The organism is Burkholderia sp. CCA53 (assembly GCF_001685525.1).
Lineage (GTDB): Bacteria > Pseudomonadota > Gammaproteobacteria > Burkholderiales > Burkholderiaceae > Burkholderia > Burkholderia multivorans.
Map to the genome: position 1 here is coordinate 2,768,612 of NZ_BDDJ01000001.1, position 57,671 is coordinate 2,826,282.

45 protein-coding genes, 2 tRNA genes and 2 pseudogenes (2 of these 49 running past the window's edge) are annotated in these 57,671 nt (G+C 66.1%); 28 read left to right on the top strand and 21 right to left on the bottom strand.

Going from position 1 to position 57,671, the window contains the following annotated elements; translation table 11 throughout:
* Nucleotides 1-134: pseudogene (locus BCR55_RS30745) on the top strand (transposase); its annotated part reaches 109 nt to the left of the window's first position; the annotation flags it as partial.
* Nucleotides 135-221: 87 nt separating this feature from the next.
* Here BCR55_RS30745 and BCR55_RS32405 read toward each other — a convergent pair.
* The 4 genes from BCR55_RS32405 to BCR55_RS12885 all read right to left on the bottom strand — a co-directional run bounded on the left by BCR55_RS32405 (nt 222) and on the right by BCR55_RS12885 (nt 5,467).
* Complete coding sequence (locus tag BCR55_RS32405) at nt 222-2,807, bottom strand: AAA family ATPase (protein ID WP_175403816.1); 2,586 nt, start codon at nt 2,805-2,807, stop codon at nt 222-224.
* 53 nt (nt 2,808-2,860) lie between these two features.
* On the bottom strand, nt 2,861-3,001 hold the full coding sequence (locus BCR55_RS33030) for a hypothetical protein (RefSeq protein WP_175403817.1): 141 nt from the start codon (nt 2,999-3,001) through the stop codon (nt 2,861-2,863).
* Nucleotides 3,002-3,111: 110 nt separating this feature from the next.
* A complete protein-coding gene (locus BCR55_RS12880) occupies nt 3,112-3,846 on the bottom strand; it encodes a hypothetical protein (RefSeq protein WP_065494617.1) in 735 nt (244 codons plus the stop codon).
* Complete coding sequence (locus BCR55_RS12885) at nt 3,827-5,467, bottom strand: RNA-directed DNA polymerase (protein ID WP_065494618.1); 1,641 nt, start codon at nt 5,465-5,467, stop codon at nt 3,827-3,829. Before BCR55_RS12885 ends, BCR55_RS12880 begins: the two co-directional genes overlap by 20 nt.
* Before the next feature lie 362 nt (nt 5,468-5,829).
* Here BCR55_RS12885 and BCR55_RS12890 point away from each other — a divergent pair, with 362 nt between their 5' ends.
* Nucleotides 5,830-6,429, top strand: a complete 600-nt coding sequence (locus BCR55_RS12890; RefSeq protein ID WP_060261955.1) for a recombinase family protein — start codon at nt 5,830-5,832, stop codon at nt 6,427-6,429.
* Nucleotides 6,430-6,491: 62 nt separating this feature from the next.
* Here BCR55_RS12890 and BCR55_RS12895 read toward each other — a convergent pair whose 3' ends face one another.
* The 5 genes from BCR55_RS12895 to BCR55_RS12915 form a co-directional block, all read right to left on the bottom strand.
* Nucleotides 6,492-7,361, bottom strand: coding sequence for a hypothetical protein (locus BCR55_RS12895; protein WP_060261958.1), 870 nt, complete (start codon nt 7,359-7,361; stop codon nt 6,492-6,494).
* A gap of 444 nt (nt 7,362-7,805) precedes the next feature.
* Nucleotides 7,806-8,723, bottom strand: coding sequence for an anti-phage protein KwaB (gene kwaB, locus BCR55_RS12900; RefSeq protein WP_065494619.1), 918 nt, complete (start codon nt 8,721-8,723; stop codon nt 7,806-7,808).
* Between the two features lies 1 nt (nt 8,724).
* Complete coding sequence (kwaA, locus tag BCR55_RS12905; protein ID WP_060261962.1) at nt 8,725-9,303, bottom strand: anti-phage protein KwaA; 579 nt, start codon at nt 9,301-9,303, stop codon at nt 8,725-8,727.
* Between the two features lie 464 nt (nt 9,304-9,767).
* Nucleotides 9,768-9,858 (bottom strand) — tRNA-Ser (locus BCR55_RS12910).
* A 79-nt stretch (nt 9,859-9,937) separates the two neighbouring features.
* Nucleotides 9,938-12,151, bottom strand: a complete 2,214-nt coding sequence (locus tag BCR55_RS12915) for a TonB-dependent siderophore receptor (RefSeq protein ID WP_065494620.1) — start codon at nt 12,149-12,151, stop codon at nt 9,938-9,940.
* 263 nt (nt 12,152-12,414) lie between these two features.
* On the opposite strand from BCR55_RS12915, the gene BCR55_RS12920 reads away from it, so the two are divergent.
* The gene (locus BCR55_RS12920; RefSeq protein WP_065494621.1) at nt 12,415-13,035 is read left to right on the top strand and encodes an HAD family hydrolase; all 621 of its coding nucleotides are present in this window, start codon (nt 12,415-12,417) and stop codon (nt 13,033-13,035) included.
* Between the two features lie 61 nt (nt 13,036-13,096).
* On the opposite strand, the gene BCR55_RS12925 is transcribed toward BCR55_RS12920, so the two are convergent.
* Nucleotides 13,097-14,143, bottom strand: coding sequence for a beta-propeller fold lactonase family protein (locus BCR55_RS12925; protein WP_065494622.1), 1,047 nt, complete (start codon nt 14,141-14,143; stop codon nt 13,097-13,099).
* Nucleotides 14,130-15,497 (bottom strand): MFS transporter, encoded by a 1,368-nt coding sequence (locus BCR55_RS12930; RefSeq protein WP_065494623.1) that lies wholly within the window; start codon nt 15,495-15,497, stop codon nt 14,130-14,132. The genes BCR55_RS12925 and BCR55_RS12930 overlap by 14 nt, the downstream gene beginning before the upstream one ends.
* Before the next feature lie 531 nt (nt 15,498-16,028).
* On the opposite strand from BCR55_RS12930, the pseudogene BCR55_RS12935 reads away from it, so the two are divergent.
* A pseudogene (locus BCR55_RS12935) lies at nt 16,029-16,993 on the top strand (acetyltransferase).
* A gap of 238 nt (nt 16,994-17,231) precedes the next feature.
* Here the strand turns inward: BCR55_RS12935 and BCR55_RS33780 are convergent.
* The 3 genes from BCR55_RS33780 to BCR55_RS12945 all read right to left on the bottom strand — a co-directional run bounded on the left by BCR55_RS33780 (nt 17,232) and on the right by BCR55_RS12945 (nt 19,719).
* Nucleotides 17,232-17,354 (bottom strand): hypothetical protein, encoded by a 123-nt coding sequence (locus tag BCR55_RS33780; RefSeq protein WP_006407953.1) that lies wholly within the window; start codon nt 17,352-17,354, stop codon nt 17,232-17,234.
* On the bottom strand, nt 17,345-18,577 hold the full coding sequence (locus BCR55_RS12940; RefSeq protein ID WP_065494624.1) for an MFS transporter: 1,233 nt from the start codon (nt 18,575-18,577) through the stop codon (nt 17,345-17,347). The genes BCR55_RS33780 and BCR55_RS12940 overlap by 10 nt, the downstream gene beginning before the upstream one ends.
* A 200-nt stretch (nt 18,578-18,777) precedes the next feature.
* Complete coding sequence (locus BCR55_RS12945) at nt 18,778-19,719, bottom strand: LysR substrate-binding domain-containing protein (protein WP_065494625.1); 942 nt, start codon at nt 19,717-19,719, stop codon at nt 18,778-18,780.
* Between the two features lie 139 nt (nt 19,720-19,858).
* Here BCR55_RS12945 and BCR55_RS12950 point away from each other — a divergent pair, with 139 nt between their 5' ends.
* Nucleotides 19,859-20,908 carry an alpha/beta fold hydrolase gene (locus BCR55_RS12950; protein ID WP_059937785.1) on the top strand — a complete coding sequence of 350 codons (1,050 nt, stop codon included), beginning with the start codon at nt 19,859-19,861 and terminating at the stop codon, nt 20,906-20,908.
* 119 nt (nt 20,909-21,027) lie between these two features.
* The gene (locus BCR55_RS12955) at nt 21,028-21,783 is read left to right on the top strand and encodes a 4'-phosphopantetheinyl transferase superfamily protein (RefSeq protein ID WP_045594188.1); all 756 of its coding nucleotides are present in this window, start codon (nt 21,028-21,030) and stop codon (nt 21,781-21,783) included.
* Between the two features lie 13 nt (nt 21,784-21,796).
* On the opposite strand, the gene BCR55_RS12960 is transcribed toward BCR55_RS12955, so the two are convergent.
* Nucleotides 21,797-22,702: a glutamate/aspartate ABC transporter substrate-binding protein gene (locus BCR55_RS12960; protein WP_065494626.1), complete on the bottom strand. Its 906-nt coding sequence runs from the start codon at nt 22,700-22,702 to the stop codon at nt 21,797-21,799.
* Nucleotides 22,703-22,916: 214 nt separating this feature from the next.
* Between BCR55_RS12960 and hutH the strand changes: the two genes are divergently transcribed.
* From hutH to BCR55_RS13015, 10 genes are all read left to right on the top strand, one after another.
* A complete protein-coding gene (gene hutH / locus BCR55_RS12965; protein WP_006407960.1) occupies nt 22,917-24,437 on the top strand; it encodes a histidine ammonia-lyase in 1,521 nt (506 codons plus the stop codon).
* Between the two features lie 4 nt (nt 24,438-24,441).
* On the top strand, nt 24,442-25,137 hold the full coding sequence (gene hutC, locus BCR55_RS12970) for a histidine utilization repressor (RefSeq protein WP_006407961.1): 696 nt from the start codon (nt 24,442-24,444) through the stop codon (nt 25,135-25,137).
* A gap of 38 nt (nt 25,138-25,175) precedes the next feature.
* Nucleotides 25,176-26,864: a urocanate hydratase gene (gene hutU / locus BCR55_RS12975; protein WP_006407962.1), complete on the top strand. Its 1,689-nt coding sequence runs from the start codon at nt 25,176-25,178 to the stop codon at nt 26,862-26,864.
* Nucleotides 26,865-26,866: 2 nt separating this feature from the next.
* On the top strand, nt 26,867-27,535 hold the full coding sequence (locus BCR55_RS12980; protein ID WP_059937776.1) for a HutD family protein: 669 nt from the start codon (nt 26,867-26,869) through the stop codon (nt 27,533-27,535).
* A 4-nt stretch (nt 27,536-27,539) separates the two neighbouring features.
* Entirely contained in the window at nt 27,540-28,763 is a 1,224-nt protein-coding gene (gene hutI, locus BCR55_RS12985) for an imidazolonepropionase (protein WP_065494627.1), read from the top strand.
* Nucleotides 28,764-28,786: 23 nt separating this feature from the next.
* A complete protein-coding gene (locus tag BCR55_RS12990) occupies nt 28,787-30,163 on the top strand; it encodes a formimidoylglutamate deiminase (RefSeq protein ID WP_053297038.1) in 1,377 nt (458 codons plus the stop codon).
* A gap of 58 nt (nt 30,164-30,221) precedes the next feature.
* A complete protein-coding gene (gene hutG / locus BCR55_RS12995) occupies nt 30,222-31,019 on the top strand; it encodes an N-formylglutamate deformylase (RefSeq protein ID WP_006407966.1) in 798 nt (265 codons plus the stop codon).
* Between the two features lie 746 nt (nt 31,020-31,765).
* Nucleotides 31,766-32,572 carry a gamma-glutamyl-gamma-aminobutyrate hydrolase family protein gene (locus BCR55_RS13005; RefSeq protein ID WP_065494628.1) on the top strand — a complete coding sequence of 269 codons (807 nt, stop codon included), beginning with the start codon at nt 31,766-31,768 and terminating at the stop codon, nt 32,570-32,572.
* A 12-nt stretch (nt 32,573-32,584) separates the two neighbouring features.
* On the top strand, nt 32,585-33,922 hold the full coding sequence (locus BCR55_RS13010; RefSeq protein WP_006410777.1) for a glutamine synthetase family protein: 1,338 nt from the start codon (nt 32,585-32,587) through the stop codon (nt 33,920-33,922).
* 28 nt (nt 33,923-33,950) lie between these two features.
* Nucleotides 33,951-35,348: an aspartate aminotransferase family protein gene (locus tag BCR55_RS13015; RefSeq protein WP_006410769.1), complete on the top strand. Its 1,398-nt coding sequence runs from the start codon at nt 33,951-33,953 to the stop codon at nt 35,346-35,348.
* Between the two features lie 17 nt (nt 35,349-35,365).
* Here the strand turns inward: BCR55_RS13015 and cysC are convergent, their stop codons facing one another.
* The 3 genes from cysC to BCR55_RS13030 form a co-directional block, all read right to left on the bottom strand.
* A complete protein-coding gene (cysC, locus tag BCR55_RS13020) occupies nt 35,366-35,905 on the bottom strand; it encodes an adenylyl-sulfate kinase (protein ID WP_006410767.1) in 540 nt (179 codons plus the stop codon).
* Nucleotides 35,906-36,151: 246 nt separating this feature from the next.
* Nucleotides 36,152-36,226, bottom strand: a tRNA-Val gene (locus tag BCR55_RS13025).
* A gap of 160 nt (nt 36,227-36,386) precedes the next feature.
* On the bottom strand, nt 36,387-37,289 hold the full coding sequence (locus tag BCR55_RS13030; protein WP_006410780.1) for a LysR family transcriptional regulator: 903 nt from the start codon (nt 37,287-37,289) through the stop codon (nt 36,387-36,389).
* Nucleotides 37,290-37,501: 212 nt separating this feature from the next.
* Here BCR55_RS13030 and BCR55_RS13035 point away from each other — a divergent pair, with 212 nt between their 5' ends.
* From BCR55_RS13035 to BCR55_RS13045, 3 genes are all read left to right on the top strand, one after another.
* The gene (locus tag BCR55_RS13035) at nt 37,502-39,253 is read left to right on the top strand and encodes an acyl-CoA dehydrogenase family protein (RefSeq protein ID WP_053297042.1); all 1,752 of its coding nucleotides are present in this window, start codon (nt 37,502-37,504) and stop codon (nt 39,251-39,253) included.
* Nucleotides 39,250-40,506 (top strand): CaiB/BaiF CoA-transferase family protein, encoded by a 1,257-nt coding sequence (locus BCR55_RS13040; RefSeq protein ID WP_065494629.1) that lies wholly within the window; start codon nt 39,250-39,252, stop codon nt 40,504-40,506. The genes BCR55_RS13035 and BCR55_RS13040 overlap by 4 nt, the downstream gene beginning before the upstream one ends.
* Before the next feature lie 83 nt (nt 40,507-40,589).
* Nucleotides 40,590-41,996, top strand: a complete 1,407-nt coding sequence (locus BCR55_RS13045) for an MFS transporter (protein ID WP_065494960.1) — start codon at nt 40,590-40,592, stop codon at nt 41,994-41,996.
* Between the two features lie 140 nt (nt 41,997-42,136).
* On the opposite strand, the gene BCR55_RS13050 is transcribed toward BCR55_RS13045, so the two are convergent.
* Both BCR55_RS13050 and argA read right to left on the bottom strand, forming a co-directional pair.
* Nucleotides 42,137-42,412, bottom strand: coding sequence for an oxidative damage protection protein (locus BCR55_RS13050; RefSeq protein WP_006401987.1), 276 nt, complete (start codon nt 42,410-42,412; stop codon nt 42,137-42,139).
* A 49-nt stretch (nt 42,413-42,461) separates the two neighbouring features.
* Nucleotides 42,462-43,841, bottom strand: coding sequence for an amino-acid N-acetyltransferase (gene argA, locus BCR55_RS13055; protein ID WP_006407977.1), 1,380 nt, complete (start codon nt 43,839-43,841; stop codon nt 42,462-42,464).
* Between the two features lie 23 nt (nt 43,842-43,864).
* Between argA and hrpA the strand changes: the two genes are divergently transcribed.
* From hrpA to BCR55_RS13080, 5 genes are all read left to right on the top strand, one after another.
* Nucleotides 43,865-48,001 carry an ATP-dependent RNA helicase HrpA gene (gene hrpA, locus BCR55_RS13060; protein ID WP_065494630.1) on the top strand — a complete coding sequence of 1,379 codons (4,137 nt, stop codon included), beginning with the start codon at nt 43,865-43,867 and terminating at the stop codon, nt 47,999-48,001.
* Between the two features lie 173 nt (nt 48,002-48,174).
* Nucleotides 48,175-49,164: a beta-propeller fold lactonase family protein gene (locus BCR55_RS13065; protein ID WP_006401984.1), complete on the top strand. Its 990-nt coding sequence runs from the start codon at nt 48,175-48,177 to the stop codon at nt 49,162-49,164.
* Nucleotides 49,165-49,180: 16 nt separating this feature from the next.
* Nucleotides 49,181-50,158, top strand: a complete 978-nt coding sequence (locus tag BCR55_RS13070; RefSeq protein ID WP_012213061.1) for a sterol desaturase family protein — start codon at nt 49,181-49,183, stop codon at nt 50,156-50,158.
* A 109-nt stretch (nt 50,159-50,267) separates the two neighbouring features.
* Nucleotides 50,268-51,095, top strand: coding sequence for an EI24 domain-containing protein (locus BCR55_RS13075; RefSeq protein WP_006407980.1), 828 nt, complete (start codon nt 50,268-50,270; stop codon nt 51,093-51,095).
* Nucleotides 51,092-51,910: a molybdopterin-binding protein gene (locus BCR55_RS13080; protein ID WP_006407981.1), complete on the top strand. Its 819-nt coding sequence runs from the start codon at nt 51,092-51,094 to the stop codon at nt 51,908-51,910. Before BCR55_RS13075 ends, BCR55_RS13080 begins: the two co-directional genes overlap by 4 nt.
* 121 nt (nt 51,911-52,031) lie before the next feature.
* Here the strand turns inward: BCR55_RS13080 and BCR55_RS13085 are convergent, their stop codons facing one another.
* Nucleotides 52,032-52,496: a rhodanese-like domain-containing protein gene (locus tag BCR55_RS13085; RefSeq protein WP_006401980.1), complete on the bottom strand. Its 465-nt coding sequence runs from the start codon at nt 52,494-52,496 to the stop codon at nt 52,032-52,034.
* Between the two features lie 397 nt (nt 52,497-52,893).
* Between BCR55_RS13085 and glnA the strand changes: the two genes are divergently transcribed.
* The 4 genes from glnA to BCR55_RS13105 all read left to right on the top strand — a co-directional run.
* The gene (gene glnA, locus BCR55_RS13090; protein WP_006401979.1) at nt 52,894-54,309 is read left to right on the top strand and encodes a type I glutamate--ammonia ligase; all 1,416 of its coding nucleotides are present in this window, start codon (nt 52,894-52,896) and stop codon (nt 54,307-54,309) included.
* A 163-nt stretch (nt 54,310-54,472) separates the two neighbouring features.
* Nucleotides 54,473-55,615, top strand: coding sequence for a nitrogen regulation protein NR(II) (gene glnL / locus BCR55_RS13095; RefSeq protein ID WP_006401978.1), 1,143 nt, complete (start codon nt 54,473-54,475; stop codon nt 55,613-55,615).
* A gap of 37 nt (nt 55,616-55,652) precedes the next feature.
* Complete coding sequence (gene ntrC, locus BCR55_RS13100; RefSeq protein ID WP_006407983.1) at nt 55,653-57,167, top strand: nitrogen regulation protein NR(I); 1,515 nt, start codon at nt 55,653-55,655, stop codon at nt 57,165-57,167.
* A gap of 80 nt (nt 57,168-57,247) precedes the next feature.
* Nucleotides 57,248-57,671: the beginning of a prolyl oligopeptidase family protein gene (locus BCR55_RS13105; RefSeq protein WP_244104667.1), read on the top strand. The gene runs 1,676 nt beyond the window's last position; only the first 424 of its 2,100 coding nucleotides appear in the window; it begins with the start codon at nt 57,248-57,250; its stop codon lies beyond the right edge, outside the window.

Genomic DNA, 57,671 nt, shown 5'->3' on the forward strand with positions numbered 1-57,671 from the left:
AGGTGCTCATCGAACGATGGCGGCAGTTCTACAACGAACACCGACCCCATAGCGCCCATCGCTATCAACCTCCCGCCACGGTTCGTCGAGCCTGGCTGGATTCCGATAATATCGACGCGAGACTCATTGCGTGATTGGTCACAAAATTCCGCCTCAGGTCAACATTGCCAAATTGATAGTGTCGTTGCTGGTACAGGCCGAGTCGTCTATTTCCGCTCGTCCTAAGCCACCGCGCGTTTATCAAATTCTCCAATCCAATCAATCATCAAATTGAGATCATCGGACAGTTCGTCAACGCCAGGCAGATTCGCGTCGACTTCATCGGACTGAGAATGTTCAAACTTAGAATACTTCGTCATCATCTGATCGACGAGCACACAATCGTCTTGAGTGATCTTTGCCAGCGAGCGAATCTGTTGAGTCTGAACGGAGCGCCGAAATCTTTCGATTAAGCCGTTCAGCATGACCTTTTCGACCGACCGCTCGACTAGTATTCGAAAATCGCCGCAGACTGCCTTCATCTCATTGTCGTAACCCACATCGCCCGCGTCCAAGAGCTTCCGCAAAACGGGTAACCGGTGATCGCGCAGCTTCGTGAAACCTTTATCCGGACGCTCCCTTCTCACATCAAGCGTATCTACCACACCGACCAGTGAGCCCAGACGCCGCAATGATACGAACGCCCGTGACGGGAACGCACCTCCTGTGGCTGCTGCGTTTTTGCTGGCCTTGTCCAATGCATCTTCCAGAAGAGCCAGCAATGAAAGCCTATGTGTGAAAACGATCACCTGCCGTGTACGCGACAATTCAACCAGTCGATCAGCAACGCGCTCTTCAAACTCCTGGTCAAGGGACGAGATTGGGTCGTCAAAAACGAAAGGCGTTGGTTGCCCCGAGCCCGTGATGTCAGCAAGGAAGGCTGCTAACGCGACGATCCGACTTTCTCCCTCACTCAGAACGGCATGCGCCGCAGCGTTCTGTTTCGTATCGCGTAGCGTAAGCGTAAACGAGATTCGGCCCTTACCTTCTTGCAGTGGCTCCGGACTTACGAGAAGACGCTTTCCACCAAGCGCCGATATTTCCGCTATGAAACGCTCCTGATAGCCTTTCGCAAGCTCCTCGTCCGCCAGGTCGTTTTTCTTACGGGTGAGTGCATGCGTGCCCGCCAAGCGAATGGCATCTTCAATACTACGGATTACGCCTCTCCGTTGAATTTCAGCTTCCAGAGCCACTTTCTGCTGCGCCATCCATTCGCGCGCACGTAGCTCCTTCAATGCTTTTTCATGCTCGGCCTTTTTTCCGTCTTTTTGCAACTCGGTCAGGAGCGCTCCCTCTTTCCCCAGCGATGCAGCGAGAGTCGCCATTCCGTCATCCAATTGCGTCCAGTTGATAGAGGGCACGTCGGCTTCGACAGCGGCTGTCTCGGCCGCCGCGCGGCGAGCTTGAATGCTTCCGAGCAAACCATCGGCATCGGTTGCCTCAATCTTCAGCAGACCGACATCCAACCGCCATTTTTCGGTCGACGGTAGTACGGGCAAAGCCTTGATCAAAGTATCGCGCAGTTTCTCGGCGGTCTTCGCGCTAGTTTCAAGCCCACCTTTTACATAGGCTTCAAAATCCGAAAGCCTACTGCGTGCAGCTTCATCGAGTGGTTGCTGACACAGGACGCATCTATCCTCGCTTTCATCGACCGCAGGGAACGATCGCTTCGGGTAAGCCTGTTCTTCGGAATACTGCCGTGCCTGATCCCACATCAGGCGCCAGCTTTGTTTGCCGACTCCATCGAGCGGCGCGTTAGCAAACACCCGCTCTGCATCGTCAGTTGCAGCCTTCCGCTTCTCAGCAGCATCGCGTCGGGCATTGATAACTGCGAGGACCTTTTCGTCAGACAGCGCATCACGAAGGCTCTTAACTTCGCTTTCGAGTTGTGCGAGGAGTCTCTTCTGACGCTCCAGTTCCTTCAGGCGGCCAGAGATGTCCTGCTGCTTCAGGCTATTCTCGATCTTGAGTCGTTCTTCCGCATCTGCTTCCGTCCATACACACGCAGTTTCGACGGCATCCCGCGTTGTCGTGGGTTTAATCGCCGCCCAGAATAGTCCGGCTTTAGTGTCCGTGTGATCTGGGGGTATGTGGGGAAGTTTTGTTGGTAACTCGTTCTTCCGTCGCGTTAACTCAGCGACCACACGTTCTGATATTTCGATTAGCGCCGAGATGAACCGCATGCGGCGCGGTTCATAAGACGCAACATTCTTGTCATTAACGTATGACGCGGCGACAGCTGAATCGAAAACGTGGATATGCCGGAGCTTGCCCGCAGGTCCTGTTGCTGCTGTCCACGCGACGACCTCAGGAGTGCCATTGTGCATAACCACGAATTCAGCGGAAGGCGCGATGGGCTTCGCTTGAAAGACGTTGGAAAGAAGGTCTGTTCGCGTTCGCGCGCCACACGCGTTTTTGACCAGCCGCGCAAAACCCGACTTCCCAGCTCCGTTCGGGCCATAGACTATGGCGAAATCCTTGTTGTCGAAATCGAGCGTAGCGTCCTGCCGGATAGCGTTGACTCCATTCACTTTCTCGATTTTGGACAATCTGATATTCAGCGCCGCGATCGCAGCAGCAAACGCGCCTGTAGGTACGTTCTCGTATACGGCGGCTTGATCTTTCGCCGCCTCGGCAAGACAGAGATCGGCAAGGGCGTTTATATCCTTGTCCTCAGGCGGTCGTTGCGAGCCGAGCAACCGTGCAGCCGCCGTTTGCAGCCAGCGCGGACGCTCGGCCAACCATTCTTCAAATGAGTCTTTACTCATCCTGTCCCCACGCGGTTGCGCCTTCGGCATACCATGCCGAACTGCGCGGACTCTTATTTTGTTTTTGGCTTGGTCTTTGTCGCGCCTTTGCGCTGAGAAAGATCGGAAGCCGCCACTTCCTTTTGCTTTTTGCTTGACTTCGGATCGCGCAGAATCTTTGCCGCGTCAGATGCAGCCTTTTTCCCCGTTGCCATGGTCGCCCCTTAGGATGTTCTCATTCGGCTGGTTCTGCCGACTTCTAATAAGCGTATGTCCTCGGACCTCGATTGACAAGAGCAACAACGATCGATGCTCGAACTCCGGCCTAGCGCAAGCGGTCGTCTCCAACCATAGACATAAAGAGCTGAAGAGCCTCGACCTTTGTTCGTCCAGCTCCGATGACATGCAAGATTTCGTCGAATTTGAACGAAACATAGTGACCCAAGCGCGGATTAAGCAGAATACCCTCCGACCACTCCTGCCCGCGATTCTCGACTGCCGCAGCGTATGCAAGCAACCAATACAGTACTACCTGTCGATAATCCGCGGCTGAAAAATTCCGGTTAGAGCATTTGACTTCAATAAGGCTAGACCCAGTCGAAAAGTCACCGCGGCCGGAGGAAACCCAACGAAGACCAGGTATAACGGGGGCGACGATGACAGGTTGCGCTCGCTCAGCCGCAAACTGACCGATGCTCGTGGCAATGTTCCGCCCAACCAACTCTGCGATAACTTTGTCTACGTCCGTGATCTCGTCGGGTAGCTCAGCGTCGAAGTATCGGCGCTGCCTCGCCAGCGCCACCCGCTTGCACTCTTCCCAGTTTGCGTTTCCGGACGTTAAAAGCATTTCGCCCGCCGCAACGCCGAGTTCGAACAACATTGCTCGGTCGAGGCTGCTTTGCTCGATCAACTCGGCGGAGATCGGCTGCATCCCCGAGGCAGAGCTTTTCCTTTTGTTCAGGTACGCAACAACCCCGGTGGTCAACCGAGGGAACACGGCGTCAAACAAACCGGGCACATCTCGCGCCACAGTCCGGGGGTCATGCAGTAGCTTGGGCATCGGAGCACCATCCTTCGTAAACCGACGCAAACGTCGCCTTGTCCTGCCGTTCTATTCCCAATTTGAGGGCGTGTTTAAAATTGAGTTCGACCTGGCGCCTGAATCCATCGCCCTGATCGCCAAACGAATCCGCTGCCAGCCAAACTAGCCGCTGGCATTCGGGGCTCATGCTCGACCAACTACCGCGGAGAGCAGTGAACGCAGCTCGGTCCTTCCAGCGCCGCCAGCACTCGATGCACCCTCGCTTCACCGTTTCAGACCGAGCGTGTTCATAGGTGCGCTGGACGAATGTCGCACGCTCAGTCGTGCGCCGCGCCTGAAGAGTTCGCAGATAGTGCAGTATGCTGGCCTCTGCCCGAAGTAAGTGAGAGGAATGGTCTGCGATTGCGTCAAGCATGGAATCAACTTGCGGCGCGATACTATCGAACGCTGGGTCCGCCCGCAGACCGGTTATCCCTCGCATGATCGTCGACCACGACCCCCGAAACGCGTGAAGGTTCTCCGGCGCGAGAAGCGTTGCTACAAGTTGAAGAGCAATTGCAGGTTGCTGAAGCTTTAACGTTCTACTTATTTGGGTGACGAGAAAGTTATCCGGCAGAGCTTTTTCAAGCTCTTGCGCCAGAATCGATTGAACCTCCAACGTCGCGACCGTCTCCTTCAGTGATTCATAGTCGTCGATGGCGGTGTCCGAATACGGATCAAAATGCAGGTCGACTGCCCGAAGTCGGGATGCACCGTCTTCGTCGCCGCCCAGTTGTGCCGTGACGTAGTCGACATAGTGCTTCGCCGTCAGCATGACGGTTTTGCCCCGGTTAAGAGTGAGGCCGTAGTCGGCCAGAGTGTAGGAAAGTACCGACAACGCTCGGTACGCGTCGGCGTTCGACGGTGCTATGAGCACATAGTCGTCAACGTACCGGAACCACCGGATTTCGCTGACGGTCATCCGCTGATCGACCGGATTCAAGAATAGTTCAGCCAGTACGCGCGACGCTTGGCCGCCGACAGGAAGCCCGAACGAACGGCCCGCCGAAAATTTTCCTAGTAACGCAGTGATCTGATTGCCAATCCGACCGTCAGGAAAAAGGTCGTTGATTGAGTTTTGGACGTAATGATGCGAAACATGCTCGTAGAAGCTGGATACGTCGGTCTGAACAACTATCGCGTCGTCAGGCATGCGGCGAACCTCAGCAACGGTAGCCTCTCGGAACGATCGCCACGAGAAACTTCTGTCAAACAACTCCTCGGTGCCGTCGCGTCGGAAGCGGTAGGAACGCGCGCGAGGGTCACGTTGGTCTTCCAGTGCGTCCGCTATTGCAACACCCAGGCCGTTGAAGTAGACGGACCAGAAGGGGTGGATTTTTGTCGTAACGCGAAACCCAGCCGATCCGGTGGGCGTGAGAAGGCGCTCATTGAAGACGCTTAGGGCGTCTATCTTGCGTTTGCTGTTGATTGCACCATCTCGTTGCAATTCGTCGAACAGGCTAAAAGCCACGTTCGCGAACTCGGCTTGTCGTTGCTGTACAAATCGAGTATCCAAATCAAACGGGAGAGTATCGTTGTCGCCGTGCGCGCCGATATCCGCCGCGGCGCGGGCAAAGTGTTGCAACGTGACCTCTGGCATTTTAACGCTCGCCTATTCTCGAGAAGTTGCGTCGCAGGGCAATGCCTGCGGGTGCGCAAAGTATACCCTTCCGATTGCTCGATCACGCGGGTAAGCATTCACGTCGTGATTGCGCTCGCGCCAACGCCAAGGCTTTCGAGCGAGTTCACCAGCTTGCTGGCGATCGTTCGGTCGCTGGGATGCTCGGGACGTTTTGCTGTATCAGACGGCGGATACTTCGGCTTAGCCGGGGAGAAGCAGCTCAATTGGGTACACGGTAACGAGCCAAGCGCCGGGGCGTTTGAGCTTGGATCGACAGGATCAATTGTTCATTTGATCCATGCTACAATTGATCCAGCATTTTAAATGATCCATGTAAAATCATGCGCAAACTGTACTACGGGCGGATTTCTACCACGGACGGCCAATCAGCCGTGAGCCAGTATGAGGACGCCAGAGCCCACGGCGTGCAGGACAAAGATGTTTTCATTGACGAGGGCGTGAGCGGCTACCACGTAGCTCCTGACGCGCGGGAACAGTGGCGCAAAGCCGAACACGATCTGCGGCACGGTGGCGTTCTTATCGTGCGCTGGCTCGACCGGATCAGCCGCCGCTACGACGAGTTGCACGCGACGATGCGACGACTTATGGAAATGGGCGTTCGTGTCGAATGCACGCTCAATGGAATGGTGTTCGATGGGAAGGCAGAAGACCCTATCGCGAAAGCAACCCGCGACGCGATTCTGGCGTTCATGGCCGCGCAGGGGGAAGCTGACTACCTGAACCGCGCCGAGATGCAGCGCCGAGGCGTGGCGATCGCGAAGGCGGACGGGAAATACAAGGGGCGAGCTCGAACGTACGACTACGCAGCCATAAAGGCCTGGCGATCGGAAACGGGCGCAAGTATTCGCGAGACGGCCGAGAAGTTCGGTATCGGAACGGCGACAGTCAAGCGAGCCTGTTCGGATTGTGCGCCGTCTTGACAGCTATTACATCAAAGCCGGCGCGAGTCGATAGTCTGCTCAGAGACCTCGAATCCGATGGCCTATAGCTGAGCTTGCAATCTCTCGTCTCGATAACGCCGAACGATTATGTACTTGGGCGAACTGCACCAGATAAACGGCCTGCCGCCTTCACGGACCGTACAGCGACCGGCAACGAGCACGTGCGCGCCTGCTAGATCATCCAGATCGGTGATATCGAAGGCCTGCAGAAAGTCTTCCACGATGTCTTCAAATACTACGACGCTTGCGCCGCTATACCGATCCGATGAGTTCAGCCAGAGTTTCCCGTCGGGTGTGCGCCCGGTCGTAGAAATGGGTCCCCAGTAAAGCGCCAGCGCATCATTGTGTCTTTCGGCGCGGATTTCATCAAAGCTGGCGACGATGTCTCGGACGGCCCCCTGAATGAGAACCTCACCGTCAGCCTTGTTCAATCGAATTTGTCGATCCGAATGACGGAAATCGGGGCTTTGTACAAGTCGCAGTAATATCCGGCGCAAAGTGAAGTGCTGCGACGCTTGACGGTCTGCTCCACGGAGCAGATATGTTCGTCCGCCACCTTCGCCGTCGCCGGTAGGGGGCGGCTGCACAGGCGTAACGTCAACATTGCCACCGATTTCTTGGTCGAGATCAACGACGATGAGGTCGCCGCTGGTCACCTGGCCTTCTGCGACTGAAGCCTCGTTGCGCGGCTCGCCGACGATGACATATTCCACCCGCAGATTGCATTGCGGCGTATGGTGGGCGCAAAAATGCGCCGGATGTCCGTGCGTACTTGGCTTTCTAAACCATGCGAACTCTCCGCACTCGACGCAGATAAGGTTGCGGCGTTCATCATCAAGTTGTTGAGCGGGGAGCGCAGCAAACTCTGCAGCCTCCCAGACTTTTCCGTTACCAGCTCGTGCGTACTGCATAATCCTCCCACCATCCGTGTGCGGGCAGTTCTACCGAACGACCCGACAACAATCGAACTCAAATGCGGATTGACGATGTGTGGCTCATTGGCATGGGCTCACGCTCAGGGCAAGCTGAGACTATGCGTATAACGCCCCTAAGTTTGTTATCGGCTGCTTCGTGTTGGGCTTGAGGGAGTTGCCCCAGCCTCTGCCTGCTGCGGGAGCATCGTGCAGGCAGATAACGCAGATAAAGCTCGGCGACATGAGCGCGCTGAAATGCGAGAGCGTGTGGTGTGCGGGTCCATCAGCCTCACCGTACTCAACGCGAAAGTCATTCCGAGCGGTAAGCGTCTCAACGATTGCGGCTTAACCACTGCTGGCGGTCTAATATTCAAGCGGGCAGGCTATCGGAGCATAAGTCATCGGTTCGCCAACGGGTTCGCTCCTGATGCCCTCCGCCCACTACATTTTGTTCTTAGCGAGCGTCTCGTATTCAAAAGCGGTCAGCCCAGACGTTAAGTAATCGTCGTTTAGCAGTTTGTAAAACCTCTTCACGCTATCGCGCGAAGAAAGGTGAAATTGACCGTCCACAATCTTGAGCCCGATCTTTTCTGCCTTCTGCGTTGCAAAAGCGAGTATCACGGCGGCGTCCAACCGTAGCACATCACTTTGTCCGGCACGCAGAATGTCGCGCTTCGGCGCGACGCAGGCCGCAAGATAACCCTTTACGTCATTGACAATCCCCATCTGCAGAATTGATTGAACAACTGACAACATGGCGCGCTCCGCGATCTCCGTAAACGAGAAAGCTTTCTCGAATTTCGAAAAATCATTTATATAAAACTCGCCATCAGCAAGGAGAACATCAAATCCCGGCGTTACCTTAATAAGATCACCATCGAAGATGGTGAATCTATTCTCCAGCTTATACAGCAGTATTTGATCCCGTCTGACAAGCGAAACAGGGTAGAACGTCTTGAAGAACACGACGGACTGCTGCGCAGACGCAATCTTTATCGCAATGCTGCGAATTTCGCCAACGTTGTTTTCGTTGAACGAGAAAAAGTCTGGTTCATCCTCGTTTTGCAACGCCTGGAGCTGAGCAAACTCTATAGGCTGCTCTTGCAGATCGTACATTACCAAGGCGTCGCTGCGCTGATCCATTTGCGACAAAAGCACGGTCTGTAACTCGTCGCGCTCAAAAAACTCACGAACGCTAGCAGCATAGTTCGCCAACACCGCATTTGTGGCTCGGTCATCAAAGTCAGCAAGCTTGTACATTCTGGCCGCCCGCGCCCCGAGGCCAAAATAGAGCTTCATGTTCACGCCATCTACGAAGATGGCGTCTAAGTGGTCTTTGAGTTCTTGTTTGGTCTTCATGTCAGATGCGCGTGGCCTTTCGTGCAAAGAAAATTTTCTTGTCCAGACGAAGTACGTTGACCGAATCACCAATCTCAATCTCCTCTCTGGAAATCAAGATCGCAGTGTTTCCCTGAGCTTTTACATTGAATATCTTGAAGCCTAGCAAGGATAACGTGGGGTTTGCGTAGAATAGGTCTGTTTTAATATAGATAGCACCGAGCAACAGCAACGTGATGGCAAGGTTTATCATCTGCCTCGGGCTATCCAAGCTAAATCCCACGAGAGGGATAACATAGGTCGCAAGAAAAACAAGATGCTCTGCGTTTTTGTCTTCTAGCTCTTCGATTTTAATCGGACCATCTTTTGCGCCTGATATGATCTTAACAAAGAGAGCATAGAAGATAGAAGACGCTGCAAGCATTGCGACGCAAACCAGTGGCAGAAGGTTTTTCAGTGCCAAAGTTGCTAGCGCTGGACGAGGCAGGAACGCGCAACCGAGACAGATGGTTACGTCGACATCCGCCTTATTAACAATAACAAGCACGAAGAGCAGCCACAGCGACAGGAGGTACATACCGACCTTAACGAGGCGGCTCATTCGAATCGATGCGACGTTCACTTGGACCCCGATGCCCCCGCATGAAAGGCGAGTGTTAGACAGAATTTTTACAGGAATTTAACACATTGCCGCCCATGATTCCTGCTTACTGCGAGGGCGAGGGCTTCGCAGAATAAGCGCGTCGAAAACTTCCATGAGCACGCGTGGACCGATGCGTTCGTTTGCTTTTGCTGGCTGATCGCCGTCTTGACCGGCGGTGCTCGACTTCACCGAAGAACGGCAAGGCACGTTCCGTAGCGTCAGCTATGTTGGCTCCTCTCCTAAGAAGGGACCGCTGGCAACATCGCCGCCGCTGCCGCTTTCTATCGGGATATGCGCTCGGTGGCTAAAAGCAGACGGCTCTTGTTCGATCCGCCCGGAGCAGCACTTTGATAGTCAGTTTGTGGGTCGGAAAACAAAAAACCCCGTAAATCATTGATTTTACGGGGTTTTCCACCATCATCTGGCGGAGAGAGGGGGATTCGAACCCCCGATAGGCTATTAACCTATACACGCTTTCCAGGCGTGCGACTTAAACCACTCATCCATCTCTCCGGGAAGACCGAGAGTATAGCAAACTCCGGCCGCGGTTCGCCACTCCCGCGCGATCCTGCGTGCCGGCCGGCCGAGCGCGTCAGAAATCGGTCGTCATCGACAGCCAGACCGACCGCGGGCTGCCTTGCGTCAGATAGCCGCCGATCGTCGAGGCCCAGTACGCGTGGTTCGCGACATTGCGCACCGTCGCGCGGAACGTCGTCTTCCGGCCGAACAACTCGGTTGCATAGCGCGCGCCGAGATCGACGCGGTCCCACGCGGGGATCGACATCGTGTTCGCGACGTCGAGATACTGCGGCCCGGTATGGATCCAGCGCGCGTTCAGCGTGAGGCCGCGCAGCAGCGGCACGTCGTATTCCGCGCCCGCATTGAGCAGGAACGACGGCACGCCGATCGGCCGGTTGCCGTCGCTCGCGCCGCCGGCGGTGTGCTGCAGCGTCGCGTCGAGGTAGGTGACGCCCGCGATCAGCCGCACGCCCTTCCACGGCTCGCCGTACACGGCCGTCTCGATGCCGCGGTGGCGCTGCGTGCCGTTCGCGGCGAACACGTTCGACGACGGATCGGTGTACGCCATCGGCTTTTCGATCTGGAACAGCGCAAGCGACGCGCCGATCTTGTCGGCGTCGTACCGGATGCCGGCCTCGTATTGCTTCGAACGATACGGCGCCAGCGACTGGCCCGCGTTGCGCGCGGTACTGGGCGCGGTCTCGCCTTGCGCGAGCGCTTCGCTGCGGTTCGCGAAGATCGACACGTTGCGCCACGGCTTCACGACGAGCCCGAACACGGGCGTCGTGACCGCGTCGCTGTATGCGGCCGACAGCGTGCCCGTGTAGTCGAAGTTGTCGACCGAGATCGATTGGCGCCGCGCGCCGATCGTGAACAGTACGCGATCGCCGAACAGGCCGAGCGTGTCCGATACGGCGACGCTGCGCAGCCATGTCTTCGCGACCGTCCCCGGGTCGCCCATGTCGCCGCCCGCATACACGGTCGCGGGAAAGGCGACGGGCGCGGGATCGTCCAGCGTGGTCGGAAACGCGCTCGACATCGTGTATGCGGACTGGCTCTCGATCCGGATGAACGAGGCGCCGGCCGTCACGAAATGCGTGACCGGGCCGGTCGCGAAGCGGCCGCGCACGCCGGCTTCGGTGGACTGCGCATCCTGCTTGTACGGCACGCTGAGCCGCGAGCCCGTCGTGCCGGCGCTCGTGTAGGTCGGCGTGTAGTAGTCGCCGTGTTCGTTCGTGTGCCGCGCGCCGGCGGCCACGTAGGCCGTCCACGCGGGCAGGAAATCGTATTCGGCGCGCACGATGCCGACCGTGTCCTCGAGTTCGCTGAAGCTCCACGGCTGCGCGTAGTTGTGCGTCGCGGACGGCACCGCCGGCAGCTGGTTGCCGCCGACGAGCACGGTCGGCCGCCCGCCGTCGATGCGCTGCCGCTGATAGAGGAAGTCGCCCGATACGCGCAGCTTGTCGCCGCGCCAGTCGAGCGAGACGGCCGTCACGTTGTTGCGGCGGCGTTCGTCGTCGACGGCCGTATCGCCGCCGCTGATGGACTGGTTCACGCGAATGCCGAACTGACCGTCGCTGCCGAAGCGGCGACCGACGTCGACGTGCGTGCCGATCGAGCCCGACACGGAGCCGTCGACCGTGACGCGCGTGAGCGGCTTGTCGTCCGCATGCTTGAGCTGCACGTTCACGCCGCCGCCGACGGCCGAGCCGTTCGGCGATGCGCCGTTCAGGAACGCGTTCGCACCCTTGAACACGTCGACGCGCTCGATCGCATCGGTCTCGACGAGCTGCCGCGGCGTGACGCCGTACAGGCCGTTCAGCGAAATATCGTCGCCGTCGAGCTTGAAGCCGCGGATCACGAACACCTGCGCGTAGTTGCCGTAGCCGGCCGCGCTGCGCACCGCGGGGTCGTTGTCGAGCACGTCGGCGAGCGTGCGCGCCTGCTGATCCTCGATCAGCTTCGACGTGTAGGTCGTCATGCTGAACGGCACGTCGCTCGCTTTCTGGCGGCCGAGCACGCCGAAATCTGCGCCGCGCGCGATCTGGCCGCCCGCGTAGGTCGGTGCGAGGTCGCCGGGCAGCGGTTCGACGGTGCCCGTCACGTCGATCGACGGCAGGACGGCGCCGTCGGCGGATGGCGCCGAGGCGGACGAACCCGCGGAAGCGGGCGCCGCGGCGGAGACAGCGGCGGCCTGCGCGAACGCAGCCGCAGGGACGGCACTCGCGAGCGCGATGCCGAATGCAATCGGCGTGAGACGCCGAACGGGAAATGAGGGTGTCGACATGGAACGCAAAACGGAGGTGATCGGTGATCCGTCCCAGGGCGGCAAGTCGGAATCCGGGCGGAAAGATCGGTCCGTACGATCGCGGACGCGTTGTTTTTGAGAAAGCGGCGCGGAGTTTAACGTAAACAAGAATCATTGTCATTTGACAATGAGACGTATCAGTATTTGGGATGGCGGGTGGGAGGCGGCGGTCGCCGATCGGCGCAACCGCGCGCGACTCTGCTATCTTCCCCGGCATCTCGTTGCCTGCTCACTGCCATTTCATGACTGACCGCATCGTCGCCGCGTTCGATTTCGACGGCACCATCACGACGTCCGACAGCTTTCGCCATTTCGTACGCGGATCCGTCGGCACGCCGCGTTTCGTGTGGGCGGCGCTGCGCGCGCTGCCGTGGCTCGTCGCGATGAAGGCCGGGCTGCTGTCGCGCGGCGACGCGAAGGCGAAGTTCGCGTGGTTCGCATTCGGGCCGATCCGCGAAGACGCGCTCGACGCGCTGGCGCGCACGTTCGTCGATACGTATCTGCCGCGCCTCGTGCGCCCCGAGATGCTCGAGCGCGTGCGCGAACATCGTGCGCGCGGGCATCGGCTCGTGCTCGTCAGCGCGTCGCCGTCGCTGTATCTCGACAAGTGGGCGCAGGCGGCCGGCTTCGATGCTGTGCTCGCGACGCGCCTCGCGTTCGAGCACGGCGTATTTGTCGGACGCCTCGACGGCGAAAACTGCTGGGGGCCGCAGAAGGTGGCGCGGCTGCGCGGATGGTGGGGCGAGCGGCCGCCGCAACGGCTGTTCGCCTACGGCGACAGCCGCGGCGACAAGGAAATGGCCGAGCTCGCGACCTGGGCGTGGATTCGCGGACGGCAGCCGATGCCGCCGATCGGCGACTGACGCGGCCGCTCACGCCGCGAGCGCGCGACGCTGCGCGCGCCGCACGCCGGGCCGTACGCGATCAGACGATCGCGATCCAGTTCGCGCCGCGCCCGCCGGGCACGCGCGTATGCAGCGTCAGCGTGCCGTCGTCGCGCGACACGGCGTACACCGCCACGTGCTCCGAGCGTTCGCCGCACGCGACGAGCCAGCGTCCCGACGGATCGATCGCGAAGCCGCGCGGCTGCGTTTCGGTGGCGGTCGCATGCGCGGGCTCGAACCGGCCGTCCGCGCTGCGGCGATAGCAGAGCAACTGGCTCGTCGTGCGCTCGCTGACGTACGCGAAGCGCTCGTCGGGCGTCAGGTGCAGATCGGCGGCCCAGACGGCGGGCTCGGCCGGGGCGGGCGGTCGCGCATGGCCGGCCGGGAGCCCCGCGACGGCCGGTTGACGTGCGCTGACCTGCGCATCGCCGAGCCGGCCGCTGTCGGCATCGCGCGCGAACGTCGCGAGCATGCCGTGGAATTCGCTGACCGCGACGAGCGCGCGGCCGCCCTCCATGAAGCGCAGATGACGCGGCCCGAAACCGGCCGGCACGCGCGCTTCACCTTGCTCACACACGCGCAGCCCAGCCGCATCCTCGATCAGCGCGAAACAGAACACGCGATCGGAGCCGAGCGAGCTGACGTATGCGAAGCGGTTGTCGGGCGACACGATGACCGCATGGGCGTTCGCAATGCCGCCGGCGACGTGCAGCGGCGTGCCGTCGCCGTCGCGCACGCGCGCGGCATCATAGACGCTGAACGCGTGGCCGCCGTACGACGCGCCGAGCAGCCAGCGGCCGCTGCGGTCGACCGACAGATAGGCGAGGCTCGCATCGATCGCGGTCGTGCCGAGCCGTGCAAGCGCGCCGGTCGGTGCGACGCGGAACGCGACGATCGCAGGCGACTCGCCGCGCGTCGCGACGTACAGCCGCGCACGGTCGGCTTGCACGGCGATCGGCATCGTGGCGTCGCCGGCCGGATAGCGCGCGAGCGGCGCGAGCGTGCCGTCGTGTGCGAGCGAGAATGTGGCTAGGTCGCCGTCGAGGGCGTTCGACACGACGACGGTCGGAAGTTCAGTGTTCGGCATGGCGGAGCATCGAAGCGTTGGTTACGGTATCGGCGGCAGGCAGGCCGCGCGGCGGATCGCTGCGCCGGTGCGTGCGCGCGAACAGCGCGGCGAACGCGGCGACGAGCGAGGCGATCGCGAGCGCATACAGCCCGCCGGTGATCGAACCCGTATGTTGCTTCAAATAGCCGAAGGCCGTCGGCGCGACGAAGCCGCCGAGGTTGCCGACCGAGTTGATCAGCGCGATCACGGCCGCGGCGACGCGCGTGTCGAGGTAGCCCTGCGGGATCGGCCAGAACAGCGACGACGCGGCCTTGAAGCCGAGCGCCGCGAAACAGATCGACGCGAACGACCACACCGGATCGTGCGACGTCGACGCGAACAGTCCGCACGCGGCGAGCACGAGTGCGCAGGCGAGCCAGCGCTGCGGATGCCGCCACTTCGCGGACAGCACCGCGAAGCCGTACATCGCGCCGATCGCGATCATCCAGGGAATCGTGTTGTACAGGCCCACCTGGAAGTCGCTGAGGCCGCCCATCTTGCGAATGATCGTCGGCAGCCAGAACGTGGCCGCGTAGATCGTCAGCTGGATCGAGAAGTACAGGAAGCAGAACAATACGATCTGGGGATCGCGCAGCAGCGCGAGTGCGGGCACGTGCCCGTTCGCGCGCACGTCCCGGCGCGCGCGTTCTTCGTCGAGCGCCTGCTCGAGCGCCGCGCGCTCCTGCGCGTCGAGCCACGTCGCATCGCGGATATGCGACTTCAGCAGCAGCCAGCTCGCACCGCAGAGCGCGACCGAGAACAGGCCTTCGATGATGAACATCCACTGCCATCCTTCGAGGCCGAGGCCGCGGATCGACAGCAGCGCGCCCGTCACGGGACCGGACAGCACCGACGCGAACGCGGAGCCGCCGAGGAAGATCGCCATCGCCTTGCCGCGCTCGCGCGGCGGCAGCCATTGCGACAGATAGAGGACGACGCCGGGGAAGAAGCCCGCTTCGGCCGCGCCGAGCAGGAAGCGCAGCACGTAGAACGACGTGTCGTTCCAGACGAACGCCATCGCGGCCGCGACGATGCCCCACGTGGCCATGATCCGCGCGAGCCAGACGCGCGCGCCGTAGCGCTGCATCAGCAGGTTCGACGGCACCTCGAACAGCGCGTAGCCGACGAAGAACAGGCCGGCGCCGAGCCCGTAGGCGGCCGCACCGATGCCGATCGACGCTTCGAGATGGCGGTCGACGAACCCGACGTTGACGCGGTCGATGTAGTTCGCGATGAACATGACGAGCACGAGCGGCAGCACGTGCCATTTCACTTTCGACACGGCGGACGCGAGCGGATCGCGCTCGGGCAGGACGGGGGCGGGCGAGGTCAAGGCGTGTCTCCGGCGGTAGCCGACGGCGCACGGAGCGGCTGGCCGTGCGTGCGCCGATGGCGATTTACGTAGTATGTCGTCGTACGACATGGTACGCGTAGCGCGGGGCAATGGCGTCACGGGTTTACCCGGGATTTTCCTCTATGGTCCACTGTCGTTGATGAGGCGCATTGTACGTCCCGGTGTTTCCTGGAGGTAGGATGACCGATGATATGGCGGCATGTTGTCTCGGCCTGCGCGACGACGTGAGACGGAAGGGCGCAGGAGAAGAAGCGTTGCGGGCCTCGCATGCAGGCCGGTCGCGCGCGCGTATCGCGCATGCCGATTGAAGGCGACCTGCGCCGGGCTGTGTCGAAGCGTGCCCGCGCCCGTGTCCGATCGCGGCACAATACGGGCGCGCGCCCGCACGTCGTCCCGCACGGACGCGCGGCGTGCCGGCGGCGCGGCGTATTGCGCAGGCACGACGCGTGCCGCGCGTCGTGCGCCGCGGTCGCAGTCGCGAATTCATGGGATGAGAGGGAGCAACGGACGGTGCAGCAACACGACGACGAACGACATTTCTTCGCCTTCAACGGCGACGCGGACGGCCTCTGCGCGCTTCAGCAGCTTCGGCTCGCGGAGCGCGTGCGCGGCACGCTCGTGACGGGCGTGAAGCGCGACATCCGGCTGCTGGAACGGATCGATGCGCGCGCCGGCGATCGCGTGACCGTGCTCGACATCTCGCACGACCAGAACCGCGACGCCTGCGCGCGGCTCCTGCGGGCCGGCGCGACGGTCCGCTATTTCGATCATCACTTCGCGGGCGAATTGCCGGACGATCCGCGCTTCGATGCGCACATCGACACGTCGGCCGACGTCTGCACGAGCGTGCTCGTGAACCGTTATCTCGGCGGCCGGCATGTGCGCTGGGCGATCGTCGCGGCCTTCGGCGACGAGCTGCCGACGCTCGGCGACGCGCTCGCGCATGCGCACGCGATCGATGCAGCGGAGCGCGACACGCTCGCCGAGCTCGGGCGCTATCTGAACTACAACGCGTACGGAGACTGCATCGGCGATCTGCATTTCGATCCGGCCGCGCTCGCCGATGCGATGCTGCCGTGCGCGGATCCGCTCGAGTTCGTGCGCGACACCGCGGTGTTCGCCGCGCTGCGTGACGGCTATCTCGACGACATGGCGCGGGCCTGCGCGAGGTGTCGGGCGCGACGTTGATCCGCATGCCCGATCGCCCGTGGGCGCGCCGCGTCGCCGGGATGCTCGCGAACCAGCGGATGCGCGACGCGCCGCATGCGGCGCTCGCGGTGCTGTCGCCGCGTGCGCAGGGCGGGCTCGTCGTCAGCGTGCGCGTACCCGACGGCAGGCCGCTGGGCGCGGACGAATTCTGTCGCGGCTTTCCGACCGGCGGCGGGCGCAAGCGCGCGGGCGGGATCAATCATTTGCCGGAAAGCGAATTCGACGCGTTCGTCGCGCGCTTCGAGGCGGCGTTCCGGCTAGGCTGATTGCCGTGTAGGCGGGTGCCGGCGCTGTTGCATGCGCGAACGCACGCATCGATGTAACGTCGATCTGCGTGCCGTGCCGTGCCGTGCCGTGCCGTGCCGTGCCGTGCCGTGCCGTATCGCCGGCGCGACGCGTCGCGACCGGCGAGCAATCCGGCATCGATGAACCAATCCCCGCTCATCGCTTGCCGCCCGCCACTCGCCACTCGCCGCACAGCATGCGACTGTACGGCGTCGCCGATCAATTGCAGAACGCGACGTGCTCGAGCAGCGCGAACGCGACGTCCGGCCGCAAATACGCGGTGCCGCACCACGTGACGAACGCGAGCGCACCGGCCGCAAGCGCCGCGCGAATCATGCCCACGCGGCGCGGCCGTCCAGGCGACGCGCGATCCGCGCATCGTCGATCGGCAGATGCAGCAGCGCCGCGAGCACGCCGAGCGCGATCGAACCGATCCACAGCGGCAGGTACGAATGCGTCGCGTCGTAAACCACTGCGCCAAGCCATACGCCGAAGAAGCTGCCGAGCTGATGGCCGAAGAAGACGAAGCCGAACAGCGTCGCGATGTAGCGCACGCCGAACACCTGCGAGATCACGCCGTTCGTCAGCGGCACCGTGCCGAGCCACGTGAGGCCCATCACGGCCGCGAACACGTACACGCTCGCCGGCGACAGCGGCACGGCGACGAACGCCGCCATCGCGAATGCGCGCACGAGATACAGCACCGACAGTACGTACTTGCGACGCAGCAGGCCGCCGAGGTGCCCGCACGCATAGGTGCCGGCCACGTTGGTCAACGCGATCAGCGCGAGCGCGACGCTCGCATGCCGCGACGGCAGCCCGTGGTCGAGCAGATACGCGGGCAGATGCGTCGCGATGAACGCAAGCTGAAACCCGCACGCGAAAAAGCCCGCGTTCAGCAGCCAGAAGCCGCGATGCGAGAACGCCTCGCGTACCGCCTCGCCGATCGACTGTTCGGCGTCGGCCTGCGCGTTCGCGGCCTGTGCGGGGCGGTCGCGCAGCAGCACCGCGAGCGGCGCGAGCAGCAGCGCGACCAGCGCGAGCGCGACGAACGCATGCTGCCAGCCGATTCCGCCGATCAGCGTCTGCGCGACGGGCACCATGCAGAACTGGCCGAGCCCGCCGATCGCGCCGGCGACGCCAAGCGCCCAGCTGCGCCGCTCGGGCGCGCAAAGCCGGCTCAGCGCGCCGTAGACGGACGCGAACGCGGAGCCCGACAGCGCGATGCCGATCACGAGCCCCGCGCCGACAGTGAACAGCGCGGCGGAGCCCGCCAGTGCCATCGTCACGAGCCCGAGCGCGTACAGCAGCATGCCGACGACGATCACGCGCACCGAGCCGAAGCGGTCGGCCACCATCCCGGTGAACGGCTGCGCGATGCCCCAGATCAGGTTCTGCAGCGCGAGCGCAAGGCCGAACGCTTCGCGCGACCAGCCGTGGTCGAGCGTCACCGGCGTAAGAAACAGGCCCTGCACATGGCGGATACCCAGCGCGGCGCCCATGATCAGGCCGCCGGCGAGTACGGGCAGCCAGCGGCGTCGGGCGTCTTGCTCGATCGGGCTCATGTGTGTCTCCGGATGAAGGTGCGCGACGAAAGGCGCCGCGCCGCTTCCGATTAGACGATCGGCGCGATCGCCGCTCAAGCGATCATTCGGTCAGGTTCGCATGCGTGGCGGGAATGCGAGCGGCGGTGCGCCGGCGTCGCGGTGGGTGTCGTGCGGTGCAGTCCGTTTCGCCGAAGTCTCGTGCGCCGGACACGGCCGCCTCAGTCGCGTGCCGCATCGTGCGCGCGTATCGCGCCGTCGCACTCGGCCGCTTCGGCGAGCATCCAGTCGCGCACGTCGGCGACTTCGCGGCGCGGCGCCGGATCGTGCTGGTAGAGCCAGTAGCCGTATGTATCGGGTCGCGCGCGGATGCGCGGGCCGAGCACCGCGAGCCGGCCGTCCGACAGCATCGGCGCGACCAGCGCGAGGCGCCCGAGCGCGACGCCCTGGCCCGCGATCGCCGCCTGAATCACCTGGTCGTACTGGTTGAAGCGCAGCACGCCCTTCGGCCGCGCATCGCCGAGCCCGGCCGCGTGCAGGTGCGCTTGCCATTGCAGCTGCGCTTGCGGCGGCCCGTCGAATTCGAGCAGCACGTGCTCGGCGAGCGCGGCGGCATCGACGAGCGGACGCGCGGCGAGCGCCGGGTGCGCGACCGGCAGCACGATCTCGTCGAACAGCCGCAGCGCGCCGGCCGGCGCGCGATCGCGCGGGCAGTAGCGGATCGCGAGATCGATGCCTTCGGCGCGCAAATCGAGTACCTTGTCGTTCGCGGCGACGCGCAGATCGACGTCCGGAAACCGCGCTTGGAGGCCGCCGAGCCGCGGCAGCAGCCACAGCGCGGTGACGCCGATGCTCGCGGTGATCGTGACCGGCTGACGCTCGCGCGCGACGGCGAGCGACGCGACGGTGTCCTGCAGGCTATGCAGCGCCGCATCGGCCGCGCGGAACAGCCGCTCGCCCTCGGGCGTGAAGGCGATCGTCCGGTAGCCGCGCCGCAGCAGCGCGACGCCGAGATGCGCTTCGAGCGCATGGATCTGCCGGCTCACGGCCGACTGCGTGACGCACAGATCCTGGGCGGCGAGCGTGATGCTCATCCGGCGGCCGACGGCGACGAAGCCGCGCACCAGATCGAGCGACGGAAGGCGAACGAGCGGCGTTGACATGCGTGGGGCTCATGCGAACGGAGCAGCAAGATTGGTTGAGAACGCGGCGCCCGTCAAGTTCAATGGACGGGCGACGCGGCGCGCATCGGCGACCGCGCGCAGCATATCGGCGACCGATGCGCACGCGACAGGAGACGGCATGACGATTTCGAACCAAGGTGGCGGCGCGGCGCGCGGCGAGCGCAGCAGCGGCGCGGCGCTGCCGCCCGAATCCGTGACGCTGCACGCGGAGGACGGCTACGCGCTGCGCGCGCACGTGTGGCGGCATCGCGGCGGGGCGGGCGCCGTGCGGCCCGTGACGGTGATCAATTGCGCGACGTCGGTGCGCTGCGACTACTACTTCCGGTTCGCGGCCTGGCTGTTCGCGCACGGGCGCGACGTGCTCGTCTACGACTATCGCGGCATCGGCGGCTCGCGGCCCGCGCGGCTCGCATCGCTGCAGGCGAACTGGCTCGACTGGGGGCGGCTCGATTGCGACGCGGCGTTGCGATACGCGCGCGACGCGTTCCCCGGGCAGCCGCTCGATGTCGTCGCGCACAGCATCGGCGGCGTCGCGCTCGGGCTCGCCGCATCGAATGCGCATGTGCGGCACGCGGTGACGGTCGGCGCGCAGTTCGCGTACTGGCGCGACTACCTGCCGGCCGAGCGGCGGCGGATGTGGTGGAAGTGGCACGTCGCGATGCCCGTGCTCGCCGCCGCGTTCGGCTACGTGCCCGCGAAGCAGCTCGGCTGGATGGAGGACACGCCGCGCGGCGTCGCGCTCTCGTGGGCGCGTTCGCGGCCGCGTTTCGAAGACGCCTACACGCGCGGCCTGCTCGCCGAAACTGCGGCGAGCCGTGCTGCGTTGCCGGCGCGCTTCGCGGCGCTGTCCGCACCGATGCTCGCGATCGGCCTCGACGACGATCCGTTCGGCACCGTCGACGCGATCGAGCGGCTCGTCGCGTACTACACCGGTAGCGACGTCACGCACTGGCGGATCGCGCCGCGCGCGATCGGTGTCGACGCAATCGGGCACTTCGCGTTCTTCCACAGCCGCTTCGCCGAGACACTGTGGCCGCTGGCGCTGTCGTGGCTGCAGCACGGGGCGTTGCCGGACGATGCGCCGGGGCAGGCATATGCGCATCATCCCGCGACGCGCGATGCGTCGCAGCGTGGTGGCCGCGTGCCGGGCGCCGTCGCCCACGGCTGACAACGCGCCGCGTGGCGGCGGCGCGCTGTGCTCGTATGGCGGACGCCGTGCGCCGATCGCCGCGGCCGCCGCGGTCGGCCGATCGATTACCATCGGACGTTTTGTTTCACCGCCCGCCGATGTCCATGCCGCCCGATTCCGTTTCCCCGGCCGATTCGCCGTCCGCCTACCGCATGCGCGCGCTCGACGTGCCGCCTGCCGCCGCGCGGGCCGGCGTGCAGGTCGTGCGCGTCGATTTCGACTGGGAGGTGCCGCTCACCGCACGCGCGTATGCGGCGCTGAGCGAGGCGGAGCGCGCGCGGGCCGCGCGCTATCTACGGCACGCGGATGCCGTGCGCAGCGCCGCGACGCGGGCCGCGCTGCGCGACGTGCTCGGCGCGGCGCTGCACGTTGCACCGCACGCGATCGCGATCGTCGTCGACGAGGCGGGGCGCCCGTCGCTCGATCCCGCGCATCGCGTGCCGCTCGATTTCAACGTGTCGCATGCGGGCGAGCACGCGCTGATCGCCTGGGCGCCGGCGGGCCGCGTCGGCGTCGACATCGAGTGCTGCCACCGTCCGACGGACTGGCGCGCACTCGCCGGCGAAGTGTGCGCGCCGGCCGAGACCGCGTATCTCGACAGCCTGCCGGACGATGCGCGCGCGTCCGCGTTCATGCGCGTGTGGTCGGCGAAGGAGGCGCTGCTGAAGGCGCTGGGCACGGGCATCGTCGGCGGCCTGAGCGCGTTCGCGGTCGTGCCGCCGCGCGACGCGGCGACGCCCGCAACCACGATCGTCGATCCGGCTGCGCCGGCCGCCGGCGTGGCCGCGTTCGACGCCGCCTGGCTCGACGCAGCGCCCGACTACGCGGCGTGCGTCGCGTGGACGCGCGCGTGAGCGACGCCGGCGCTCATTCGAGCGCCAGGTCGTTCGGCGACGCGTAGCGCGCCTTGATCACGTCGCTCATCGGGAAGTCGAACGACAGCCCCTTCGGCGGCACCGGCTTCATGAACCACTTGTCGTACAGCGCGTCGATCTCGCCGCGCTTCATCAGCTGGACGAGCACGCCGTCCACGAGCGCCTTGAACTGCGGATCGTCCTTGCGCAGCATGAACCCGTAGGCTTCCGACGACTGCGGCGTGCCGACGATCTGCCAGTCGGCCGGCTTCGCCGCAAGCTGGCGCACGCCCGCGAGCAGCACGTCGTCCATCATGTATGCGACCGCGCGGCCCGATTCGAGCGTGAGGCGTCCTTCGCCATAGTCCTTCGCGCTGATGATCTGCATGTTCATCTTCTTTTCCTCGTTCATCTTGCGCAGCAGGCGTTCGGACGTCGTGCCCTGGTTCGTGACGACCGTCTTGCCGGCGAGATCGGGAAAGTCTCGGATGCCCGACTGGGTGCGCGTGAGCAGACGCGTCGTTGCGACAAAGAAGGTCGTCGAGAACGCGACCTGTGCATGACGCGCGGCGAGATTGGTCGTCACGCCGCATTCGAGATCGACGGTGCCGTTCTGCACGAGCGGAATGCGGTTCTGCGACGTGACCGGGATGAAGCGCACCTGCAGGTCGGGCTTGCCGATGCGCGCCTTCACGGCCGCGATCACGCGGTCGCACAGATCCTGCGAGAAGCCGATCACCTTGCCATTCGCGTCGACGTACGAGAACGGCACCGAGGTTTCGCGATGGCCGATCGAGATCAGGTTGTTCTGCCGGATCTTCTCGAGCGTGCCGGAGAGCGGTTCGGCGGCGTGCGCGGTGCCGGCGGCGAGCGCGCCGGCGGTGACGAGTAGGGCGGTGAGCCGGGACGGGAAGTTCATGGCGGGTCTCTGTAGGCGAATGGTGATTCGTATGTTGCCAAAGACAAAATAATTGCAACATATGTTAAACCCGTGCTGCCGCGGGCCGAGCCGGCGGCCCGCGCCGGACATCAGGGAAACTCCTGAGTCGAAATCGGCGAAAACGGGTTGTCTAGACAAGTCACGGTCGCTACACTGCAATCCATCCCGAACTTGTCTAGACAGGATTGCACACATGATCACGCTTACCCCCGGCCACCTGACTCTCCCGCAACTGCGCCAGATCGCGCGCGAGCCCGTGCAGCTGACACTGGATCCGGCCAGCTTCGCGAAGATCGACGCGGGCGCGAAGGCCGTGTCCGACATCGCCGCGAAGGGCGAGCCGGCCTACGGGATCAACACGGGCTTCGGTCGTCTGGCCAGCACGCATATCCCGCACGATCAGCTCGAACTGCTGCAGAAGAACCTCGTGCTGTCGCATGCAGTCGGTGTCGGCGAGCCGATGGCGCGTTCGTCGGTGCGTCTGCTGATCGCGCTGAAGCTGTCGAGCCTCGGCCGCGGCCATTCGGGCATTCGCCGCGAAGTGATGGACGCGCTGATCAAGCTGTTCAACGCCGACGTGCTGCCGCTGATTCCGGTGAAGGGCTCGGTCGGCGCATCGGGCGATCTCGCGCCGCTCGCGCACATGTCGGCCGTGCTGCTCGGCGTCGGCGAAGTGTTCATCCGCGGCGAGCGCGCGAGCGCGCTCGACGGGCTGCGCGTCGCGGGCCTCGCGCCGCTGACGCTGCAGGCGAAGGAAGGCCTCGCGCTGCTGAACGGCACGCAGGCGTCGACGGCGCTTGCGCTCGACAACCTGTTCGCGATCGAAGACCTGTACCGCACGGCGCTCGTCGCCGGCGCGCTGTCGGTCGATGCGGCGGCCGGCTCGGTGAAGCCGTTCGACGCGCGCATCCACGAACTGCGCGGCCATCGCGGCCAGATCGATGCGGCGGCCGCATATCGCGAGCTGCTCGAAGGCTCGGCGATCAACCTGTCGCACCGCGACTGCGGCAAGGTGCAGGACCCGTACAGCCTGCGCTGCCAGCCGCAGGTGATGGGTGCGTGTCTGGACCAGATGCGTCATGCGGCCGACGTGCTGCTCGTCGAGGCGAACGCGGTATCGGACAACCCGCTGATCTTCCCGGATACCGGCGAAGTGCTGTCGGGCGGCAACTTCCATGCGGAGCCTGTCGCGTTCGCGGCCGACAACCTCGCGCTCGCGGCTGCGGAAATCGGCGCGCTGGCCGAGCGCCGCATCGCGCTGCTGATCGACGCGACGCTGTCGGGCCTGCCGCCGTTCCTCGTGAAGGATGGCGGCGTGAACTCGGGCTTCATGATCGCGCACGTGACGGCTGCCGCGCTCGCATCGGAGAACAAGACGCTCGCGCATCCGGCGTCCGTCGATTCGCTGCCGACGTCCGCGAACCAGGAAGACCACGTGTCGATGGCGACGTTCGCGGCACGCAAGCTGGCCGACATCGCCGACAACACGAAGCACATCCTCGCGATCGAACTGCTCGCGGCCGCGCAGGGCGTCGATCTGCGCGAGAACGAGACGAGCCCGAAGCTCGCGGAAGTGATGAAGACGATTCGCAGCAAGGTCGCGCATTACGAACTCGACCACTACTTCGCGCCGGACATCGCCGTGATCGCGAAGCTCGTCGGCGAGCGCGCGTTCGCGAAGCACTGCCCGTTCGCCTTCGCATCGGAGCAGTAAGCCGATGAGCGCGCCGGTCTACCAGGAGATCAAGGATTTCATCCTGGCCCGCATCCACGCCGGCGAATGGGCGGAGGGCGATCAGGTGCCGTCCGAGAACGAACTGGCCCGCGAGTTCAAGGTCGCGCGCATGACCGTCAACCGCGCGCTGCGCGAGTTGACGGACGAGCAGGTGCTCACGCGGATGAAGGGCGCCGGCACCTACGTCGCGCGGCCGAAGTACGAGTCGACGCTGGTCGCGATCCGCAGCATCTCCGAGGAGGTCGACGCGCGCGGGCATGCGTATCACGCGCGCGTGCTCGGCCTCGAGACGATCCGCGCGGACGACGCGCTCGCCGACGAGATGCAGGTGGCCGTGCGCGCCAAGCTGTTTCATTCGCAGGTGCTGCACTTCGAGAACGACGAACCGGTGCAGCTCGAAGAGCGCTGGGTGAACCCGGCGGTCGCGCCGGATTACGCGGCGCAGGACTTCACGAACACGACGCCGAACCAGTACCTGATGCGCGCGGCGCCGCTGCAGCGCGTCGAGTACCGGATCGAAGCGGCGGTGCCCGCGCCCGAGCGGCGCGAGCAGCTTCGGATGGACGACGTCGAGCCGTGTCTGGTTTTACATCGGCGCACCTGGTCGCAGGGCGTCGTCGCCTCGGTGGCGAATTTGTGGCATCCCGGCAGCCGTTATCGCTTCACCGGGCATTTCTGATTCCTATTGATATTTCCTTTCCTTCGGGAGCAGTCGTCATGAACCATCCGAAACACATCGATCCCCGTCTCGATCCGACGCGTACGATCCGCGCGCCGCGCGGCAGCGAGAAGACCTGCAAGACCTGGCTCGCCGAAGCGGCGTACCGGATGATCCAGAACAACCTCGACCCGGAAGTCGCCGAGCATCCGCATGCGCTCGTCGTATACGGCGGCATCGGCCGCGCGGCGCGCAACTGGGAATGCTACGACCAGATCCTCGCGTCGCTGAAGGATCTCGAGGAAAACGAAACGCTGCTGATCCAGTCTGGCAAGCCGGTCGGTGTGTTCCGCACGCACAAGGACGCGCCGCGCGTGCTGCTCGCGAACTCGAACCTCGTCCCGCACTGGGCGAACTGGGATCACTTCAACGAGCTCGATCGCAAGGGCCTGATGATGTACGGCCAGATGACGGCCGGCAGCTGGATCTACATCGGCAGCCAGGGCATCGTGCAGGGCACGTACGAGACATTCTTCTCGGTCGCGAACCAGCACTTCAACGGCGATCCGTCGGGCCGCTGGATCCTGACGGGCGGCCTCGGCGGCATGGGCGGCGCGCAGCCGCTCGCCGCGACGATGGCCGGCTTCTCGATGATCGCCGTCGAATGCGACGAGACGCGCATCGACTTCCGCCTGAAGACGCGCTACGTCGACAAGAAGGCGACGACGCTCGACGAAGCGCTCGGCATGATCGAGGAAGCGAAGCGGACCGGCAAGCCGGTGTCGGTCGGCCTGCTCGGCAATGCGGCCGACGTGTTCACCGAACTCGTCGAGCGCGGGATCACGCCGGACTGCGTGACCGACCAGACGAGCGCGCACGATCCGATCAACGGCTACCTGCCGCAGGGCTGGACCGTCGCGCAATGGCGCGAGGCGCAGAAGGTCGATCCGCAGAGCATCGTGAAGTTCGCGAAGCAGTCGATGGCCGTGCAGGTGCGCGCGATGCTGACGCTGCAGCAACGCGGCGCCGCGACGCTCGACTACGGCAACAACATTCGCCAGATGGCGCTCGAGATGGGCGTCGAGAATGCGTTCGACTTCCCGGGCTTCGTACCGGCCTATATCCGTCCGCTCTTCTGCGAAGGCAAGGGGCCGTTCCGCTGGGTCGCGCTGTCGGGCGATCCGGAAGACATCTACAAGACCGACCAGAAGGTGAAGGAACTGATCCCCGACGATCCGCACCTGCACAACTGGCTCGACATGGCGCGCGAGCGCATCGCGTTCCAGGGTCTGCCGGCGCGCATTTGCTGGGTCGGCGTGAAGGATCGCTACCGCCTCGGCCAGGCGTTCAACGAGATGGTGAAGAATGGCGAGCTGAAGGCGCCGATCGTGATCGGCCGCGATCACCTCGACACCGGCTCGGTCGCGAGCCCGAACCGCGAGACGGAATCGATGAAGGACGGCTCGGACGCCGTCAGCGACTGGCCGCTGCTCAACGCGCTGCTGAACACCGCGGGTGGTGCGTCGTGGGTGTCGCTGCATCACGGCGGCGGCGTCGGGATGGGCTTCTCGCAGCACTCGGGCGTCGTGATCGTCGCCGACGGCACGGCTGACGCGCACGAGCGTCTCGGCCGCGTGCTGCTGAACGACCCGGCGACGGGCGTGATGCGCCACGCGGACGCCGGCTACGAACTCGCGCAGCAGACGGCCCGCGAAGTCGGCCTGAAGCTGCCGATGCTCGGTCGCTGAGCATGACGGCGCACGACCGCGCGCCGATGGCCGCCGCGCTGATCCGCGCGGCGGATCTCGTTGCGTCGCCGTGGAAGAACGGCGGGGGCGTGACGCGCGAGATCGCCGCCGGATTCCCCGAAGCAGGCCATGCCGACGCGCCGGGCGCCGACGCGCCGGGCGCCGCCGCGCCGCGAGGCGGCGCGCTCGACACGTTCGTGTGGCGCGTGAGCGTCGCCGACGTCGGCGCGGCGGGGCCGTTCTCGCGTTTCGACGGCGTCGACCGCACGCTCGTGCTGCTGTCCGGCGCCGGGATGACGCTCGCGGAAGCGGGCGGGCGGCGTCACGTGCTCGATGCGCCGCTCGCGCGTGCCGACTTCGCGGGCGAAACGGCGATCGACGCGACGCTGCACGACGGACCGACGCGCGACTTCAACCTGATGACGCGTCGCGCGGCCGCGCGCGGCACGCTCGACGTATGGCGCGCGGGCACGCACCGCGTCGCGCATGCCGACACCGTGCTGCTGTTCTGCGCGGCGGGCGTCGTCGAGGTCGCGCTCGACGACGCGCGCTTCACACTGGAAGAAATGGACACGTTGCGGCTCGACGGGCCGCCGCGTGCGCTTGACCTCGTCGTGAGCGGAGGCGGCGCGCTGCTGGCCGTGTCGCTCGTCGTCGGCGAACGAGACTGAACGCATGAAACCGACTGTCTGGCATCACCTGAGGCTGTGTCCGCACGGCCATCCCGACGAAACGATCGACGATGCGGCGATCGCCGTCGACGAAACCGGCGCGATCGTGTGGCTCGGCGCATGCGCTGCGCTGCCGCACGGCTATGCGCACTGGCGGCGCGAAGACCTGCACGGCGCCTGGGTGACGCCGGGCCTCGTCGACTGCCACACGCACCTCGTGTACGGCGGCACGCGCGCGGACGAATTCGCGCAGCGCCTCGCCGGCGTCAGCTACGAGGAGATCGCACGGCAGGGCGGCGGGATCGTGTCGACGGTGCGCGCGACGCGCGCGGCCGACGAGACCGCGCTGTTCCTGCAGGCCGCCGCGCGGCTGCAGCCGCTGCTGGCCGAAGGCGTGACCGCGATCGAGATCAAGTCGGGCTACGGTCTCGACCTCGCGAGCGAGCGCAAGATGCTGCGCGTCGCGCGGCAGCTCGGCGAACGCTTTCCGGTGAGCGTCTACACGACGTTCCTCGGCGCGCACGCGCTGCCGCCCGAATATGCGGGCCGCGCGGACGCGTACATCGACGAAGTATGCGAGCGCATGCTGCCGACACTGGCCGACGAAGGGCTCATCGATGCGGTCGACGTGTTCTGCGAGCGCATCGGTTTTTCGCTCGCGCAGACGGAGCGCGTGTTCGAAGCCGCGACACGACGCGGGCTGCCGGTGAAGCTGCACGCGGAGCAGCTGTCGAACGCGGGCGGCACCGCGCTCGCTGCGCGGTATCGCGCGCTGTCGGCGGACCACCTCGAGTTTCTCGACGAAGCCGGCATCGAAGCGATGAAGGCGGCCGGCACGGTCGCCGTGCTGCTGCCGGGCGCGTACTACTTCATTCGCGAGACGCAGTTGCCGCCGATCGATCTGCTGCGCCGGCACGGCGTGCCGATCGCGCTCGCGACCGATCACAATCCCGGCACGTCGCCGCTCGAATCGCTGCTGCTGACGATGAATCTCGGCTGCACGCTGTTCCGGATGACGGTGCCCGAAGTGCTGCAGGGCGTCACGCGCCACGCGGCCGCCGCGCTCGGCCGAGCCGATCGCCACGGCGCGCTCGAAGTCGGCCGGCAGGCCGATTTCGCGGTGTGGTCGGTCGGCTCGCTGGCGGAACTCGCATACTGGATCGGCCGGCCGCTCTGCGAGCAGGTCGTGCGCGGCGGCACGACCGTGTTTCGGCGGATGATCGGCTAGCCCTGGACAAGACGAGACTCACGATGACCGACATGACCTTGTTCGCGGACCATGCCTATCTGCCCGACGGCTGGCGCCGCAACGTGCTGCTGCGCTGGGACGCGAGCGGCACGCTGACCGGCGTGACGCCCGACACCGATGCGCCCGCCGGCGTCGCGCGCGCGGCCGGGCCCGTATTGCCCGGCATGCCGAACCTCCATTCGCACGCGTTCCAGCGCGCGATGGCGGGGCTCACCGAATACCGCGCGAATCCGGCCGACAGCTTCTGGAGCTGGCGCGACCTGATGTATCGCTTCGCGCTGAAGATCACGCCCGACGCGCTCGCGGCAATCGCACGCTGGCTCTACGTCGAGATGCTGAAGTGCGGCTACACGTCGGTGTGCGAGTTCCACTACGTGCATCACGCGCAGGACGGCTCGCGCTATCCGCAGATCGCCGAACTCGGCACGCGCGTGATCGACGCGGCGCGCGCGGCCGGCATCGGCATCACGATGCTGCCGGTCTCGTATCAATTCGCGGGCTTCGGCAACAAGCCGCCGCGCGACGATCAGCGCCGCTTCATCAACACGCCGGACGGCCTGCTCGAACTGCTCGACGCGATGCGCCGCACGGCACCCGAGCATGGCGGACTGCGCTACGGCGTCGCGCCGCACTCGCTGCGCGCGGTGTCGGAGAACGGGCTGCGCGTGCTGCTCGACGGGCTGCCGAACGACGCGCCGGTGCACATCCACATTGCCGAGCAGACGGCCGAAGTCGACGACTGCATGCGCGCGTACGGCGCGCGGCCCGTGCAGTGGCTGCTCGATCGCTTCGACGTCGACGCGCGCTGGTGCCTCGTGCACGCGACGCACATCGACGCCGCCGAGACGGCGGCGCTCGCGAAGCGCGGCGCGGTAGCCGGCCTGTGCCTGACGACCGAAGCGAATCTCGGCGACGGCATCTTTCCGGCCGTCGACTATCTCGCGCAACGCGGCGCGATCGGGATCGGTTCGGACAGCCATGCATCGGTCGACTGGCGCGCGGAGCTGCGCCTGCTCGAATACGGGCAGCGGCTCGTGCATCGTGCGCGCAACGTGCTCGCGAGCGAGACCCACGCGTACGTTGCCGATCGATTGTTCGACGCCTCGCTCGCGGGCGGCGCGCAGGCGAGCGGGCGGCCGATCGGCGCGCTGCGCGACGGCTGCCGCGCGGACTGGCTCGTGCTGGATCCCGATCATCCGGCGATCGCCGAACACGACAGCACCGCGTGGCTATCCGGCGCGGTGTTCGCCGAACACGGCGATACGCCGGTGCTCGACGTCTATACGGGCGGCGAGCGCGTGGTGCGCGGCCGCCGCCATCGCGACGAAGCGGCCGCCTATGCGGACTACCGCGCCGCACTGGCGCAACTGCTGCGCTGACGCGCGGCTACCGGCGCACGCATCCGCATGCGCCGCTCGACTTCCACGGTGACGCGACATGACTGAACAACCGGCTGTATTCACGCTGAAGCAGGGCAACGTGCCGCTGCTGATCTCGATTCCGCACGCAGGCACGCACATCCCCGACGACATCGCGGCGACGATGACGCCCGATGCGCGCTTCGTCGACGACTGCGACTGGCATCTGGAGCGGCTCTACGCGTTCGCGGCCGAACTCGGCGCATCGATCCTCGTGCCGTCGCATGCGCGCTACGTCGTCGATCTGAACCGTCCGCCCGACAACGAGAACCTTTATCCGGGGCAGGACACGACGGGGCTCGTGCCGGTCGACACGTTCGACAAGCTGCCGCTGTATCCGGCCGGCGCGCTGCCCGACGACGACGAGATCGCACGCCGCCGCGACCGCTACTGGCGTCCGTACCACGGCGCGCTGCAGGACGAGATCGCGAGGCTCAAACGCGACCACGGTCGCGTGCTGGTATGGGAGGCGCATTCGATCCGCTCGCACGTGCCGCGTTTCTTCGAAGGGCGGCTGCCGGATTTCAATTTCGGCACCGCGAGCGGCGCGAGTGCCGCGCCCGGGCTCGCGGAAGCGCTCGCCGCGCGCGTGCTCGAACACGGCGGCTATACGGCGGTCGCAAACGGGCGCTTCAAGGGCGGCTACATCACGCGTCATTACGGCGTGCCGGAGACCGGCGTGCAGGCCGTGCAGCTCGAGCTGTCGCAGATCACGTACATGGACGAGACGCGGCCGTATGCGTACGACGAAGCGCGCGCCGCGCGCGTCGCGCCCTTGCTGCGCACGCTCGTCGAAACGGCGCTCGCGTACCGCTGAGCGCCCGCGCGCCGCATGCGGCAGTGCGGCGAAGCGGCGTGGCGCGCCTCTATTCGTGCGTACGTCGCGCTGCCGCGGCGCAACAACACGGCGTCGGTCGTTGCGGCCGATGCCGTTTTTTTTGCCGCGGCGAACCGTCCGATCGTCACCCGAAAATTTGACGCAATTTTTCGTTGATATAAGCTGAATGTCAGGAAGTCGCCGCACGTGCATCGGCCGCGAGCGCGCTCGGGAGGGGCGCTCCGCGCGATGCCGGGCTTCGGCGGCTTCCCGACGCGTCGCCGCGGCGCGGTTGCCGCTTGCGCCCGATCGTGACGCGTGTCCGAGCATTCGTCTGTCCATCGAGAACGATCGTGAAAGCCGCCAGCCCATCGATACGTCGGACGCGAAGTCCGTCGGCGGGCGCGCCGACTCAGGCCGGGTCGATCCGGCCTGCTGATCGCGGCGCGCATGCCGCCCGTTTGCGCAAGCCTTGCCGCTTGACCGTTTCCCGCTGCGGCGTGCGCCGCTTCAACCTCGCGACCGCGCACGTCTTCAGCGCGGTGCAGTGCGACGGCAGCGCGTCGTTGTTGCCCTAGCGTCCTCTTCCCGTTGCGAACCGAGTCGTATGCCGTGCCGCCGCTGCGTGCACGCGGACGACGCGTGCGCGCGTGCGGCGCGCGTCGCCGCGCAGGTGCGCCGGTGTCGCATGCGCGTGTGGCGCACTGCGTGCAGACGTTCGTTGCGCAGACAACGGAGCCGCGACCATGCGCGCACGCCCGATCGTAGCCGTCACCGCCGACCGCATCATGCGCGGTCCGCATCCGAACCATACGGCCGGCGAGAAGTACCTCGACGCGCTCGTCGACGGTGCCGGCGCGCTCGCGTTGGTACTGCCCGCGCTCGGTGCGCGCCAGCCGCTCGACGCGATCGTCGCGGCGATCGACGGGCTGCTGTTGACCGGCAGCTATTCGAACGTCGAGCCGCATCATTACGGCGGCGCGCCGAGCGCGCGCGACACCTTGCATGATCGCGCGCGCGATGCGACCGCGCTGCCGCTGATCCGCGCGGCGATCGACGCCGGCGTGCCCGTGCTCGCGATCTGTCGCGGCATGCAGGAGCTGAACGTCGCATACGGCGGCACGCTGCATCAGCGGCTGCACGCGACGGCCGGCTTCGACGATCACCGCGAACGGCTCGACGATCCGCTCGAGCGGCAGTACGGCCCCGCGCACGTCGTGCAGTTCACGCCGAACGGACTGCTGCAGCGGATCGCCCGCGGCACGACCGACGCGCGCGTGAACTCGCTGCACGATCAGGGCATCGCGCGCATCGGCGCCGGGCTCGTCGTCGAGGCACGTGCGCACGACGGGCTCGTCGAGGCCGTCAGCGTGCGCGGTGCGCGTGCGTTCGCGCTCGGCGTGCAATGGCATCCGGAATGGCGCTACGCGGAGCAGCCGCTGTCGCGCGACATCTTCGCGGCATTCGGCGCGGCATGCCGCGCGCGAATGGCGCATCGCATTCATGCGTTCGGCGGCGAGTTGCCGCCGCCGAACGCGTCCGACGTCGACTGAAAGAGGCCGATCATGCAACCCGAACTGACCGAATTCCTGCGCCAGCACCGCATCACCGAGGTCGAAGCGATCATCCCCGACATGGCAGGCATCGCGCGCGGGAAGATCATTCCGCGCAACAAATTCGAATCCGGCGAATCGATGCGGCTGCCGCAGGCCGTGATGGTGCAGACCGTGACCGGCGACTATCCGGAAGACGGCACGCTGACCGGCGTGACCGATCCCGACATGGTGTGCGTGCCCGATCCGTCGACGATCTGCCTGATCCCGTGGGCCGTCGATCCGACCGCGCAGGTGATTCACGACTGCGTGCACTTCGACGGCTCGCCGGTCGAGATCTCGCCGCGCTACGTGCTGCGACGCGTGCTCGAGCTGTACAAGCAGAAGGGGTGGCAGCCGGTCGTCGCGCCCGAGCTCGAGTTTTATCTCGTCGACATGAACGCCGATCCCGACTTGCCGCTGCGTCCGCCCGTCGGCCGCACCGGACGCGCGGAGACCGGGCGGCAGTCGTATTCGATCGAGGCCGTCAACGAGTTCGATCCGCTGTTCGAGGACATCTACGAATACTGCGAGATGCAGGGGCTCGACATCGAGACGCTGATCCATGAGGTCGGCGCCGCGCAGATGGAGATCAACTTCGTGCACGGCGATGCGCTGTCGCTTGCCGATCAGGTGTTCCTGTTCAAGCGCACCGTGCGCGAAGCGGCGCTGCGCCACAACATGTACGCGACGTTCATGGCCAAGCCGATGGAAGGCGAACCGGGCTCGGCGATGCATATCCATCAGAGCCTCGCCGATGCGCGCACCGGACGCAACCTGTTCGCCGACGAAGGCGGGGCCGTGTCGCCGATGTTCCATAGCTATCTCGCGGGGCTGCAGAAATACACGCCCGCGCTGATGCCGATCTTCGCGCCGTACATCAACTCGTATCGCCGCTTGTCGCGCTTCATGGCTGCGCCGATCAACGTGCAATGGGGCTACGACAACCGCACGGTCGGCTTCCGGATCCCGCAGTCGAATCCGGTCGCGCGGCGTATCGAGAACCGGATTCCGGGTGTCGACTGCAACCCGTATCTCGCGTTCGCGGCGACGCTCGCGGCCGGCTATCTCGGTCTCGAGCAGCAGCTCGCGCCGACCGAGCCGATCGCCTCGGACGGCTACTCGCTGCCGTACCAGCTGCCGCGCAACCTGGAAGAGGGCATCTCGCTGATGGCCGCGTGCACGCCGCTCGCCGACATTCTCGGCGACAAGTTCGTGAAGGCGTATCTCGCGCTGAAGGAAACCGAATACGAAGCGTTCTTCCGCGTGATCAGCTCGTGGGAGCGCCGCCATCTGCTGCTGCACGTATGAGCGTGCGGCATCGTCATCCGGAGGCAACATGAACGATCGTCACGACGCACGGCCGAGCGCGCGCTCGACCGCCGAATACCGCGCGCTCGACGCCGCGCACCACATCCATCCGTTCTCCGACATGGGCGCGCTGAACCGCGCCGGCAGCCGCGTGATCGTGAAGGCCGACGGCGTCTATTTGTGGGACTCCGACGGCAACCAGATCATCGACGGCATGGCCGGGCTCTGGTGCGTGAACGTCGGCTACGGCCGCAAGGAGCTGGCCGACGCCGCTTATCGGCAACTGCAGGAGCTGCCGTTCTACAACACGTTCTTCAAGACTACGCATCCGCCGGTGATCGAACTCTCGGCGATGCTGGCCGAAGTCACGCCGCCCGGCTTCAACCACTTCTTCTATTGCAACAGCGGCTCGGAAGGCAACGACACCGTGCTGCGCGTCGTGCATCAGTACTGGCGCGTGCAGGGCAAGCCGCAGAAGAAGTACGTGATTTCGCGCAAGAACGGCTATCACGGCTCGACGATCGCGGGCGGCACGCTTGGCGGCATGGGCTACATGCACGAGCAGATGCCGTCGAAGGTCGAGCACATCGTCCATATCGATCAGCCGTATTTCTTCGGCGAAGCGCAGCCGGGCGAGACGCCCGAAGCGTTCGGGCTCGCGCGTGCGCAGCAGTTGGAGGCGAAGATTCTCGAGCTCGGCGCGGAGAACGTCGCGGCATTCATCGGCGAGCCGTTCCAGGGTGCGGGCGGCGTGATCTTTCCGCCGTCGACGTACTGGCCGGAAATCCAGCGAATCTGCCGCAAGTACGACATTCTGCTCGTCGCGGACGAAGTGATCGGCGGCTTCGGCCGTACCGGCGAATGGTTCGCCCATCAGCACTTCGGCTTCGAACCGGATCTGATCACGATGGCCAAGGGGCTCACGTCGGGCTACGTGCCGATGGGCGCGGTCGGCATTCACGAGCGCGTCGCGCGGCCGATCGTCGACAACGGCGAATTCAATCACGGGCTCACGTATTCGGGGCATCCGGTGGCCGCGGCGGTGGCGGTCGCGAACCTCAAGCTGCTGCGCGACGAGGGCATCGTCGAGCGCGTGAAGCGGCATACGGGGCCGTATTTTCAGCGTCGGCTGCGCGAGGCGCTCGCCGACCATCCGATCGTCGGCGAGATCGCAGGCGCGGGGCTCGTCGCCGGCGTCCAGCTCGCGCGCGATCGAGAACGGCGCGTGCGGTTCGACGCCGCGATCGATGTCGGCACGATCTGCCGCGACTTCTGCTTCAGCGGCAACCTGATCATGCGCGCGACCGGCGACCGCATGCTGCTATCGCCGCCGCTCGTGATTCGCGACGACGAGATCGACGCGCTCGTCGACAGCGCGAAGCGAGCATTCGATGCGACGGCGGAGCGGGTGCGGCGGAGCGCGTGAGCGTTGCGTCGGCGCCGTTAGGCGCGCGCGAAACGCTGTTCTTCGAACGCGATGATGCGGGCGACGGAATCGGTGACGGTCAGCGCGCCGGTTTCGATCACGAGATCGGGTGAGACCGGCACTTCGTACGGATCGGAGATGCCTGTGAACTGCGGCGTCTGGCCCGTCGTCGCCTTTGCGTAGAGGCGCTTCGGATCGCGCGCGGAGCAGGTTGCGATGTCGGTTTTCAGATAGATTTCGACGAAGCGATCGTCGCCGACGATCTCTCGCGCGCGCTGGCGGTCGGCCGCATACGGCGAGATCAGCGCGACGACCGCGGTGATGCCCTGACTGTTCAGCAGCTTGGCGATTTCGGCGGTGCGCCGGCAGTTCTCGGAGCGGTCCTCGCGCCTGAAGCCCAGGTCGGGCGAGACGCCGGAGCGCAGTTCGTCGCCGTCGAGAATGCAGACCGGGATCCGGCGTTCACGAAGATGCGCGGCGACGCGTTGCGAGAGCGTCGATTTGCCGGCGCCGCTGAGGCCGGTGAGCCACAGGGTATGGGAGTGGTACGAGGTCATCGTGACTGGAATGGGGACGGCGCGGTAACCAGCGTCGATTCATGGATCGACATTGTTGGCGGCCGATTCTAATCGACCATTATCAATGCGGCATTACGAATTAGTTACGGTTCGTTACAACAATGTCCGCATCGGTCGGGAGTGGAGTGAACGAGCGCAGGGGGGGCGATACCGCGGGCGGAGCGCGCGTGCGCGCCGCAAAAACGAAAAGGGCCTGCGTCGTGAAACGCAGGCCCTCGAATTCTTTGGTGGGCGGTACTGGGATCGAACCAGTGACCCCTGCCGTGTGAAGGCAGTGCTCTACCGCTGAGCTAACCGCCCAAAGAAGCTGAAATTATGTCAGAGCTTTTTGGGTTCGTAAAGCCCTTTCTGCAAATTTTTTTGAGCGCATGCGCGGGGCAGGCCGAGGTCCGGCTGCGACGCTCGTTTTCGAACAGTTCCACACGCCGAACGCGCCGTCGCCACGCCGCGGCCGGCATCATCAGCGCGCGCGTGCCGGGAGCGCATCGATCGACGCGCGCACATATTCGGCGAAGCGCAGCGCGACCGGCTCCGCGCTGCCGCTGCGTTTCAGCTCGAGCGTGCGCGATTCGAGCGACGCGTCCTTCAGCGGCCGGAACGCGAGCCGCTCGCTGTTCGCCTGCTGCAGTACGCGCGGCACGAGCGCAATGCCCATGCCGAACTCGATCATCGACAGGATCGTCTGCCACAGCCGCGCCTCGTGGCGAATCACCGGGCTGAACCCGGCGTTCACGCACTGCGCGATGATCAGATCGTGATAGTGCGGTGCGGCGTCGCGCGGAAACAGGATGAACGGTTCCGCGGCGAGTGCCGCGAGCGCGATCTTTCTGCGCCGCGCGAACGGATGTGCGGCCGGCAGGCAGCAGACGAACGGCTCCGCATAGACGGGCGCCGATTCGACCTCGGGCGGAAAGCGGCCCCAGTGCGCATAGCCGAGGTCGATCTGGCCGCGCTGCACGGCCTGCACTTGCGCCTGCGTGTTCATCTCGCTCAGGACGATCTCGACGCCGGGGTAATCGGCCTCGAAGCGACGTACCGCATCGGGCAGCCCGCGATAGAGCATAGAGTGGACGAAGCCGATCCGCAGCCGGCCCGCGAGACCGGATGCGGACCGCACCGTCAGCCGTTCCGCTTCGGCGGCCTGCAGCAGCAGCCGGCGCGCTTCGCCGAGCAGCACTTCGCCCGCGTTGGTCAGCGCGACGGCCTTGTTCGTGCGCGACAGCAGCTGCACGCCGAGCGTCTCCTCGAACTTGCGGATGTCGAAACTCAGCGCCGGCTGCGAGATGAACAGGCGCTTCGCCGCGCGTCCGAAATGCAGTTCCTCGGCGACCGCCACGAAGTAGCGCAACTGCCTCAGTTCCATCGTGTGTCCTCCTCGTCCGCGCGTCGATAAGCGATATCTATCGTACCGAATAAATCCTGTATTGGACGCTTATCGACCGCAGGCCTACGCTGTCCGACACGCCTGATACGGCCGCGCCGCGATTGCCGGCCGAACAACCGCGCCGGGCAACCGCCCGGCACGAGACCGGCTCGCGCGACACGCCGCGACGCGGGCGCACATCGGAGACGCACATGAACGACACAGCGCACACGCCGGCCGCCGGCGCGTCCAATATCCCCGACAGCCGGGGCCTCAACTTCTTTTCCGTCGATCCCGATCTCGGCGCGTTGCTGAGGCTGCATCTCGGCGATGCGCACTACACCGAACTCGAACCGCAGCTTCGCGCGCTCGGCGCGCGCGTGTCGGGCGAACTCGATGAATGGGCATCGCGCGCGGATAAGCATCCGCCGGTGCTCGAGCATCGCAATCGGCGCGGCGAGGCCGTGCAGCGGATCGACAAGGATCCGGCGTACGTCGCGCTCGAACGCGTCGCGTATTCGGAGCTCGGGCTCGCGGCGCTCAGCCATCAGCCGGACGCCGCGCCGCCGCTCGTCAAGTACGCGCTGACCTTTCTGTTCGTGCAGGCGGAATTCGGACTGTGCTGCCCGGTCAGCATGACCGACTCGCTGACGCGCACGCTGCGCCGCTTCGGCGATCGTGAACTGGTGGCGCGCTATCTGCCGATGCTCGCGTCGCGCGACTTCGACACGCTGTACCAGGGCGCGATGTTCATGACGGAGCAGGCGGCCGGCTCGGACGTCGGCCGGATCGCGACGCGCGCCGCACGCGACACCGACGCGCACGGCGACACCGTGTGGCGGCTATACGGCGACAAATGGTTCTGCTCGAACGCGGACGCCGATCTCGCGATGGTGCTCGCGCGCCCCGACGGCGCGCCGGACGGCATTCACGGGCTCGCCTTGTTCCTGCTGCCTAAGACGCTAGCGGACGGCACGCGCAATCATTACCGGATCGTGCGGCTCAAGGACAAGCTCGGCAGCCGTTCGATGGCGAGCGGCGAGATCGTGCTCGACGGTGCGCATGCGTATCTGATCGGCGAAATCGGGCGCGGCTTTCACCAGATGGCGGACATGATCAACATGTCGCGACTGTCGAACGGCGTGCGCGCGGCCGGGCTGATGCGACGCGCGATGAACGAGGCGCTGCACGTGGCCGCGCATCGCGAAGCGTTCGGCCGCAAGCTGATCGACATGCCGCTGATGCAGCGTCAGCTGATGAAGATGCTGCTGCCGGCCGAGGCCGCGCGCACGATGTTCATGCAGATCGCGCTGCTGCTGCCGCAGGCCGATGCAGGCGACGAGCAGGCGGCGCGCTGCGTGCGGATCCTGACGCCGCTGATCAAGTTCCGCGCGTGTCGCGATGCGCGGCGCGTGACGGGCGATGCGATGGAGGTGCGCGGCGGCACCGGCTACATCGAGGAGTGGAGCGATGCGCGGCTCGTGCGCGACGCCCATCTCGGCTCGATCTGGGAAGGCACGAGCAATATCGTCGCGCTCGACGTCGCGCGCGCCGCGCGGCGCGAGCAGGCGCTCGACGCGTTGCGCACGTTCCTCGGCGACCGGCTAGGCGCGGCGCCGCTGCCGGACGCGAGCCGCGCCGCGCTGCGGCGCATTCTGGCGCGCGCTTGCGACGGGCTCGCGCGCGTCGCGGCCGACGGCGACGACGCGTGCGTGCGGCAGGCGGCTTCCGCGCTGTACTACGCGAGCGCGGTCGTGCTGATGGCGTGCGAAGGCGCGCGGCTCGCGCCCGATTACCGCCGTCTCGCGCTCGCGCATCTGCTCGTGCGCCACAAGCTGCTGCCCGTCGATCCGCTCGCACCGGCGTCGCGCGACGACGAAGCCGCGGCGTTCGACACCTTGCTGCGTGGCGCGCCGGTGTCGCTCGACGTCGCGCTCGACCTGCTGCCGGAGGTCGAGCGATGAACGCTTCGCGTGGCGCACTGGACGGCCTCAAGGTCGTCGACCTGAGCCGCGTGCTCGGCGGCCCGTACTGCACGCAGGCACTCGCCGACCACGGTGCGACGGTCATCAAGATCGAACCGCCCGCCGGCGACGAGACGCGCGGCTGGGGGCCGCCGTTCGCGGGCGACACCGCGTGGTACTTCTTGGGCGTGAACCGCAACAAGGAAGGGCTCGCGCTCGACCTGTCGCGCGACCAAGGGCGCGCGATCCTCTGGCGGCTGTTGGAGGACGCCGACGTGCTGGTCGAGAACTTCAAGCCTGGTACGCTCGCGCGCTGGGGGATGGACTATACGCGCGACCTGCAGCCGCGTTTCCCGAGGCTGATCCACTGTGCAGTGACGGGTTTCGGCGCCGACGGCCCGCTTGGCGGCTTGCCGGGCTACGACGCGGTGATCCAGGCGATGGCGGGGTTGATGAGCGTGAACGGCGAGCGCGACGGCGACGCGACGCGCATCGGCCTGCCGATCGTCGACATGGTGACGGGACTCAACGCGCTGGCCGGCATCCTGCTTGCGCTCGCCGAGCGCGAGAAGAGCGGGCGCGGTCAGTCGGTCGACATCGCGCTGTACGACTGCGGCGTGTCGCTGCTGCATCCGCATTTGCCGAACTTCTTCGGCTCGGCGCGCGTGCCCGAGCGCAGCGGCAACGCGCATCCGAACATCGCGCCGTACGACAGCTACCGGACGGCGACCGTCCCAATCTTTCTTGCGGTTGGCAACGATCGGCAGTTCGCGCGGCTCGTTGGGCATCTCGGCGTGCCGGCGCTGGCTGACGATCCGCGCTTCGTCGACAACCGCAGCCGCTGCGCGCACCGCGCGGAATTGAAGGCCGCGCTGGAGGCGCGGCTCGCCGCGCATGCGTGCGAACCGCTCGCGCGCGACCTGATGGCCGCGGGCGTGCCGTGCGGGCCCGTGCGTACGGTCGCCGACGTCGCGCGCGATCCGCATGCGCTGCACCGCCACCTGTTCGTCGAGATCGGCGCGTATCGCGGCACCGCCTCGCCGGTGAAGCTCTCGCGTACGCCGGCCACCTATCGGCGGCCGCCGCCCGCACTCGGCAGCGATACGCGCGCGGTACTCGATCGGCTGGGCGTCGACCCGGCGCTGCAGCAGCAACTGTTCGATGCCGGCGTGCTAAAGGACGCGTCCGGTGAGCAAGCGGCCAGCGGCGAGGTTTGCGCCGAACGCGCCGCCGGGAGCGAACCGCACGGCTGACGAGCCGCCGCCGGCCGGCGGCGATCCCGGCCGCACGGACGGCGCGCCGCATCGCGCCGCCGACAACAAACATGGAGACATCGATGAACGGTCCGCACACCCAACCCGCATTGCCCGCGAAGCCCGGCCGCGCCGCGTTCGCGGCCTTCGTCGGCACGACGATCGAGTGGTACGACTTCTATATCTACGGCACGGCCGCCGCGCTCGTGTTCGGCAAAGTGTTCTTTTCGAGCGACATGGACGCGGGCGTCGCGACGCTGCTCGCGTTCGTCACGTTCTGGGCCGGCTTCGCCGCTCGGCCGCTCGGCGGCATCGTGTTCGGCCATCTCGGCGACCGCGTCGGCCGCAAGACCGCGCTCGTCATCACGCTCGTGATGATGGGGCTCGCGACGACCGGCATCGGCCTGCTGCCGACCTACGCGCAGATCGGCGTATGGGCGCCGGCGGGCCTCGTCGTGCTGCGCGTGCTGCAGGGCATCGCGGTCGGTGGCGAGTGGGGCGGCGCGGTGCTGATCGCGAGCGAGAACGCGCCAAAGCACAAGAGCATCCTCTACGCGGCATTCGCGCAGCAGGGCTCGCCGACCGGCAACCTGCTCGCGACGGGCGCGTTCTTCGCGCTGAGCGCGATGCCGACGCCCGATTTCCTGATGTGGGGCTGGCGCATTCCGTTCCTGCTGTCGGCGGTGCTCGTGATCGTCGGGATGGTGATCCGGCTGAAGCTCGAGGAGTCGGTCGACATGCAGCGCGTGCTCGCGCGCAAGCGCACCGTGAAGCTGCCGCTGCGCGAGGTCGTACGCGACCACTGGGTCGTCGTGCTGCTCGCGGCCGGCACGCTGCCGGTGATCAACGTCACGTATTTCCGCAGCACGTTCGCGCTGTCGTGGGCGACGAAGGAACTCGGCTACGCGCAGGGCACGTTCCTCGGCATCCTCTCGATGTCGCTCGTCGTGCAGTTCTTGATGCAGCCGGTCGGCGCGTGGTTCGTGTCGAAGGTCGACATGCGCCGCGCGATGTGCTGGATCCTGATTCCGGAAATCGTGCTGATGCCGCTGATGTTCCACGCGGTCGGCACCGGTTCGTACTGGGTCGCGGTCGCGGGGATGTGCATCTCGACGATTCCGTCCGCGATGTTCTACGGGGCGGTCGGCGGGGTGCTCGCACGCGTGTTTCCGGCCAATGTCCGCTATACGGGGCTGTCGCTCGCGTATCAGTTGAGTGCGCTCGTCGTCGGCGGCGGCACGCCGGTGCTCGCGCAGGCGATCCTGAATTCGACCGGCAGCATCGTCGGCGTCGCGATCGCGTCGGGCATCTACGCGCTCGTGTCGCTCGTCTGCATGATCGCGCTGCTCAATCGCACCGGCCATCGCGCGGACGCGTTGTCGAGCGCCGAGCGTAGCGATGCGGCCGAATGGGCGGCCGAGCCGGCCGGCGACGCTGCGGCCCCGCGCGACGACGCGCGCAGGCTGAAGCCGGCCGGGGAAACCGCATGATCGCGTGCGGCACGCCAGGGTCGCCACACGCGCCGCCGCACATGCGGCCTCGCCAATGAAAAACGGCACCGTGCGATGCGCGGTGCCGCCTCGTTTTGGGCACGGGCCGCGCGCTGTGCCGCGGCCCCGCCTGTCGCACGTCAGCCTTCGGTGGGCGGCACGTAGCCGGACGCCTGATCCGCGCCTTCGCCGAAGAAGTACTTCTCGGTCTGCTTCATCAGATACTGGCGCGCGCGCGGGTCGGCCATGTTCAGACGGTTTTCGTTGATGAGCATCGTCTGCTGCTTGAGCCAGCCCTGCCAGGCCTCCTTCGAGACGTTCTCGTAAATGCGCTTGCCGAGTTCGCCCGGCAGCGGCGGGAAATCGAGGCCTTCGGCTTCCTTGCCGAGCTTCGCGCATTGAATCATTCGAGCCATCGTGTACTTCTCCTGTAATCGGTCTGGGGGAGGGCAGGCGTGCCTGCGCTCAGAGCTGCTTCATCAGCACGAGCGACTTGCGCTGCCAGTTATAGAGTTTGCGGCGGTCTTCCGGCAGGTCGTCGACCGTCGCCTTGACGAAGCCGCGCTTCAGGAACCAGTGCTCGGTGCGCGTCGTGAGCACGAAGATGTGCGTGAGGCCGCGTGCACGCGCACGCTGCTCGATGCGCTTGAGCAGACGCTCGCCGTCGCCCGAGCCCTGCGCTTCCGGCGCGACCGTCAGGCACGCCATTTCGCCGATCTTCTCCTGCTGGTACGGATACAGCGCCGCGCAGCCGAACAGCACGCCGTCGTGCTCGATCACCGAGAAATGATCGATGTCGCGTTCGATCTGGTGGCGGCCGCGCCGCACCAGCGTGCCGTCCGCCTCGAGCGGCTCGATCAGCGACAGGATGCCGCCGACGTCGTCCGGCGTCGCCTCGCGCAGGCTCTCGAGGTTCTCGTACGAGATCATCGTGCCGACGCCGTCGTGCAGGAACAGCTCGAGCAGCATGCTGCCGTCGAGCGATTGCGGGATCAGGTGCGCGCGCGTGACGCCGCCGCGGCACGCGCGAATCGAATGCTTGAGAAAGAAGGCGTCGTCGCCCTGGATGTTGCCCGAGTCGAGCAGTTCGGCCGCCGCGTCGAGCGACATTTCGCGGATCAGCTCGCCCGCGTCGTCGACGATGCCCGGGCCGTCCGTCAGGAAGATGATCTTGTCCGCGCGCAGCGCGATCGCGGCGGCCGACGCGACGTCTTCCATCGACAGGTTGAACGCCTCGCCCGTCGGCGAGAAGCCGAGCGGCGACAGCAGCACGAGCTTGCGGCTCGCGAGCGAATGGCGGATCGACTCCGCGTCGATCTTGCGCACGATACCCGTGTGCGCGAAATCGACGCCGTCGAGAATGCCGACCGGCCGTGCGGTGACGAAGTTGCCCGACACGACGCTGATGTGCGCATGCGCCATCGGCGAGTTCGGCAGACCCTGGCTGATCGCGGCCTCGATGTCGAGGCGCACTTCGCCGGCCGCTTCCTTCGCCGATTCGAGTGCGCGCGCATCGGTGATCCGCAGCCCGTGCGAAAACTCCGATTCGACGCCGTGCAGGTTCAGCTGCTCCTCGACCTGCGGCCGCGAGCCGTGCACGAGCACGATCTGGATGCCCATCGCCTGCAGCAGCGCGATGTCGGACACGAGCGCGTTCAGCAGCCCCTGCTGCACCACCTCGCCGCCGAACCCCACGACGAACGTGTTGTTGCGGAACTTGTGGATATAGGGCGCGACGGAACGCATCCAGTCGACGAACTGCGCGTGCCTGAGGGCCGAATCGTCGGCGGCCGGCAGGTTCGCGTCGGCGGTCTGCGCCGGGGGGAGGTCGGTTTGGGAATTCATGGGCGGGATTATAATGCGCCCCCATGTCGAATGTACCTAAAAGTCCCGCGGCGACGCGGGCAAAAGCGCCGTCGGCCCGGCACCCGGATGGTGCGGCCGACGCGCGCGGGCAACAGGGCCAGCCGCCGCGCCGGCAGCAGGACGAGCAGGCCGGCAAGCCGCCGCGCGCCGCGCAACCGCAGGACGCGCGCGCACCGCGCCGCGAACGGCCGCCGCGTGCGGCGGTCGCACCGAATCCCGTTCCGCCGATCACCTACCCGGAAAGCCTGCCCGTCTCGGGCCGGCGCGAAGAGATTGCGCGCGCGATCGCCGCGCATCAGGTCGTGATCGTCAGCGGCGAAACGGGCTCGGGCAAGACCACGCAGCTGCCGAAGATCTGCCTGGAACTGGGCCGCGGGCTCGGCGCGGGCGGCACCGGACTGATCGGCCATACGCAGCCGCGCCGGCTCGCCGCATCGTCGACCGGCCGCCGGATCGCCGAGGAACTCGGCACGCCGTTCGGCGAAGTGGTCGGCTACAAGGTGCGCTTCACCGACAATCTCGCGCCGGGCGCGTCCGTGAAGCTGATGACGGACGGCATCCTGCTCGCCGAGACGCAGACCGATCCGCTGCTGAAGGCGTACGACACGCTGATCATCGACGAGGCGCACGAACGCAGCCTGAACATCGATTTCCTGCTCGGCTATCTGAAGGAGATCCTGCCGAAGCGGCCGGACCTGAAACTGATCGTCACGTCCGCGACGATCGACGCCGATCGCTTCGCGCGCCATTTCGGCAGCGACGCGCACCCGGCGCCCGTGATCGAGGTCAGCGGGCGGCTGTATCCGGTCGAGGTGCGCTACCGCCCGGTGGCCGAGGATCGGCCGGCCGTCAAGCATGCGGAAGGCACCGCGAGCCGGGACCGTGCGAAGACCGCGCGCGAGGCCGAGCGCGACCTGATGGACGCGATCGTCGACGCGGTCGACGAGCTGTGCCGCGAAGGCCCCGGCGACGTGCTCGTGTTCCTGCCCGGCGAGCGCGAGATCCGCGAGGCGGCCGAGGCGCTGCGCAAGCATCATCCGCCGCATACCGAGATCCTGCCGCTATTCGCGCGGCTGTCGGCGGCCGATCAGGACAAGGTCTTCAAGCCGTCGAACGCGCGCCGGATCGTGCTCGCGACGAACGTCGCGGAGACCTCGCTGACGGTGCCCGGCATCCGCTACGTCGTCGACACGGGCCTCGCGCGCGTGAAGCGCTATTCGTACCGGAACAAGGTCGAGCAGCTGCAGGTCGAGCCGATCTCGCAGGCGGCCGCGAACCAGCGCGCGGGCCGCTGCGGCCGCGTCGCGGACGGCATCTGCATCCGCCTGTACGACGAAAGCGACTTCCAGGCGCGCGCGCGCTTTACCGATCCGGAGATCCTGCGCTCGTCGCTCGCCTCGGTGATCCTGCGGATGAAGTCGCTGCATCTGACGGCGATCGAGTCGTTCCCGTTCCTCGAGCCGCCGCCCGGGCGCGCGATCGCGGACGGCTATCAGCTACTGAACGAACTCGGCGCGGTCGACGACGACAACGCGCTGACGCCGCTCGGCCGCGAACTCGCACGGCTGCCGCTCGATCCGCGCGTCGGCCGGATGATCCTGGCCGCACGCGACCAGCAGTCGCTGCGCGAGGTGCTGATCATCGCGAGCGCGCTGTCCGTGCAAGACCCGCGCGACCGTCCGATCGACGCGCAAGAGCAGGCCGATCAGGCGCATCGGCGCTTTGCCGACGAGCGCTCGGAATTCCTGCAGTGGCTGAAGATCTGGTCGTGGTTCGAGGAAGCGGTCGCGCACAAGAAGTCGAACCGCCAGCTCGTCGACGCATGCCGGCAGAACTTCCTGTCGCATCTGCGGCTGCGCGAATGGCGCGACGTGCACTCGCAGCTGCTGACGGTCGTGCGCGAACACGGCTGGCGACTCAACGAATCGGAGGCGACGTACGAGCAGGTGCATCTGGCCCTGTTGACGGGCCTGCTCGGCAACCTCGGCCTGAAGGCCGACGACGATCCGCACTATCTCGGTGCGCGCGGGATCAAGTTCTACCTGTGGCCGGGTTCCGCGCTCGCGAAGAAGGCCGGCCGCTGGGTGATGGCGGCGGAACTCGTCGAGACGAGCCGGCTGTACGCGCGCTGCCTCGCGAAGATCGAGCCCGAATGGGTCGAGAAGGTCGGCGCGCATCTGCTGAAGAAATCGCTGTCGGAGCCGCACTGGGAGAAGCGGCCGGCGCAGGTCAGCGCGTTCGAGCGCGCGACGCTCTACGGGCTGCCGATCTACCATCGGCGACGCGTCGCGTTCGGCAGGCAGGACCCGGCACGCGCGCGCGAGCTGTTCATTCGCGGCGCGCTCGTCGACGGCGAGTTCGACACGAAGCTGCCGTTCTTCGCGCACAACCGCAAGTTGCTCGCCGACATCGAGCAGCTCGAGCACAAGTCGCGCCGACAGGACGTGCTGGTCGACGACGAGCTGATCTATGCGTTCTACGACCACGCGATTCCGGCGGGCATCCATACGGGCGCCGCGTTCGAGCGCTGGTATCGCGACGAAGTGAAAAAGAGCGGCCAGCCGGACGACAAGCTGCGCCTGCTGTACCTGTCGCGCGACGACCTGATGCGTCACGAGGCGGCCGGCGTGACGACCGAGCTGTTCCCGAAGCGCGCGACGATGGCGGGCGTCGAGATGGCGCTGACCTACCATTTCGAGCCGGGCTCGCCGCGCGACGGCGTGACGCTCGCGGTGCCGCTGTACGCACTGAACCAGGTCGATGCGCGCCGCTGCGAGTGGCTGGTGCCGGGAATGCTGAAGGAGAAGGTGCAGCTGCTGCTGAAATCGCTGCCGCAGAAGCTGCGCCGGCATTGCGTGCCGCTGCCCGACTACGCGGCCGGCTTCGTCGAACGCACGGGCCGCGAGCGCTTCGGCGCGGGCGGTCTCGTCGAAGCGCTGATCGCCGACGTGCGCGAGCAGACGCAGGTCGCGATGAAAGCGGCCGACTTCAAGCTCGAGACGTTGCCCGCGCACCTGTTCATGAACTTCAAGGTGATCGACGAGCACGGCCGCCAGCTCGCGATGGGGCGCAATCTCGCGCAGCTTCGACAGGAACTCGGCGCGCAGGCGCAGCAGCAGTTCCAGAAGATCGCGGCGGCGTCGACGCTCGCGGTCGGCGCCGATGCCGACGGCGGCACCGCGCCGGCCGCGTCGGGCGAGCCTGCCCGCAAGGACGGCCGCGGCGCGAAGGGCGGCAAGGCCGTCGCACCGCAGACGCTCGCCGCGCCCGAGCCGGGCGCGACCGCACTGTACGAGAACCTGACGACGTGGAACTTCGGCAAGCTGCCCGAACTGCTGGAGATCCGGCGGCGCGGCCAGACGCTGTACGGCTATCCGGCGCTCGTCGATCGCGGCACGCACTGCGACGTCGAGGTGTTCGATTCGCCCGAGGAAGCCGCGCGGATCCACCGTGCGGGGCTGCGCCGGCTGTTCGCGCTGCAGCTGAAGGAGCCGATCAAGTATCTCGAGAAGAACCTGCCGGGCCTGCGCGAGATGGCGATGCAGTACATGTCGCTCGGCACGCAGGACGAGCTGCGCGATCAGCTGATCGATACGGCGCTCGATCGCGCGTGCCTGCAGGACCCGCTGCCGGACGACGACGCCAGCTTTCATGCGCGGCGCGACGAAGGTCGCAGCCGGCTGAACCTGCTCGCGCAGGAAATCGCGCGGCTCGTCGGGCAGATCCTCACCGAATACGCGGGCGTCGTGAAGAAGCTCGCGCAGGCGAAGCCGTTCGCGCAGGCGCACGCGGACCTGCAGCAGCAGCTGTCGGCGCTGATCGGCAAGCGCTTCGTGATCGACACGCCTTACGCGCAGCTCGTGCATTTCCCGCGCTACCTGAAGGGCATCGCACTGCGGATCGACAAGCTGAAGGCCGATCCGGCCCGCGACGCGAAGCAGCTCGGCGAGCTGCAGCCGCTCGTCCAGCAGTACCAGCGCGCGGTGTCGCAGCGCGGCGGCGTCGTCGACCCGCGGCTCGCCGAGTTCCGTTGGCTGCTCGAGGAATTGCGCATTTCGCTGTTTGCGCAGGAACTGCGCACGCCGATGCCGGTCTCTGTCAAGCGGCTGTACAAGGTCTGGGAATCGATGCAGCGCTAGCGCGGCAGCGTTTCCGGCGCGATACCGTCGGCGCGGTCGGCCGTATCGCGCGGCGCGCGCCGGCGCGGCTGCGGCGGCGTGCGTCGAAGTGGCGCAATAAGACCGGGCGCCGGTCAACCGGCCGGGCCGGTCGGCCGTTTTACAATGACGGTTGTCCCACGACGTGAGTCTTCATGCGCAATTTCCTTTCCCTCGGCCGCACGCTCGCGCTGGCCGCCGCCGTGCTGGCGCCCGCCGCGCACGCGAATAACGTGATCGTCCTCAATTCGGCCGAAGCCACGCTTTCCCTGATCGATCAGCAGACCCGCGAAGTCGTCGGCACGATGCCGACCGGCAAGGAACCGCACCATCTGATGGCGTCGCCCGACAATTCGTCGCTGATCGTCGCAAATTCGGTCTCGAACAGCCTGATGTTCCTCGATCCGAAGACGGGCAAGCTGCAGCGTACCGTCGAGGGCATCGACGATCCGTACCAGCTCGGCTTCTCGCCCGACCGCAAGTGGTTCGCGGCGGCTGGCCTGCGGCTCGACCGCGTCGATATCTACACGTATGACGGCCGCGACCTGCATCTCGCGAAGCGCGTGCCGCTCGCGGTGATGCCGAGCCACCTCGCGTTTACGAAGGACAGCAAGACGCTGCTCGTGTCGCTGCAGGTGTCCGGCGAGATCGCGGCGATCGATCTGCCGACGCAGACGGTCAAGTGGAAGATGAAGGTCGGCAAGGTGCCGGCCGGGCTCTGGCTGACGCCCGACGACAAGTACCTGCTCGTCGGCATGACGGGCGCCGACTACGTCGCGGTCGTCGACTGGCGCAACCAGAAGGTCGTCAAGCAGATCTACACGGGCAAGGGCGCGCACAACTTCCGCTCGCTCGCCGACGGCACGCACGTCGCGGTCACGAACCGCGTCGCGAATACGATCAGCATCATCGACGAGAACACGCTGACCAACGTCGGCGACATCACGGGGCTGCTGCCGGGCCCGGACGACATGGAACTGTCGGCCGACAAGAAGACGCTGTGGGTGACGTTCCGCTTCGCGAAGAAGGTCGGGATCATCGATCTCGCGTCGCGCAAGCTCGTGCAGACGATCGCGGTCGGCCGCTCGCCGCACGGCATCTACTTTTACGACCGTGCGCCGTGGAAGGCGGCGAACGGCGCGTGACGGACGGGGGCGGAACATGCTGCATCTGATCGACGCGTTCGTCTCGGACATCCAGACCTGGCTGTACGTCGACGTCGTGCAGCCGCTCCTCTTCAAGTTCAACCTGATGGACTATGACGAGGACACCTACGACGCGCTGTACTGGGTGATCATCGGCGCGCTGCAGATGGTGCTGATGTTCGTGCTGCTGCGCCCGCTCGAGGCGCTGCGGCCGGTCGAGCGGTGGAAGGACCGCAAGGCGGTGCGCGTCGACGTGATCTATACGGCGATCGCGAAGCTCGGCATCTATTCGCTGTTTTTCTTCTTCGCGCTGCAGCCGCTGTTCGACCGCTTCCAGGCCTGGCTGCGACTGCACGGCATCGCGAACTTCAATCTCGACTATCTGTGGCCGGGCGTCACATCGCAGCCGATCGTCGCGTTCGCGATCTACCTCGTCGTGCTCGACTTCGCCGGCTACTGGTATCACCGCTGGCAGCACAAGTTCGGCGTCTGGTGGGAGCTGCACGCGGTGCACCACAGCCAGCGGCAGATGTCGCTGTGGTGCGACGATCGCAACCACCTGCTCGACGACGTGATCCAGTCGTGCTTCTTCGCGGCGATCGCGCTCGTGATCGGCGTGACGCCGTCGCAGTTCGTCGTGCTCACGGCCGTCACGAACTTCCTGCAGAGCATTCAGCACACGAATGCGCGCCTGTCGTACGGCCGGCTCGGCGAGCGGCTGCTCGTCAGCCCGACCTTCCATCGCCGTCATCACGCGGTCGGCTACGGGCACGAAGGCACGAAGTACGGCTGCAACTTCGGCGTACTGTTTCCGTGGTGGGACATGATGTTCGGCACGGCGTCGTGGAATCGCACGGTCGAGCCGACCGGCATCCGCGAACAGGTCGAAGGCGTGTCGTACGGCGACGGCTTCTGGGCGCAGCACGGCCTCGCGTTCGCGCGGATCTTCCGTCGCCTGTTCCCCGCCAAGCGCGGCGCCGCGTCGTCGGCCTGATCGGCCCGTCCCGCGTGCATCGCCCGCTCGCACGGCCCGCCTGCGCTTTGGCGCATGCGGGCCGTGTGGTTTATCCTTTCCCCGTTTTTCTTCGTCGATACAGGCTCGCATGAACGACTTGCTGCGCTCCTTCGTCCGCGCACTGGCGAGCGCGTTGCACCCGCGCATGCTGTGGCTCACCCTGATGCCGTTCGTCGTATCGGCGCTGCTATGGGGCGTCGTGCTCTGGTTCTCGTGGCAGACGCTCGTCGACGCCGCGCGCGGCGCGCTCGACGGCTTCGTGCTGACCGCCGCGCTGTACCGCGCATTCGACGCGATCGGGATGTCGCAGCTGCATGCGGTCGTTGCGCCGTTCGTCGTCGTGTCGCTCGCGATTCCGCTGATCGTGCTGACCGTGCTGCTGCTGATCGCGTCGATCTCGATGCCGGTCGTCGTCAAGCATCTGTCGAACCGGCAGTTCGCCGCGCTGGAGGCGAAGCGCGGCGGCACCTTCGTCGGCAGCGTGTTCAATTCGCTGGGCGCGGCGATCGTCGGCGTCGTGCTGCTGATCGTCACGATCCCGCTGTGGCTGATCCCGCCGTTCTTCGCGCTGCTGCCACCGGTGATCTGGGGCTGGCTCACGTACCGCGTGATGACCTACGACGCGCTCGCGCTGCATGCAAGCCGCGACGAGCGCCGCGCGCTCGTGCGGCGCCATCGCTGGCCGCTGATCGGCATCGGCATCGCGACCGGGCTGCTCGGCACCGTTCCGACCTTCGTGTGGGTATCGTCGGTCTGGATGATGGTGCTGTTTCCGTTCGTCGCGGCGGCGATGATCTGGGTTTACGCTTTCATTCTCGTCTTCTCCGCGCTGTGGTTCGGGCACTACTGCCTGCGCGCGCTCGAAGACCTGCGCGCGGCATCGCGCGCGACCACCATCGACATGGGGCACGCATGAGCATCGGCATCATCATCATCGGCGACGAAATCCTCTCCGGCCGCCGGCAGGACAAGCATCTCGCGAAGGTCATCGAGCTGCTCGGCGCGCGCGGCCTTGCGCTCGACTGGGCCGAATACGTCGGCGACGATCCGGCGCGCATCACCGCGACGCTCAAGCGCGCGATCGCCTCGGGCGACATCGTGTTCTCGACGGGCGGCATCGGCGCGACGCCGGACGACCATACGCGCCAGTGCGCGGCGGCGGCGCTCGGGGTGCCGCTCGAACTGCATCCGGAGGCGCAGGCGCTGATCGCGGAGCGGATCCGCGAAACGCATGCCGATCCCGACCGTCCGGTGGATTTCGACTCGCCGGAGAACCGCCACCGCTTCAACATGGGCGTGTTTCCGGTCGGCGCGACGATCATCCCGAACGGCTACAACCGGATTCCGGGCTTTTCGGTCGGCGATCTGCATTTCGTGCCGGGCTTTCCGGTAATGGCGTGGCCGATGATCGAATGGGTGCTCGACACGAAGTACGCGCACCTGCATCACGCGACGCCGCACGAGGAGCGCTCGCTGTACGTGTTCGAGCTGCCGGAATCGACGCTGACGCCGCTGATGGAGAAGATCGAGCGCGACTTTCCCGGCGTGCGCGTGTTCAGCCTGCCGAGCGTCGGCGACGCGGAGCGCGGCGGCATCTATGCGCGCCGCCATATCGACCTCGGCGTCAAGGGCGAGCCCGAAGCGGTCGCGGCCGCGTTCGTGAAATTGCGCGAAGGCGTGCATCTGCTCGGCGGCGACATCGTCGAGCCGGCCGCCGCGCCGCGCGCGTAATCGCGGCGGCCGGCACGCGGGCCAGCCAGGGGCGTAGGGTGGCGTCGGGCCGCGCAGGGTGGCCCGTCATCGGCATGTCATCGCGCGGCTCGACGATGACGCGACCGGCAGCGGCGTGCGGTCAGGCGCCGATCCAGGGCAGCTTGCGGAAGCACCAGCCGTCGACCGTCTTGCGATGGCCTTCGGCGTCCTTCGCGCCTTCGAAGCCTTCGAGCAGATCGAAGGCCTTGCGGAAGCCGGCCTGCGCGGCGGCGACCGCGGCCAGCTTCGAGCGCGCGGCGCTGCGGCACAGGAACAGCACCGGCGTGTCGGGCGACACGGCGGCGCGCAGTTCGTCGAGGAATTCGGTGTTCGGCACGCCGCCCGGGTAGCGCGACCATTCGACGTGCAGATACTGGCCGTCGCCGACGAGCGGTCGGCCAATCCAGTCGAGCTCCGCACGCGTGCGCACGTCGACGAGGCGCGCGGACGGATCGAGCTGCAGCAGTTCGAAGGCCTCGGCCGGCAGCAGTGCGCCGGCGTAGTTGAGCGAGCCTTGCGCGCGGCGTTCGTCGGCCTTCGCGTAAAGCTGTTCGAGCGTACTCATGGCGGGAGTCTCCGTATCGGTCAAACGAGCATTCTAGCGCCGCCGCGCGGCGCGGGCGTCTCCCGGCAAGCGCCCGCGTACCGCGCACACGCGCTCACCAAAAAGGTGCAGAATGGCGCGCATGCACCAAAACGAAACGTTCGGACGCGCGTAGCGCGGCTGCTGCACTCGTACGGTGCATCGGCGCAACGCAATACGGCGGGCGACGCCCCGCAACTGCGCAGCGGCGCCCCGACGCAGCAAGCTCTCTGCGCGATTCGCATGCGAAGAGCACATGCTGGCACGGAAGCTGCTTTAAAGAATTCGGTCGAATCGGGGCGCTGCGCACGGGCCCGATCAGCTCGATAAACGAGGCGGTTCCCAGTCCGCCGGAATTGTTCAATCAGGAGAAGAGGTTATGAGTAAAACCGTCGCCGACGTCATGCAGCTCGTGAAGGACGAGGACGTCAAGTTTGTCGATTTCCGCTTCACGGATACGCGCGGCAAGGAGCAGCACGTGTCGGTGCCGGTTTCGGCGTTTGACGAAGACAAGTTCGAAAGCGGCCATGCGTTCGACGGCTCGTCGATCGCGGGCTGGAAGGGCATCGAGGCGTCGGACATGCTGCTCATGCCGGATCCGAGCGCTGCGTTCATCGACCCGTTCTACGAAGAGTCGACGCTCGTGCTGACCTGCGACGTGGTCGAGCCGGCGGACGGCAAGGGCTACGAGCGCGATCCGCGTTCGCTCGCGAAGCGCGCGGAAGCGTACCTGAAGAGCACGGGCCTGGGCGACACCGCGTACTTCGGTCCGGAGCCGGAATTCTTCATCTTCGACTCGGTCCAGTGGAACACGGACATGTCGGGCTGCTTCGTGAAGATCAACTCGGAAGAAGCACCGTGGTCGGCCGGCAAGGAATTCGAAGGCGGCAACACGGGCCACCGTCCGGGCACGAAGGGCGGCTACTTCCCGGTCGCGCCGGTCGATACGTTCCAGGACATGCGTTCGGAAATGTGCCTGCTGCTCGAACAGCTCGGCATTCCGGTCGAAGTGCACCACCACGAAGTGGCAGGCCAGGGCCAGAACGAAATCGGCACGAAGTTCTCGACGCTCGTGCAGCGCGCCGACTGGACGCAATGGTCGAAGTACATCATCCACAACGTCGCGCACTCGTACGGCAAGACGGCGACGTTCATGCCGAAGCCGGTCGTCGGCGACAACGGTTCGGGCATGCACGTTCACCAGTCGATCTGGAAGGACGGCCAGAACCTGTTCGCGGGCAACGGCTATGCCGGCCTGTCGGAATTCGCGCTGTTCTACATCGGCGGGATCATCAAGCACGCCCGCGCGCTGAACGCGATCACGAACCCGACGACGAACTCGTACAAGCGTCTGGTCCCGCACTTCGAGGCGCCGGTCAAGCTCGCGTACTCGGCACGCAACCGTTCGGCATCGATCCGCATTCCGCACGTGTCGAACCCGAAGGGCCGCCGTATCGAAACGCGCTTCCCGGATCCGATGGCGAACCCGTACCTCTGCTTCTCGGCGCTGATGATGGCCGGTCTGGACGGCGTGCAGAACAAGATCCATCCGGGCGAAGCAGCGGACAAGAACCTGTACGACCTGCCGCCGGAAGAGGATGCAAAGATCCCGACCGTCTGCGCGGGCCTCGATCAGGCGCTCGAAGCGCTCGACAAGGATCGCGAGTTCCTGACGCGCGGCGGCGTGTTCACGGACGGCATGATCGACGCGTACCTCGCGCTGAAGGAGCAGGAGCTGGCGAAGTTCCGCATGACGACGCATCCGATCGAGTTCGAGATGTACTACTCGCTGTAATCGGCGATGGCGCTTCGATTCAGCGCCGTCATGCCGATTCGTTCCCGTCGCGCGGTTTGCGGCGGGAACGGCGGAGTCTGAAAAGGGGACGGCGCCCAGCCGTCCCTTTTTTGTTCGCGACTGGACGAATCTTTGGCGCGGCAACGCGCGACACGCACGCACGATGGTTCTGAAGAATCTGATCAAGGCGAAGACGGGGCAGCCCGAGCAATTGACCGACGACGAGCGGCTTGCCCGTTCCGGCCTGCTCGCCGGGCTCGAGGCGCTGCCGACGGTCGTGCTCGTGCTCGACCGCAAGACGCTCAGGATCGCCTTCGCGAATCCGTCCGCGGAGGCGATGCTCGACATCTCGCGCCGCCAGCTCGCGCAGCGGCCGTGGGGCGAGATTTTCCCGAACGCGAACGAGCTCGCCTCGACGATCACCGCGATCGGCGAGGAGCGCTTTCACGCGACGCATCTCGACACCGTGCTCGACCGGCCCGGCCACGAGCTGCTGCACGTGCATGCGATCGTCGGCTTTCTCGAGAGCGCGCCCGATTTCGTGCTCGTCGAACTGTTCGAGAACGAGCGGCAGTCGCGCACCGATCGCGAGGAGCGCATTCACGACCTGACCGCGGTCAACAAGCAGCTGATCCGCAATCTCGCGCACGAGATCAAGAACCCGCTCGGCGGCATCCGCGGTGCCGCGCAACTGCTCGAATTCGAGCTCGGCGAGCGCGAACGCGGCGAGCTGCGCGAATACACGCAGGTGATCATCAAGGAGTCCGATCGCCTGCAGACGCTCGTCGACCGGCTGCTGGAGCCGCACCGGCATCCGCACATCGTCGGCGACGTGAACATCCACGAAGTATGCGAACGCGTGCGCGCCGTGATGCTCGCCGAATTCCCGCGCGGCCTCACGATCGTGCGCGACTACGACGTCAGTGTGCCGGACCTGCGCGGCGACAAGGAGCAGCTGATCCAGGCGCTGCTGAACATCGTGCGCAACGCGGCGCAGGCATTGCGCGAACGGATCGCGCAGGGCGACGCGAAGATCGAGCTGCGCACGCGCGTCGCGCGCAAGGTCACGATCGCGAAGCGGCTGTACCGGCTGGCACTGGACTTGCATGTGATCGACAACGGCCCCGGCATTCCGGACGAGATCCGCGACCGGATCTTCTATCCGCTCGTCTCCGGCCGCGACGACGGCAGCGGCCTCGGCCTGACGCTCGCCCAGACGTTCGTGCAGCAGCACGACGGGACGATCGAAGTCGAGAGCCGGCCGGGGCGTACCGAATTTCAGATTCTGCTGCCGCTCGACGCATGAGCGGCGACATTGCGATACACCAATATCTGACCGACCTATGAAGCCGATCTGGATAGTAGACGACGATCAATCGATCCGCTGGGTGCTCGAGAAGGCGCTCGCGCGCGACAGCTTCGCGACCAAGAGCTTTGCCAACGTGCGCGACGCGCTCGCCGCGCTCGATCACGAGACGCCGCAGGTGCTGGTATCCGACATCCGGATGCCGGGCGGGTCCGGGCTCGAGCTGCTGCAGGCCGTGCATGAGCGCCTGCCCGGGCTGCCCGTCATCATCATGACTGCGTTCTCCGATCTCGACAGCGCAGTCGCAGCCTTCCAGGGCGGCGCGTTCGAATATCTCGCGAAGCCGTTCGACGTCGACAAGGCCGTCGAGCTGATCCGCCGCGCGGTCGAAGAGAGCCTGCGCGGCGGCACGCCGCAGGACGACCGCGTCGCCGAGGCGCCCGAGATGCTCGGCCAGGCGCCCGCGATGCAGGACATGTTTCGCGCGATCGGCCGGCTGTCGCATTCGGCCGCGACCGTGCTGATCACCGGCGAATCGGGCACCGGCAAGGAGCTCGTCGCGCGTGCGCTGCACCGACATAGCCCGCGTGCGAACGGACCGTTCATCGCGCTCAACACGGCCGCGATTCCGAAGGATCTGCTCGAATCGGAACTGTTCGGCCACGAGCGCGGCGCGTTTACCGGCGCGCAGACGACGCGGCAGGGCCGCTTCGAGCAGGCCGAGAACGGCACGCTGTTTCTCGACGAAATCGGCGACATGCCGTTCGATCTGCAGACGCGGCTGCTGCGCGTGCTGTCGGACGGGCAGTTCTATCGCGTCGGCGGGCACAGCCCGCTGCGCGCGAACGTGCGCGTGATCGCCGCGACCCATCAGAACCTCGAGGCGCGCGTGCGGCAGGGGCTGTTCCGCGAAGACCTGTATCACCGGCTGAACGTGATCCGGCTGCGGCTGCCGCCGCTGCGCGAACGCAGCGAGGACATTCCGCTGCTCACACGCCATTTTCTGCAGAAGAGTGCGCGCGATCTCGGCGTCGAGCCGAAGCGCGTGTCGGACGAGGCGCTCGCGTATCTGACCTCGCTGCCGTTTCCCGGCAACGTGCGCCAGCTCGAGAACCTCGCGAACTGGCTGACCGTGATGGCGCCCGCGCAGACGGTCGAAATCAAGGATCTGCCGCCCGATCTCGTCCCGTCGGGCGCGCCGATCGCCGTATCGGCCGGCGACGGCGCGAATGCGCCCGGCAGCCACGAGGCGCCGGCCGCGCCGACGGTCGCCGCCGCGGTGCCGCTGGCATCGATGGCGGGCACGGCTGCGCCGAACGGTGCGCCTGCCGGCTACCCGATGTGGGAGCACGGGCTGCGCACCGAAGTCGCGCGACTGCTGCGCGAGAATTCGGCCGGCGTGATGGACGAACTCGCGCGCCGCTTCGAGGCGGCCGTAATTCGCGAGGCGCTCGACTTCACGCGCGGCCGCAAGGTCGAGGCCGCCGAGCGGCTCGGCATCGGCCGCAACACGATCACGCGCAAGATCCAGGAACTGCACCTGGAGCCCTGAGCCTGTATCGCGGCATGCGCGGCACCGCGCATGCCGCGATCGGACATAATCGCGCTTTGTGTTGCGCGCGCGATTCCGTCATGTCCGATTCCTTCCGCTGGCCCGCTGCGGCCGATCCCTTCCGTTTTCTCGAAGCGCTCGACAGCGCTCGCGCTCGCGCGTGGGTCGACGAACAGAACGCGCGCACGCGCGCCGCGCTGCGCGACAACGACGCGTATCGCGCGCTCGCCGCACGGCTCGCACGCGCGTATCTGCCGCGTGAACGGCCGGTCATTCCGACGCGCTGGCGCGACTGGGCCTACGACCTGTGGCAGGACGATCTGCATCCGAAGGGGCTCTGGCGTCGCGCGCGCTGGGACGACTGGCGTGCGGGCCGCGCCGAATGGGAGACGCTGCTCGACGTCGATGCGCTCGGTGCGGCCGAAGGCGAATCGTGGGTGTTCGAGCAGGACGCGATCCTGTATCCGGACGGCGATCGCGCATTGCTGTCGCTGTCGCCGGGCG

What these genes read in the sequence shown, in the direction of transcription:
- BCR55_RS32405 (WP_175403816.1), bottom strand. Translation starts at nt 2,807, where the DNA reads ATGAGTAAAGACTCATTTGAAGAATGGTTGGCCGAGCGTCCGCGCTGG.
- BCR55_RS33030 (WP_175403817.1), bottom strand. Translation starts at nt 3,001, where the DNA reads ATGGCAACGGGGAAAAAGGCTGCATCTGACGCGGCAAAGATTCTGCGC.
- BCR55_RS12880 (WP_065494617.1), bottom strand. Translation starts at nt 3,846, where the DNA reads ATGCCCAAGCTACTGCATGACCCCCGGACTGTGGCGCGAGATGTGCCC.
- BCR55_RS12885 (WP_065494618.1), bottom strand. Translation starts at nt 5,467, where the DNA reads ATGCCAGAGGTCACGTTGCAACACTTTGCCCGCGCCGCGGCGGATATC.
- BCR55_RS12890 (WP_060261955.1), top strand. Translation starts at nt 5,830, where the DNA reads ATGCGCAAACTGTACTACGGGCGGATTTCTACCACGGACGGCCAATCA.
- BCR55_RS12895 (WP_060261958.1), bottom strand. Translation starts at nt 7,361, where the DNA reads ATGCAGTACGCACGAGCTGGTAACGGAAAAGTCTGGGAGGCTGCAGAG.
- kwaB (WP_065494619.1), bottom strand. Translation starts at nt 8,723, where the DNA reads ATGAAGACCAAACAAGAACTCAAAGACCACTTAGACGCCATCTTCGTA.
- kwaA (WP_060261962.1), bottom strand. Translation starts at nt 9,303, where the DNA reads ATGAGCCGCCTCGTTAAGGTCGGTATGTACCTCCTGTCGCTGTGGCTG.
- BCR55_RS12915 (WP_065494620.1), bottom strand. Translation starts at nt 12,151, where the DNA reads ATGTCGACACCCTCATTTCCCGTTCGGCGTCTCACGCCGATTGCATTC.
- BCR55_RS12920 (WP_065494621.1), top strand. Translation starts at nt 12,415, where the DNA reads ATGACTGACCGCATCGTCGCCGCGTTCGATTTCGACGGCACCATCACG.
- BCR55_RS12925 (WP_065494622.1), bottom strand. Translation starts at nt 14,143, where the DNA reads ATGCCGAACACTGAACTTCCGACCGTCGTCGTGTCGAACGCCCTCGAC.
- BCR55_RS12940 (WP_065494624.1), bottom strand. Translation starts at nt 18,577, where the DNA reads ATGAGCCCGATCGAGCAAGACGCCCGACGCCGCTGGCTGCCCGTACTC.
- BCR55_RS12945 (WP_065494625.1), bottom strand. Translation starts at nt 19,719, where the DNA reads ATGTCAACGCCGCTCGTTCGCCTTCCGTCGCTCGATCTGGTGCGCGGC.
- BCR55_RS12950 (WP_059937785.1), top strand. Translation starts at nt 19,859, where the DNA reads ATGACGATTTCGAACCAAGGTGGCGGCGCGGCGCGCGGCGAGCGCAGC.
- BCR55_RS12955 (WP_045594188.1), top strand. Translation starts at nt 21,028, where the DNA reads ATGTCCATGCCGCCCGATTCCGTTTCCCCGGCCGATTCGCCGTCCGCC.
- BCR55_RS12960 (WP_065494626.1), bottom strand. Translation starts at nt 22,702, where the DNA reads ATGAACTTCCCGTCCCGGCTCACCGCCCTACTCGTCACCGCCGGCGCG.
- hutH (WP_006407960.1), top strand. Translation starts at nt 22,917, where the DNA reads ATGATCACGCTTACCCCCGGCCACCTGACTCTCCCGCAACTGCGCCAG.
- hutC (WP_006407961.1), top strand. Translation starts at nt 24,442, where the DNA reads ATGAGCGCGCCGGTCTACCAGGAGATCAAGGATTTCATCCTGGCCCGC.
- hutU (WP_006407962.1), top strand. Translation starts at nt 25,176, where the DNA reads ATGAACCATCCGAAACACATCGATCCCCGTCTCGATCCGACGCGTACG.
- BCR55_RS12980 (WP_059937776.1), top strand. Translation starts at nt 26,867, where the DNA reads ATGACGGCGCACGACCGCGCGCCGATGGCCGCCGCGCTGATCCGCGCG.
- hutI (WP_065494627.1), top strand. Translation starts at nt 27,540, where the DNA reads ATGAAACCGACTGTCTGGCATCACCTGAGGCTGTGTCCGCACGGCCAT.
- BCR55_RS12990 (WP_053297038.1), top strand. Translation starts at nt 28,787, where the DNA reads ATGACCGACATGACCTTGTTCGCGGACCATGCCTATCTGCCCGACGGC.
- hutG (WP_006407966.1), top strand. Translation starts at nt 30,222, where the DNA reads ATGACTGAACAACCGGCTGTATTCACGCTGAAGCAGGGCAACGTGCCG.
- BCR55_RS13005 (WP_065494628.1), top strand. Translation starts at nt 31,766, where the DNA reads ATGCGCGCACGCCCGATCGTAGCCGTCACCGCCGACCGCATCATGCGC.
- BCR55_RS13010 (WP_006410777.1), top strand. Translation starts at nt 32,585, where the DNA reads ATGCAACCCGAACTGACCGAATTCCTGCGCCAGCACCGCATCACCGAG.
- BCR55_RS13015 (WP_006410769.1), top strand. Translation starts at nt 33,951, where the DNA reads ATGAACGATCGTCACGACGCACGGCCGAGCGCGCGCTCGACCGCCGAA.
- cysC (WP_006410767.1), bottom strand. Translation starts at nt 35,905, where the DNA reads ATGACCTCGTACCACTCCCATACCCTGTGGCTCACCGGCCTCAGCGGC.
- BCR55_RS13030 (WP_006410780.1), bottom strand. Translation starts at nt 37,289, where the DNA reads ATGGAACTGAGGCAGTTGCGCTACTTCGTGGCGGTCGCCGAGGAACTG.
- BCR55_RS13035 (WP_053297042.1), top strand. Translation starts at nt 37,502, where the DNA reads ATGAACGACACAGCGCACACGCCGGCCGCCGGCGCGTCCAATATCCCC.
- BCR55_RS13040 (WP_065494629.1), top strand. Translation starts at nt 39,250, where the DNA reads ATGAACGCTTCGCGTGGCGCACTGGACGGCCTCAAGGTCGTCGACCTG.
- BCR55_RS13045 (WP_065494960.1), top strand. Translation starts at nt 40,590, where the DNA reads ATGAACGGTCCGCACACCCAACCCGCATTGCCCGCGAAGCCCGGCCGC.
- BCR55_RS13050 (WP_006401987.1), bottom strand. Translation starts at nt 42,412, where the DNA reads ATGGCTCGAATGATTCAATGCGCGAAGCTCGGCAAGGAAGCCGAAGGC.
- argA (WP_006407977.1), bottom strand. Translation starts at nt 43,841, where the DNA reads ATGAATTCCCAAACCGACCTCCCCCCGGCGCAGACCGCCGACGCGAAC.
- hrpA (WP_065494630.1), top strand. Translation starts at nt 43,865, where the DNA reads ATGTCGAATGTACCTAAAAGTCCCGCGGCGACGCGGGCAAAAGCGCCG.
- BCR55_RS13065 (WP_006401984.1), top strand. Translation starts at nt 48,175, where the DNA reads ATGCGCAATTTCCTTTCCCTCGGCCGCACGCTCGCGCTGGCCGCCGCC.
- BCR55_RS13070 (WP_012213061.1), top strand. Translation starts at nt 49,181, where the DNA reads ATGCTGCATCTGATCGACGCGTTCGTCTCGGACATCCAGACCTGGCTG.
- BCR55_RS13075 (WP_006407980.1), top strand. Translation starts at nt 50,268, where the DNA reads ATGAACGACTTGCTGCGCTCCTTCGTCCGCGCACTGGCGAGCGCGTTG.
- BCR55_RS13080 (WP_006407981.1), top strand. Translation starts at nt 51,092, where the DNA reads ATGAGCATCGGCATCATCATCATCGGCGACGAAATCCTCTCCGGCCGC.
- BCR55_RS13085 (WP_006401980.1), bottom strand. Translation starts at nt 52,496, where the DNA reads ATGAGTACGCTCGAACAGCTTTACGCGAAGGCCGACGAACGCCGCGCG.
- glnA (WP_006401979.1), top strand. Translation starts at nt 52,894, where the DNA reads ATGAGTAAAACCGTCGCCGACGTCATGCAGCTCGTGAAGGACGAGGAC.
- glnL (WP_006401978.1), top strand. Translation starts at nt 54,473, where the DNA reads ATGGTTCTGAAGAATCTGATCAAGGCGAAGACGGGGCAGCCCGAGCAA.
- ntrC (WP_006407983.1), top strand. Translation starts at nt 55,653, where the DNA reads ATGAAGCCGATCTGGATAGTAGACGACGATCAATCGATCCGCTGGGTG.